49 protein-coding genes and 3 pseudogenes (2 of these 52 only partly in view) are annotated in these 56,330 nt (G+C 72.2%); 25 read left to right on the top strand and 27 right to left on the bottom strand.

The annotated features are described in order from the left end of the window. Positions 1-1,510: the 3' portion of a SpoIIE family protein phosphatase gene (locus tag P8T65_RS21860; protein ID WP_316726978.1), read on the top strand. The gene continues 1,028 nt to the left of window position 1, outside the view; only the last 1,510 of its 2,538 coding nucleotides appear in the window; the start codon falls outside the window, past its left edge; it ends in the stop codon at positions 1,508-1,510. A 13-nt stretch (positions 1,511-1,523) separates the two neighbouring features. Here P8T65_RS21860 and P8T65_RS21855 read toward each other — a convergent pair whose 3' ends face one another. Beyond that, positions 1,524-2,186 carry a DUF2637 domain-containing protein gene (locus tag P8T65_RS21855; protein WP_316726977.1) on the bottom strand — a complete coding sequence of 221 codons (663 nt, stop codon included), beginning with the start codon at positions 2,184-2,186 and terminating at the stop codon, positions 1,524-1,526. 349 nt (positions 2,187-2,535) lie between these two features. Between P8T65_RS21855 and P8T65_RS21850 the strand changes: the two are divergent. The 4 genes and pseudogenes from P8T65_RS21850 (at position 2,536) to P8T65_RS21835 (ending at position 7,207) form a co-directional block, all read left to right on the top strand. Next, positions 2,536-3,658 (top strand): annotated as a pseudogene (locus P8T65_RS21850) (serine hydrolase domain-containing protein). 57 nt (positions 3,659-3,715) lie between these two features. Next, positions 3,716-4,912 carry a YihY/virulence factor BrkB family protein gene (locus P8T65_RS21845; RefSeq protein ID WP_316726976.1) on the top strand — a complete coding sequence of 399 codons (1,197 nt, stop codon included), beginning with the start codon at positions 3,716-3,718 and terminating at the stop codon, positions 4,910-4,912. A 75-nt stretch (positions 4,913-4,987) separates the two neighbouring features. Further along, complete coding sequence (locus P8T65_RS21840; protein ID WP_316726975.1) at positions 4,988-6,052, top strand: right-handed parallel beta-helix repeat-containing protein; 1,065 nt, start codon at positions 4,988-4,990, stop codon at positions 6,050-6,052. 159 nt (positions 6,053-6,211) lie between these two features. After that, positions 6,212-7,207: a methyltransferase gene (locus tag P8T65_RS21835; protein ID WP_316731661.1), complete on the top strand. Its 996-nt coding sequence runs from the start codon at positions 6,212-6,214 to the stop codon at positions 7,205-7,207. 84 nt (positions 7,208-7,291) lie between these two features. Here the strand turns inward: P8T65_RS21835 and P8T65_RS21830 are convergent, their stop codons facing one another. From P8T65_RS21830 to P8T65_RS21770, 13 genes are all read right to left on the bottom strand, one after another. Beyond that, positions 7,292-7,624 (bottom strand): TcmI family type II polyketide cyclase, encoded by a 333-nt coding sequence (locus tag P8T65_RS21830; RefSeq protein ID WP_316726974.1) that lies wholly within the window; start codon positions 7,622-7,624, stop codon positions 7,292-7,294. Between the two features lie 49 nt (positions 7,625-7,673). Beyond that, the gene (locus P8T65_RS21825) at positions 7,674-8,153 is read right to left on the bottom strand and encodes an SRPBCC family protein (protein WP_316726973.1); all 480 of its coding nucleotides are present in this window, start codon (positions 8,151-8,153) and stop codon (positions 7,674-7,676) included. A 1-nt stretch (position 8,154) separates the two neighbouring features. Then, on the bottom strand, positions 8,155-8,412 hold the full coding sequence (locus P8T65_RS21820) for an acyl carrier protein (protein WP_316726972.1): 258 nt from the start codon (positions 8,410-8,412) through the stop codon (positions 8,155-8,157). Positions 8,413-8,476: 64 nt separating this feature from the next. Next, complete coding sequence (locus tag P8T65_RS21815) at positions 8,477-9,727, bottom strand: beta-ketoacyl synthase N-terminal-like domain-containing protein (protein ID WP_316726971.1); 1,251 nt, start codon at positions 9,725-9,727, stop codon at positions 8,477-8,479. Next, positions 9,724-10,989: a beta-ketoacyl-[acyl-carrier-protein] synthase family protein gene (locus P8T65_RS21810; protein WP_316726970.1), complete on the bottom strand. Its 1,266-nt coding sequence runs from the start codon at positions 10,987-10,989 to the stop codon at positions 9,724-9,726. Before P8T65_RS21810 ends, P8T65_RS21815 begins: the two co-directional genes overlap by 4 nt. Continuing rightward, entirely contained in the window at positions 10,986-11,441 is a 456-nt protein-coding gene (locus P8T65_RS21805) for a cupin domain-containing protein (RefSeq protein WP_316726969.1), read from the bottom strand. The genes P8T65_RS21810 and P8T65_RS21805 overlap by 4 nt, the downstream gene beginning before the upstream one ends. 44 nt (positions 11,442-11,485) lie before the next feature. Continuing rightward, positions 11,486-12,640, bottom strand: coding sequence for a SchA/CurD-like domain-containing protein (locus P8T65_RS21800; protein ID WP_316726968.1), 1,155 nt, complete (start codon positions 12,638-12,640; stop codon positions 11,486-11,488). 264 nt (positions 12,641-12,904) lie between these two features. Continuing rightward, complete coding sequence (locus P8T65_RS21795) at positions 12,905-13,306, bottom strand: hypothetical protein (RefSeq protein WP_316726967.1); 402 nt, start codon at positions 13,304-13,306, stop codon at positions 12,905-12,907. 202 nt (positions 13,307-13,508) lie between these two features. After that, positions 13,509-15,332, bottom strand: coding sequence for an FAD-dependent monooxygenase (locus P8T65_RS21790; RefSeq protein WP_316726966.1), 1,824 nt, complete (start codon positions 15,330-15,332; stop codon positions 13,509-13,511). A gap of 710 nt (positions 15,333-16,042) precedes the next feature. After that, entirely contained in the window at positions 16,043-16,942 is a 900-nt protein-coding gene (locus tag P8T65_RS21785) for a hypothetical protein (RefSeq protein WP_316726965.1), read from the bottom strand. A 318-nt stretch (positions 16,943-17,260) separates the two neighbouring features. Next, positions 17,261-18,556 carry a sugar ABC transporter permease gene (locus tag P8T65_RS21780; protein WP_399099642.1) on the bottom strand — a complete coding sequence of 432 codons (1,296 nt, stop codon included), beginning with the start codon at positions 18,554-18,556 and terminating at the stop codon, positions 17,261-17,263. After that, a complete protein-coding gene (locus tag P8T65_RS21775; protein ID WP_316726964.1) occupies positions 18,547-19,323 on the bottom strand; it encodes an ATP-binding cassette domain-containing protein in 777 nt (258 codons plus the stop codon). Before P8T65_RS21775 ends, P8T65_RS21780 begins: the two co-directional genes overlap by 10 nt. A 52-nt stretch (positions 19,324-19,375) precedes the next feature. Further along, positions 19,376-20,491 carry a substrate-binding domain-containing protein gene (locus P8T65_RS21770; protein WP_316726963.1) on the bottom strand — a complete coding sequence of 372 codons (1,116 nt, stop codon included), beginning with the start codon at positions 20,489-20,491 and terminating at the stop codon, positions 19,376-19,378. A gap of 207 nt (positions 20,492-20,698) precedes the next feature. Here P8T65_RS21770 and P8T65_RS21765 point away from each other — a divergent pair, with 207 nt between their 5' ends. Both P8T65_RS21765 and P8T65_RS21760 read left to right on the top strand, forming a co-directional pair. Further along, positions 20,699-22,324, top strand: a complete 1,626-nt coding sequence (locus P8T65_RS21765) for an SDR family oxidoreductase (RefSeq protein WP_316726962.1) — start codon at positions 20,699-20,701, stop codon at positions 22,322-22,324. 318 nt (positions 22,325-22,642) lie between these two features. Further along, positions 22,643-23,266: a hypothetical protein gene (locus P8T65_RS21760; protein WP_184905991.1), complete on the top strand. Its 624-nt coding sequence runs from the start codon at positions 22,643-22,645 to the stop codon at positions 23,264-23,266. A 312-nt stretch (positions 23,267-23,578) separates the two neighbouring features. Here P8T65_RS21760 and P8T65_RS21755 read toward each other — a convergent pair whose 3' ends face one another. Then, positions 23,579-25,138, bottom strand: a complete 1,560-nt coding sequence (locus P8T65_RS21755; RefSeq protein ID WP_316726961.1) for a hypothetical protein — start codon at positions 25,136-25,138, stop codon at positions 23,579-23,581. A 253-nt stretch (positions 25,139-25,391) separates the two neighbouring features. On the opposite strand from P8T65_RS21755, the gene P8T65_RS21750 reads away from it, so the two are divergent. The 3 genes from P8T65_RS21750 (at position 25,392) to P8T65_RS21740 (ending at position 28,062) form a co-directional block, all read left to right on the top strand. Next, a complete protein-coding gene (locus P8T65_RS21750; RefSeq protein WP_316726960.1) occupies positions 25,392-26,108 on the top strand; it encodes a polysaccharide deacetylase family protein in 717 nt (238 codons plus the stop codon). Between the two features lie 472 nt (positions 26,109-26,580). Then, positions 26,581-27,669, top strand: a complete 1,089-nt coding sequence (gene chvE, locus P8T65_RS21745; protein ID WP_316731659.1) for a multiple monosaccharide ABC transporter substrate-binding protein — start codon at positions 26,581-26,583, stop codon at positions 27,667-27,669. A gap of 180 nt (positions 27,670-27,849) precedes the next feature. Beyond that, positions 27,850-28,062 (top strand): DUF4287 domain-containing protein, encoded by a 213-nt coding sequence (locus tag P8T65_RS21740; RefSeq protein WP_217180088.1) that lies wholly within the window; start codon positions 27,850-27,852, stop codon positions 28,060-28,062. 32 nt (positions 28,063-28,094) lie between these two features. Here P8T65_RS21740 and P8T65_RS21735 read toward each other — a convergent pair whose 3' ends face one another. Next, complete coding sequence (locus P8T65_RS21735; protein WP_316726959.1) at positions 28,095-30,260, bottom strand: histidine kinase; 2,166 nt, start codon at positions 30,258-30,260, stop codon at positions 28,095-28,097. A gap of 101 nt (positions 30,261-30,361) precedes the next feature. On the opposite strand from P8T65_RS21735, the gene P8T65_RS21730 reads away from it, so the two are divergent. The 3 genes from P8T65_RS21730 to P8T65_RS21720 all read left to right on the top strand — a co-directional run bounded on the left by P8T65_RS21730 (position 30,362) and on the right by P8T65_RS21720 (position 33,484). Beyond that, on the top strand, positions 30,362-31,645 hold the full coding sequence (locus P8T65_RS21730; protein WP_316726958.1) for a CPBP family intramembrane glutamic endopeptidase: 1,284 nt from the start codon (positions 30,362-30,364) through the stop codon (positions 31,643-31,645). Positions 31,646-31,676: 31 nt separating this feature from the next. Further along, positions 31,677-32,180 carry an MSMEG_6728 family protein gene (locus tag P8T65_RS21725; RefSeq protein ID WP_316726957.1) on the top strand — a complete coding sequence of 168 codons (504 nt, stop codon included), beginning with the start codon at positions 31,677-31,679 and terminating at the stop codon, positions 32,178-32,180. A gap of 212 nt (positions 32,181-32,392) precedes the next feature. Further along, positions 32,393-33,484: an IS630 family transposase gene (locus P8T65_RS21720; RefSeq protein ID WP_316726304.1), complete on the top strand. Its 1,092-nt coding sequence runs from the start codon at positions 32,393-32,395 to the stop codon at positions 33,482-33,484. On the opposite strand, the gene P8T65_RS21715 is transcribed toward P8T65_RS21720, so the two are convergent. The 3 genes from P8T65_RS21715 to P8T65_RS21705 form a co-directional block, all read right to left on the bottom strand. Beyond that, positions 33,481-34,572, bottom strand: a complete 1,092-nt coding sequence (locus P8T65_RS21715; protein ID WP_316725954.1) for an IS630 family transposase — start codon at positions 34,570-34,572, stop codon at positions 33,481-33,483. The genes P8T65_RS21720 and P8T65_RS21715 overlap by 4 nt on opposite strands. 25 nt (positions 34,573-34,597) lie before the next feature. Next, positions 34,598-35,338 carry a hypothetical protein gene (locus tag P8T65_RS21710; RefSeq protein ID WP_316726956.1) on the bottom strand — a complete coding sequence of 247 codons (741 nt, stop codon included), beginning with the start codon at positions 35,336-35,338 and terminating at the stop codon, positions 34,598-34,600. 303 nt (positions 35,339-35,641) lie between these two features. Further along, complete coding sequence (locus P8T65_RS21705; RefSeq protein WP_316726955.1) at positions 35,642-36,667, bottom strand: helix-turn-helix domain-containing protein; 1,026 nt, start codon at positions 36,665-36,667, stop codon at positions 35,642-35,644. Between the two features lie 116 nt (positions 36,668-36,783). On the opposite strand from P8T65_RS21705, the gene P8T65_RS21700 reads away from it, so the two are divergent. The 6 genes from P8T65_RS21700 (at position 36,784) to P8T65_RS21675 (ending at position 43,617) form a co-directional block, all read left to right on the top strand. Next, on the top strand, positions 36,784-37,725 hold the full coding sequence (locus tag P8T65_RS21700; RefSeq protein ID WP_316726954.1) for a LysR family transcriptional regulator: 942 nt from the start codon (positions 36,784-36,786) through the stop codon (positions 37,723-37,725). 246 nt (positions 37,726-37,971) lie between these two features. Continuing rightward, positions 37,972-38,277 carry a hypothetical protein gene (locus tag P8T65_RS21695; protein WP_316726953.1) on the top strand — a complete coding sequence of 102 codons (306 nt, stop codon included), beginning with the start codon at positions 37,972-37,974 and terminating at the stop codon, positions 38,275-38,277. A gap of 96 nt (positions 38,278-38,373) precedes the next feature. Further along, on the top strand, positions 38,374-38,529 hold the full coding sequence (locus P8T65_RS21690; RefSeq protein WP_215447805.1) for a hypothetical protein: 156 nt from the start codon (positions 38,374-38,376) through the stop codon (positions 38,527-38,529). Between the two features lie 92 nt (positions 38,530-38,621). Further along, entirely contained in the window at positions 38,622-41,114 is a 2,493-nt protein-coding gene (locus tag P8T65_RS21685; RefSeq protein WP_316726952.1) for a DUF6624 domain-containing protein, read from the top strand. Beyond that, a complete protein-coding gene (locus P8T65_RS21680) occupies positions 41,111-42,316 on the top strand; it encodes a hypothetical protein (protein WP_316726951.1) in 1,206 nt (401 codons plus the stop codon). The genes P8T65_RS21685 and P8T65_RS21680 overlap by 4 nt, the downstream gene beginning before the upstream one ends. Further along, complete coding sequence (locus P8T65_RS21675) at positions 42,313-43,617, top strand: JmjC domain-containing protein (protein WP_316726950.1); 1,305 nt, start codon at positions 42,313-42,315, stop codon at positions 43,615-43,617. Before P8T65_RS21680 ends, P8T65_RS21675 begins: the two co-directional genes overlap by 4 nt. Before the next feature lie 105 nt (positions 43,618-43,722). Here the strand turns inward: P8T65_RS21675 and P8T65_RS21670 are convergent, their stop codons facing one another. The 4 genes and pseudogenes from P8T65_RS21670 to P8T65_RS21655 form a co-directional block, all read right to left on the bottom strand. Continuing rightward, positions 43,723-45,537, bottom strand: a complete 1,815-nt coding sequence (locus tag P8T65_RS21670; RefSeq protein WP_316726949.1) for an endo alpha-1,4 polygalactosaminidase — start codon at positions 45,535-45,537, stop codon at positions 43,723-43,725. A 122-nt stretch (positions 45,538-45,659) separates the two neighbouring features. Further along, positions 45,660-47,381: a methyltransferase gene (locus P8T65_RS21665; protein WP_316726948.1), complete on the bottom strand. Its 1,722-nt coding sequence runs from the start codon at positions 47,379-47,381 to the stop codon at positions 45,660-45,662. Between the two features lie 65 nt (positions 47,382-47,446). Then, the gene (locus P8T65_RS21660; RefSeq protein ID WP_399103178.1) at positions 47,447-48,658 is read right to left on the bottom strand and encodes a 4-hydroxybenzoate 3-monooxygenase; all 1,212 of its coding nucleotides are present in this window, start codon (positions 48,656-48,658) and stop codon (positions 47,447-47,449) included. Positions 48,659-48,805: 147 nt separating this feature from the next. Next, a pseudogene (locus tag P8T65_RS21655) lies at positions 48,806-48,937 on the bottom strand (restriction endonuclease); the annotation flags it as partial. Here P8T65_RS21655 and P8T65_RS21650 point away from each other — a divergent pair. Then, a pseudogene (locus P8T65_RS21650) lies at positions 48,930-49,094 on the top strand (zinc ribbon domain-containing protein); the annotation flags it as partial. The pseudogenes P8T65_RS21655 and P8T65_RS21650 overlap by 8 nt on opposite strands. A 95-nt stretch (positions 49,095-49,189) precedes the next feature. On the opposite strand, the gene P8T65_RS21645 reads toward P8T65_RS21650, so the two are convergent. The 3 genes from P8T65_RS21645 to P8T65_RS21635 form a co-directional block, all read right to left on the bottom strand. Then, entirely contained in the window at positions 49,190-50,116 is a 927-nt protein-coding gene (locus P8T65_RS21645) for a hypothetical protein (protein ID WP_316726946.1), read from the bottom strand. Between the two features lie 284 nt (positions 50,117-50,400). Then, complete coding sequence (locus P8T65_RS21640; RefSeq protein WP_316731658.1) at positions 50,401-50,532, bottom strand: DUF397 domain-containing protein; 132 nt, start codon at positions 50,530-50,532, stop codon at positions 50,401-50,403. Next, positions 50,495-51,409, bottom strand: coding sequence for a helix-turn-helix transcriptional regulator (locus P8T65_RS21635; RefSeq protein ID WP_316731657.1), 915 nt, complete (start codon positions 51,407-51,409; stop codon positions 50,495-50,497). Before P8T65_RS21635 ends, P8T65_RS21640 begins: the two co-directional genes overlap by 38 nt. A 176-nt stretch (positions 51,410-51,585) precedes the next feature. On the opposite strand from P8T65_RS21635, the gene P8T65_RS21630 reads away from it, so the two are divergent. The 3 genes from P8T65_RS21630 (at position 51,586) to P8T65_RS21620 (ending at position 53,664) form a co-directional block, all read left to right on the top strand. After that, entirely contained in the window at positions 51,586-52,050 is a 465-nt protein-coding gene (locus tag P8T65_RS21630) for an ATP-binding protein (RefSeq protein ID WP_316726945.1), read from the top strand. A 144-nt stretch (positions 52,051-52,194) separates the two neighbouring features. Beyond that, on the top strand, positions 52,195-52,731 hold the full coding sequence (locus tag P8T65_RS21625) for a DUF4232 domain-containing protein (RefSeq protein WP_316726944.1): 537 nt from the start codon (positions 52,195-52,197) through the stop codon (positions 52,729-52,731). Between the two features lie 396 nt (positions 52,732-53,127). Continuing rightward, entirely contained in the window at positions 53,128-53,664 is a 537-nt protein-coding gene (locus P8T65_RS21620) for a DUF2087 domain-containing protein (RefSeq protein ID WP_316726943.1), read from the top strand. Between the two features lie 3 nt (positions 53,665-53,667). Here P8T65_RS21620 and P8T65_RS21615 read toward each other — a convergent pair whose 3' ends face one another. Next, positions 53,668-55,221, bottom strand: coding sequence for a fused MFS/spermidine synthase (locus P8T65_RS21615; protein ID WP_316726942.1), 1,554 nt, complete (start codon positions 55,219-55,221; stop codon positions 53,668-53,670). A 379-nt stretch (positions 55,222-55,600) separates the two neighbouring features. On the opposite strand from P8T65_RS21615, the gene P8T65_RS21610 reads away from it, so the two are divergent. Together P8T65_RS21610 and P8T65_RS21605 are read left to right on the top strand one after the other, a co-directional pair. Then, the gene (locus P8T65_RS21610; protein ID WP_399099622.1) at positions 55,601-56,032 is read left to right on the top strand and encodes a BlaI/MecI/CopY family transcriptional regulator; all 432 of its coding nucleotides are present in this window, start codon (positions 55,601-55,603) and stop codon (positions 56,030-56,032) included. A 6-nt stretch (positions 56,033-56,038) separates the two neighbouring features. Next, positions 56,039-56,330, top strand: partial view of a M56 family metallopeptidase gene (locus tag P8T65_RS21605; protein WP_316726940.1) — the 5' portion only. Its footprint extends 641 nt past the window's final position; 292 of the gene's 933 nt are visible here — the first part of the coding sequence; its start codon is at positions 56,039-56,041; its stop codon lies beyond the right edge, outside the window.

Genomic DNA, 56,330 nt, shown 5'->3' with positions numbered 1-56,330 from the left:
CGAGGTCGACGAGTACCCGGACGGCTCGCCGCCGGTGCGAAGCCTGCGGTCGGGGCGTGCCGTGCTGTTCCAGGTGACCGAGCCCGCGATCGCCGACTGGGTGGCCGAGGACCCGCTGCGGACCGCCCGCATCCGCGACTACGGGTTCCACTCGGCGATGACCGTGCCGCTCACCGCGCGCGGCACCACCCTGGGTGTCGCCGTCTTCGCCCGCCACCGGCACCCCGACCCCTTCGAACAGGACGACCTCGTCCTCGCCGAGGAGCTGGCGGCCCGCGCGGCGGTCAGCATCGACAACGCCCTGCGCTACACGCGTGAACGCGGCACCGCCGTCACCCTCCAACGCAGCCTGCTGCCGCAGAGCCTGCCCGAGCAGGCCGGGGTGGAGGTGGCCTCCCGCTACCTCCCGGCCGGCGCCCGCGCCGGGGTGGGCGGCGACTGGTTCGACGTCATCCCGCTCTCCGGGGCCAGGGTTGCGCTGGTCGTCGGCGACGTCGTCGGACACGGCATCCACGCCTCGGCGACCATGGGCCGGCTGCGCACCGCCGTCCGTACCCTCGCCGACATCGACCTGCCCCCCGACGAGCTCCTCACCCACCTCGACGACCTGGTGGCCCGGCTGGCCACCGAGGCGGAGGCCGCGGAACGGCCCGGGGGGACGGGTGAGCGCGGCCGGGGCCGGATCACCGGGGGCGCCGCGGCGGACGTGACCACCGGGGTCGTCGGCGCGACGTGCCTGTACGGCGTGTACGACCCCGTGTCGCGGCGGTGCACGCTCGCGCGGGCCGGGCATCCGCCGCCGGTCGTGGTGGGGCCGGACGGCACCGCCGCCCTGCTGGACCTCCCGGCGGGGCCCCCGCTGGGCCTGGGCGGTCTGCCCTTCGAGTCGCTGGACACCGAACTGCCCGAGGGCAGCCTGCTCGCCCTCTACACCGACGGCCTGCTCGGGTCCCGCGACGCCGACGGCGACGGTTCCCGCACCGACATCGACGACGGCATCACCCGTCTGTGCCAGGCCCTCGACACCCCCGCCGCCGATTCCCTGGACACGCTGTGCGACCGGGTCCTGGGCTCCGTACTGCCGGAGCGGCCCACCGACGACGTGGCCCTGCTCCTCGTGCGCCCCCGCGCCCTGGACCCCGGCCGGGTCGCCACCTGGGACGTGGCCGCCGATCCCTCGGCCGTCGCCGAGGCCCGCAAGAAGGCGCTCGGCCGACTGGAGGCCTGGGGCCTGAACGACGCGGCCTTCGTCACCGAGCTGGTCGTCAGCGAACTGGTCACCAACGCCATCCGGCATGCCGAGCCGCCCGTCCGGCTGCGGCTCATCCACGACGAGAGCCTCATCTGCGAGGTCTCGGACGGCAGCAGCACGGCACCGCACATGCGCCGCGCCCGCAGCTTCGACGAGGGCGGCCGGGGTCTGCTCCTGGTCGCCCAGCTCACCCAGCGCTGGGGCACCCGCCCCACCCCGACGGGCAAGACGATCTGGACGGAACAGACCCTCGGATGACGCGCGCGGCCGCCTACCGCCTGCCCTGCTTGGCGCCGCCGAGGGTGTCCACGGCGTGCCGGGGGCCGGGCCCGGACGAGAACTGACCGACGAGTTCACGGAAACAGACCAGCGCGGTGATGGGCGGAATTCCGACGATCACCATGGCCAGCAGGGAACTCGCCGACTGGCCGATGCACAACGCGACCGCCGTGCCGGACGCGAGCAGCATCACCGCCCAGGAACGCCGGGCGGTGCGCTGTTGCACGGACGCCCGGAGAATCGACAGACCCGCCAGCAGCCACGGCCCGTACACGGTCAGCGGCCACCAGCGCGCGAGATGCTCCGACACCACCAGCAGCGCGATGTCGCGCAGCTGAATGTATGAATAGGAGACGGACCAAAAAAGCATGGTCAGTGCGCACACGACGATAGTCGTAATGAAGAACGCGACGGGCACGATCCGGGGGTTCCTGGCGAAGAAGTGGGCCCCCGGGCGGGGCCGTCGCCGGCTGACCGGGCGCCGCGGGAGGTCACGGACCTCGGGCAGCGTCGGTTCGGGCGCCAGGCCGTGCGTCCCGTACGCCATCTGGCTCAGCTCGGCGTCCGGGTCCCATACGTCCGAAGAGGCGCGCGGGCCCGGGAGCCAGATGGGCTGGGTGTCGATCTGCTGAACCCCGTCAGGGTTTTGACCCACCGAATCATAATCGGTTCTCATTTTGAATCATGCTCCATGAGGGATCCGCTTTTCCGACCGGCACGAGGAACGCCGAGCCTGATTTTTGGCATTCGGGAGAATAGCGATCGGCGCTGATTTCCGCGAGGAGCGAACCGCGGTGAATGGCCGTTGAAACACTCGAAGTGCCAGCCGCATCCGAACGAGTGAACTCGCGGAACGTTGTACGGTGCAGGGGCCTTTGCCCAGGGCTCGGACGGTGACGCTTGCCCCTTCGAGACCCCGTTCCGGGAAGGCGCCCCGACATGCGACGCACCCCCTCCGCCGTCCGTTCGCCGCCGCGCTGCTGGTGGCGTCCGTACTGGCCCCGATGGTGACGGCACCCGCGACCGTCGTGCACGCGGCGGCGGACCGGTATGACGAAGACCGGTACGACAAAGGCCGATACGACAAGGGCAGGTACGACAAGAATGAGTCGAGGGCGTCCGCCGCGAGGCCGGCATCGCCGGGGTCACCGTCGGCCTGTGGATGCCGGGCCAGGGATGCTACGTCCGTTCGACCGGTGTCGCCGACACCGTCACCCGTCGCCCGATGACCCCCGACCTGTTCCTGCGGATCGGCAGCGAGACCAAGACCTTCACGGCCACCGCGCTGCTCCGGCTCGTCGACGACCGCCGGGTGCGCCTGGGCGACCCGATCTCCCGCTACGTCCGGGGCGTCCCGGGCGGCCGCCGGATCACGCCGCGCCACCTCGCGCAGATGCGCAGCGGCCTCTTCCCCTACAGCGCCGACCCGGGCTTCGCGCGCGACCTGCTGAGCGACCCGAGCCGCTCGTTCACGCCCCGGGAGCTGCTCGCGTACGCCTTCAGGAACCCGAACACCTTCGCGCCGGGTGAGCGGTTCCAGTACTCCAACACCAACTTCGTCCTGCTCGGCCCGGTGGTGGAGAAGGTCAGCGGCACGCGCTTCGCCGACTACCTCCGTCGGCACGTGATCGGCCTGGCCGGGCTGCGCCGCACGCTGTTCGCCGAGGGCCCCGGCTTCCCCGAGCCGCACGCGCGCGGCTACACCGACCAGACGCTCAGCGGTGCGGTCGAGGACGCCACGGACCGGAACCCCAGCCGGGCCTGGGCGGCCGGCGCGATGATCTCAAAGCTGCGCGATCTGCGCCGCTGGGCCGAGGTCGTCGCCACCGGGACCCTGCTCAGCCCGCGGACCCAGGCCGAACGGCTCCGGATGCTGCCGACCGGCTTCCCCGGCACCGACTACGGCCTCGGCATCTTCGAGACCGGCGGCTGGATCGGGCACAACGGCTCCATCCCGGGTTACCAGAGTGTCACCGTCCACCTGCCGGAGCACAGGGCCCCCTGGTGCTGCTGCTCAACACCGACGTGACGTACCAGGGCCAGGAGCCGTCCTCGCTGGTCGCCCGCGCGATCACGGAGGTCGTCACCCCGGACAACGTCTACGACCGCCCGGCACCCCCGCGCTGAACGATGTGCCGTGAATGCATGTGTATGAGCCGTTCTCGGCCGGTTACCCGCACGGGCATGATGCGAACGCTGAATTGGCACAGAGGGCAGGGGCGGCATGGTGGGCACCCGGGCTACGGCGGCCACACCGACCAGGTCGGCCACACCGACCAGGTCGGCCACACCGACCAGGTCGGGCGCGACGACCGGTTCGAGCGCACCGAGGAGGACCGGCACGGCACGGAGGCCCGGCGCGGCCAGGAGGGCGAGGCCGCGCGGGCACCGGCGGCCGGGCCGGACGAGGAGGTGGAGCGGCGGGCGCCGGACAGCCCCGGTGAGTTGCCCAAACGCTCGTGGTGGGCGGTGCTGAAGGGCACCCTGAAGGAGTTCAAGAGGGACGAGCTGACCGACCGGGCGGCGGCGCTGACCTACTACGGGATCCTCGCCCTGTTCCCGGCGCTGCTGGCGCTCGTCTCCCTGCTGGGGATCGTCGGGCGCTCGGCGACGCAAGCGGTGCTGGACAACATCCAGCAGCTCGCCCCCGGTGCCGCGCGGGACGTCCTCACCAACGCCGTCCGGCAGATGCAGGACAACGCCGGGCTGGGCTCGATCATGGCGATCGCGGGCCTGGCGCTCGCGGTGTGGTCGGCCTCCGGCTATGTCGCGGCGTTCATCAGGAGCGCGAACGCGGTGTACGACGTCCCCGAGGGCCGTCCGGTGTGGAAGGTGCTGCCGGTCCGGGTCGGGGTCACGGTGGTGCTGATGGTGATGGCCGTGATCAGCTCCCTGATCGTGGTGTTCACCGGCGCCCTCGCCAAGGAGGTGGGCACCACCCTCGGGGTCGGTGACACGGCGCTGACCGTGTGGTCGATCGCGAAGTGGCCGGTGCTGGTCCTGCTGGTCACGATCATGATCGCGGTCCTGTACTGGGCCACCCCGAACGCGAAGGTCCGCGGCTTCCGGTGGATCACCCCGGGCAGTCTGCTCGCCCTGCTGATCTGGATGGTGGCCTCGGCCGGCTTCGCGTTCTACGTGGCCAACTTCGGCTCGTACAACCGGACCTACGGCGCGATCGCCGGCGTGATCATCTTCCTGGTGTGGCTGTGGATCACCAATCTGGCGATCCTCCTCGGCCTGGAGTTCGACGCCGAACTGGCGCGTCAGCGGGCCCTGGCGGGAGGCCACCCGCCCCACGAGGAGCCGTACGTCGAACCGCGCGACACCCGCGCGTGGGACGAGGAGGACCGACGGCGCTTGGGTGCCGACGGCCGCTGACGCGCGGCGCGGTGACACGCCGACGGATGGACCATCGGGCCGGTTTGCACGGCTCATGGTCATATGTTGAGGAATATGACGAAATGGCATATTGGCTATCTGGCGTGCGTCGCGGCGGTCATCGGGGTGGGGCTCGGGGCCGCCCCGCAGGCCGTCGCCCACCATCCGATCCATGTGGTCTTCCCGGGGGAGTCCATCCAGCAGGCGGTCGACGCGGCTGCGCCCGGGGACACGGTGCTCGTGGCCTCCGGCACCTACCGCGAGAGCGTCCGCATCGGCACCCACGGCATCACCCTGCGGGGCATGGGCCCCCGCACCGTCGTCGAACCGGCCGTGACGAAGGCCGCCGACGGGTGCGGTGACGCGGGCAACGGCATCTGTGTGACGGGGACGAAGGACCACAAGGTCCAGGACGTCACCGTCGCCAACCTCACCGTGACCGGCTTCGCCGGCTCCGGGGTGTTCGCGCAGGACACCGACCGGCTGACCGTGCGGCACGTGACCGCCGTGAAGAACGGCGTGTGGGGCATCGCCCAGGAGCGCTCGGTGCGCGGCGTGTTCCGCAAGAACACCGCCCGGGACAACGGCGACGCCGGACTGTTCCTCGCGAACACCGTCAAGGCCGAGCAGGGCGCCACGGACAGCGGCGGCATCGTCGTCGCCCACAACCGCCTGGAGGGCAACCGGATCGGCCTCACCGTCCGGCGCCTGCGCAACCTGACCGTCGCGGACAACCACCTCACCGGCAACTGCGCGGGCGTCTTCGTCGTCGGCGACGAGAACATGCCGAGGGCCGGCGCCCTGACCGTGCGCGACAACCTCATCGACCGCAACAACAAGTCCTGCCCGAAGACCGCGCGACTGGACGCCCTCCAGGGCATCGGCATCGTGCTGACCGGCGCCGAGGACACCCTGGTGACAGGGAACCGGATCACCGGGAACGCCGGCGCCTCCCCGCTGTCGGGCGGCATCGTCGTCTGGAAGAGCTTCGTGGGCACCACCAGCGAGCGGAACCGGATCACCGGGAACGTCCTGGAGAACAACTCCCCGGCGGACATCGTCAACACCGACACCGCCGGCAAGGGCAACACCTTCACGGGCAACACCTGCGGGGCGTCCAGGCCGGCGGGACTGTGCTGACCGGCCGAGGCCGTCGTCCATGAACTCGAAGAAGGGGGCCGTCGCATGACGACCGCTCAGACCAGACCGGCGGGGGAGCCCTCACCCACCGCCCGCACCGCACGGACCCAGGCCGTCCACACCTCCGCCCAGGGGACCCAGGCCGCCCCGCCCCCACCCATGCGGTTCAGGGAGCTCGTCTTCGGCGCGGCGGTCGCCGCCTCCCTGCGCGCCGCCGCCCGGCTCGGCGTCGCCGACGCCCTCGGCGACACCCCGCTGCCGGTGGAGGACCTCGCGGCGGCGGTGAAGGCCGAACCGAAGCCGCTGCGAAGGCTGTTGCGGGCCCTGTCCTGCCACGGCGTCTTCACCGAACGGCCGGACGGGACGTTCGCGCACACCGACATGTCCCGGCTGCTGCGCGAGGACGACCCGCACAGCCTGCGCGCCATCGCCCTGTGGTGCACCGAGCCGTGGACCTGGGACGCCTGGCCGAAGCTCGACGAGGCCGTGCGCACCGGCCACAGCGTCGTCGAGGACCTGTACGGCAAGGAGTTCTTCGTCTACCTCAACGAGGACGCCCCGCAGTCGGCCGACGTCTTCAACCGGGCCATGACGACGTCCAGCGTCCAGTCCGCGCGGGATGTGGCCGACTTCCTCGATCTGTCGAGGAGTTCGTCCGTCGCCGACATCGGCGGGGGGCAGGGCCATGTGGTGGCGAGCCTGCTGGAGAAGTACCCGGCGCTGCACGGCACCCTGCTCGACCTGCCGCGCGTGGTGGAGAACGCCGACCCCCGGCTGCGCCCGGGCGGCGCGCTCGCGGACCGCACCCGCGTCGTCCCGGGCGACTGCCGCGAGGCCGTCCCGGTCCGGGCCGACGTGTACGTCATCAAGAACATCCTGGAGTGGGACGACGACAGCACCGCCCGGCTGCTGCGCAACGTCATCGGGGCGGGCGGCCCCGGCACCCGGGTCGTCGTCATCGAGAACCTCGTCGACGACTCGCCGTCGATGCGGTTCAGCACCGCCATGGACCTGCTGCTGCTCCTCAACGTCGGCGGGGCCAAGCACACCACCGAGAGCATGACCTCCCGGCTGACGGCCGCGGGGCTGGTCATCGACGACGTACGGCCGGTCAACGCCTATCTGCACGCGTTCGACTGTCACGTGCCCGGCTGACCGGCACGCTGACCCGGACAGGCCGGCGGGCCCGCGCGTCGCGCGGGCCCGCCGGCCTGTCGGTCTGTCCTTCTGTCGGTGCGGTCAGGAGGGGTTGTCCCGGTCCCACCGGTAGAAGCAGTTCGCCATCGCGTCCTTCGGCGAACGCCAGGTCGCCGGGTCGTACGCGGAGACGTACGCCGACAGCCGTTCGCTGACGGCCCGGAACTCGGGGTGTCCGGCCATCTTCATGATGACGGGCGTGGGGTCCCGCTCGGCCTCGACGAGGTGCATGTACACGTCGTCGAACTGGAAGAGGCTGCGCCGGGAGACCCCGATGAGGTGCGGCAGCTCCCCCCGGTCGGACTCCTCGAAGATCTTGGCGATGTCCGGCGCGGCGCCCGGGGCCATCCGGGCGACGATCAGGGACTGGTGCATGGGGTGTTCTCCGTCCGGCTCGGTCGGTCGGCGCTCGATGGCTCGGCGCTCAGTCGGTCAGGCCCGGCGCGGCGCCCTGTTCGGCGGCGGCCTTCTCGATGCGGTCCCGGATCAGGGCCATCTGGACCTTGGAGTTCCGGTTGATGTTGTCGGTCATCCACTCGTCGTCGACCGGCGCGTCCGGCTTCATGGAGAAGTCCTGCGTCCACATCATGCGGGTGCCGCCGGGGACCTTCTCGTACTCCCAGAGGATGTTCATGTAGGCGAAGGGCCCCGTCTCGACGCGGCGGGCCTCCACACTGAGCGTCTCGCGGTCCGCCTCCCGTTCCGAGACCCAGCTCCACACCTTGCCGTTCTCGTCCGGGTGCATGGTCAGCCGGAACGTCACCCGGTCGCCCTCCTGGGAGAGGATCTCGGCGCTGGCGTACTCGCTGAACAGGCGGGGCCAGTTCGCGACGTCGTTGGTCATGTCCCAGACCAGGTCGACGGGCGCGGCGATGGTGATCTCGTTCTGCGTGTGTCCGGCCATCTCAGGCTCCCGCCATCAGCGCGCTGTTGACCTGGTCGAGGAACTGCTTGGGGCTCTTGCACTTCTCCGCGTCCGGCGGCATCGGCGTGCCGTACCGGTTCTCCAGCTCGCCGACGATGCCGAGCAGGCCGAGCGAGTCGATGCCGAGGACGTCGAAGCCGGACTCGTGGTGCTGCCGGAGCTCCTCCGGGGTGACGGTGACCCCGGCGGCCTTCTTCATCAGCTCGGACAGTTCTTCCACGGTGATGCGGTCACTCATGCGGTTCTCCTTGGTGCAGAGGTGGTGCGGAGGTGGTGCGGAGGTGGTGCGTCGGGGGGGATGGTCAGGAGGTGTCGCCGGGGCCGAGTCGCAGCACCAGCGCCGAGTTCGACCCCATGAGTCCCCGGCTGAGGACCAGCGCCGTGCGCGGCTCGGCGGCACGGGCGCGGGAGGTGACGAGGTCGAGGTCGTGGCAGACGTCGAAGACGTTGGGGGTGGGCGGGATGACGCCGTGCTCCATCGCGAGCACCGCCGCCGCCACGTCCAGGACGGCCGCCGCGCAGTTGCCCCGGCCCATGGCGGTCTTCGGCGCCGTGACCGGGACCCGGGTGCCGTGCGGGCCGAGGGCGTCTGTGATCGCCAGGGCCTCGGCCCGGTCCGCCTCGGGGGTGCCGAGGGCGTCGGCGAAGACCACGTCGATCTCCTCGGGGGCGCAGCCGGCCTCCGCCAGGGCGCCCCGGATCGCCTCGGCGAGCCCCGCCCGGGACTCCGCCCAGCGGGAGGCACCGGTGAACGTGGCCGCGTGGCCCGCGAGGTGGGCCCGTACCGGCGCGCCGCGTTCCCGGGCGGTCTCCTCGGCCTCCACGACGAGCATCGCGCCGCCCTCGGCGGGGACGAACCCGCAGGCCGCCGCCGTGAAGGGACGGTAGGCGCGGTCCGGGTCGGCCACCGTGCTCAGCTCCGGGTAGCCGAGCTGGCAGACCATCGAGTAGGGGGCGAGCGGCGCCTCGGTCGCGCCGGTCACCATCACGTCGGTGCCGCGCCGCACCGCCCGCGCCGCGTGCGCCACGGCGTCGAGACCGCCGGCCTCGTCGGAGGCGATCACCCCGCAGGGGCCCTTGAAGCCCCGGCGGATGGAGATCTGACCGGTGCTCGCGGCGTAGAACCAGGCGATGGACTGGTACGGGCCGACGAACCGGCTGCCCTTGGACCACAGCTGCTGCAGCTCCCGCTGCCCGAACTCGCCGCCGCCGGACCCGGCCGCCGTGACCACGCCCACCGAGAACGGGGCCGCGTCGGTCGCGGGCCGGTCCAGGCGGGCGTCGTCGAGCGCCTGGTCGGCGGCGGCCATCGCGAAGTGCGTGAACCGGTCGGTCTGGACGAGGAAGCGCTCCTCGACCGCCGACGGCGGATCGAAGTTCCGGACCTCGCCCGCGACCTTCAGCGGCAGGTGCTCGCAGCCCTCGCGGGTGACCCGGTCCAGGACGCTGATGCCCTCCCGGGTCGACTTCCAGAACGTCTCGGTGCTCGTTCCGTTGGGCGCGACCACGCCGATTCCGGTGACGGCCGCGCGCCGAGGACGCCGCTTGCTCATGTCTTCTCCCTCGGCAGACTCATGACCACCGCGGACTGGAAGCCGCCGAACCCGCTGCCCACGGAGAGCACATTGGTCAGCTTTCGTTCGCGGGCGATGCGCGGGACGTAGTCCAGGTCGCACTCGGGGTCCGGGGTCTCGTAGTTCGCGGTGGGCGGGACGACCTGGTGGGCCAGGGCCAGCGCGCAGGCGACGACCTCGATGGCGCCGATCGCGCCCAGCGAGTGGCCCACCATGGACTTGATGGAGCTCATGGGCGTGTCGTAGGCGTGCGCGCCGAGCGTGCGTTTGACGGCCGCCGTCTCGTGCCGGTCGTTCTGCTTGGTGCCCGAGCCGTGCGCGTTGACGTAGTCGACGGCCGTACGGTCCAGGCGGGCGTGGTCGAGGGCGTCCTCGATGGCCCGCGCCATCTCCAGGCCCTCCGTGGTCAGACCGGTCATGTGGTAGGCGTTGCCGAAGGTGGCGTAGCCCCCGATCTCGCAGTACACGTGCGCGCCCCGGGCCCGGGCGTGTTCCAGCTCCTCCAGGACGAGGACGGCTCCCCCCTCGCCCATGACGAACCCGTTGCGGTCGGCGTCGAAGGGGCGAGAGGCGTGGGCCGGGTCGTCGTTGTTGGGGGAGGTGGCCTTGATCGCGTCGAAGCAGGCCATGGTGATCGGGGAGATCGGCGAGTCCGACGCCCCGGCTATGCAGATGTCGGCCCGGCCCTCCTCGATGGTGTGGAAGGCGTACCCGACGGCGTCGAGACCCGAGGTGCAGCCGGTGGAGACCGTCTGCACCGGCCCGCGCGCCTCGAAGCGTTCGGCGACCGTGGAGGCGAGGGTGCTGGGCGCGAACGCCCGGTGCAGATGCGGACCGGCCTCCCGGTGGTCCACGTCCCAGCGCCGGCCGCTGTGGCTGACCAGCACGTAGTCGTGCTCCAGCCGGGTGGTGCCGCCGACGGCGGTGCCCAGGGACACCCCGACCCGCCAGGGGTTCTCCGCGGCGAGGTCGAGGCCGGAGTCCGCGATCGCCTCCTCACCGGCGACCAGGGCGAACTGGATGTACCGGTCGCAGCGGGCGATCAGGTCCGCGTCCAGTCCGTGGGCCGCCGGGTCGAAGTCGCACTCGGCGGCGATCCGCGAACGCAGCCCGGACGGGTCGAAGAAGGTGATGCCGCGCGTCGCCGTACGGCCGCCCGCCAGGAGGTCCCAGAACGCCGGGACGCCGATGCCGCCGGGGGCGACGATGCCTATGCCGGTGACCGCCACGCGCCTGGTCATGAGCGGACCTGGGCGTTCTCGGCCGACCGTGCGGTGTGCGCCGCCTCCACCGGAATCGGTACGCCGTTCGCGTCCTCGGTGTCGACGTGGCCGAGCGGCGGGCTCGGGGCCAGCGGGCCGAGGTGGAAGACCATACGGGCCTCCACGTTGCCGACGTTGCGGAAGCGGTGCCGCATGTGGGCGGGGATCAGCAGCCCCTGCTCGGGCCGGAGTTCATGGGCCTCGCCGTCGAGATCCACTTCCAGCTGCCCGCAGATGACGTAGATGAACTCCTCGGAGTACGGGTGGTAGTGCTCGGCGATGCGGTCGCCGGGCGCCACGATGGCCACGCCCATGAAACCGCTGGTGGAGCCGACGGTGCTGGGGGTCAGCATGGCGCGCAGATCGCCGCCGCGCCGGGTGTTGGGCTCGACCTCGCTGACATCCACGACTCTGGGATGGCGATTGATCACGACGTTCCTCCGAACATGAGCTGCATCGGACTGGTGAGGGGTGGTCAGGCGTCGGGCGCCCGGCGGTCGGTGACGAGGTCCATGCGGGCGACCGTGAGCAGCCGGGCGGGGGCGTCGTCCCGTGGCGAGCCGTCCATGCCGAGGGCCTCACCGTCGAGGAGCGCCGTCAGCTCGGCCGCGCGGGCCCGGTCGGTGAGCCCGAGCACGGGGCCCGGGTCGGCGTCGAGGCCGCCGCGCACGTCGACCAGCCGCACCACGATGTCGTCGCGCTGGAAGATCGTGCTGCGCAGCACCGGGCCCTGCGGGTCGTCCGCCGCCGCCTCGTCCTGCCGGGCGAGCAGCTCGGCCAGCCGCAGCCCCTGGCCCTCGCGGGCCGGGTAGTACAGGGCGTGCCGTACGGCGTCCGGGCTCTCCTGGCCGGCCGTCACATGGTGGACGGCGGGCAGCGCCGCACGGGTGAAGAAGACCCGGGCCGAGTCGGGGTCGTCCAGGTCCCGGTCCTGCTCCAGATAGGGGTTGATGGCCTCCTCGACGGCCCGTACCTCGGGCTGCCGGGCGACGTGCCGCAGCGCGGCCAGCAGGTCGCCCCGTACCTCGACGGCCCGGACCACCCGGTTGCCGTGCATGAACAGGGAGGTGCGGCACAGCCGGGTGGTGTCGTCGACCCTCGGCTCCGGCGCGGCGTAGTCGGCGAGGATCCTGGCGACCTTCTCCTCGCTGCCGGGCTTGACCGTGAAGGTGAGCGCGTGCCGGATCAGGCCGTCGCCGATCCGGGGCGAGGTCTGGAGCCTGCGCTCGCCGGCCTCGGCCGCCACGGCCGGGCCGCCGGTCTCGCGGACGATGTGGAAGCGCAGCGAACGGGTGTCGCGGACACAGTCGTGCAGCGGCCGCACCATCTGCACGTGTTCCTCGCTGTTCACCCAGGTGAGGAAGGGCGGGGCGCTCTCCCACTCGCTGGTGATCAGCCACTGGGAGGGGTTCTCGATGGACTGGCACAGCTGGTCGCTGACGTGCCCGGGGACGGACGCGACCTGGTTGCACAGCTGCTCGTACGCCTCCAGGAACTGCTGCTGGGCGCCGTCGTAGACGTCCACGAGGAGGACGACACGGAGCCGGGAGCCGTCGAAGACGGACTGGGAGACACGCTGCGACACCTGTCGCCGCAGTGACTCGGAAACACGTTCGGACGTGGTGGTCATCCTGCGCACATCTCCTCGGTGGGGGGGGCAGACAAGGACGGACGTCGCCCGGATCGGCGTGACGTCGGCGTGCCTCGATCCTGAGCCCGGCCCACGGGGCGCGCGACTCGTATGCACTGCGCGGGTGACTGGTGCACCGGGCGGGTGACGGGGGCGCCGGGTGGGTGACGGGGGCGCCGGGATGGGTGACCGGGGTGCCGGGACGGTGACCGGCCGGGCCGTCGTGCGGGGCGGCCGGTCACGCGGCTATCGGGCCCGGCACGGTCAGGCCACGCTTGCGGCGGTCTTCTTGCGGCGCGCCGCGTACAGCCCCGTCCCGGCGACGGCCAGGACGGCCAGCCCGCCCGCGGTCACGGCCGGCGCGGCGAGGCCGCCACCGCCGGTGTGCACGCCGCCGCTGGGCTTCTCGTGCTTGCCGCCCCACGACTCCTCGTCCTGCTTGCCGCTCCAGGAGCCGCTCTCCTGCTTGGCACCCGCGGCGCCGCTCTCCTGCTTGGCACCCGCGGCGCCGTCCGCCTGCTTGCCGCTCCAGGAGCCGCCGTCCTGCTTCCCGCTGGGGGAGGCGTCCGTCTCGTCCCAGCCCCCGGACGCGTACGCGACGGGCGCGCCGAACGCGAGGAGGGCCGAGGCCGCCGCGGTGGCCATGAGCATTCGTACAGAGCGCATCTGACGGTCCTTCCGTCGACGGGGCGGGCAGCCGACACCTCGTCAGCTGTGGGAACCCGCCCCCGACGTGATCCACCGTCAGACAGTCGTCTCCCCCTCACCACTCAGGGAGATCACACGGGTGAATCCGGGTGAACTCGCCCGCCCCGTCAGGCGAGTTCACGAAGGAGACGGACGCCGGCGTTCGCCCGGGAAGAGGGACTCAGGCCCTCGCCAGCAGCGTGGTCAGGACCTCCCGCAGCGCCGACTCGGCGTCCGGGACCGGCCCCGGCGCCCGCCAGGCCACGAACCCGTCGGGCCGGACGAGCACGGCGCCGCCGGGGGCCGTGCCGTGGACCTCCGCCCAGTCCGCGTCGCCCTCGGGCGTCAGGTCGGCGGCGGGGCCGTCGCCGATCCGGTACGAGGTCAGGGGGAGGGACATCTCCTCGGCGAGCCGGAGGGCGGCCTCGTGCCAGCCACCCGAACCGGCACCGCCGGCCGCGGCGTCGGCAGCGGCGTCCTCAGCGGCGTCGGCGTCGCTGAGGAGGACGAGCGAGCGCTCGTAGAGGTCCAGCGTCGAGACGGGTTCACCCCGGTGCCGTACCGCCATGTGGGGTGCCCTGCTGCCCGGTGCGCCGGACAGGTCGAGGCGTTCCGGGACGACCGGGGACGCGGGGTCGGCGCCGAGCACGGCGCCCTGCGGATAGCGATAGCCGAGGGCCACGTTGAGGATGCCGCGCTGCGGGCCGCCGCCACCGCCGATGCCGGGGGCCGGGGCGAAGCCGGGGTGGCTGTGCTCCACGGACCGGGCGGCGGCGCGGGCGCTGGTCGCCTCCGCCACCGGGCGGCGCTCGGCGTCGTACGTCTCCAGCAGGCCCTCCCCGGCCCAGCCGCCGAGCACCGCCGCCAGCTTCCAGGCGAGGTTGTGGGCGTCCTGGATACCGGTGTTGGAGCCGAACGCCCCGGTGGGGGACATCTCGTGGGCCGAGTCGCCGGCCAGGAAGACCCGGCCCGACCGGTAGCCGCGGGCGACGCGCTGGGCGGCGTGCCAGGGGGCCTTGCCGGTGATCTCGACGTCGAGGTCCGCCACCCCGATCGCGCGGCGGATGTGCTCGACACAGCGCTCCTCGGTGAACTCCTCCAGGGATTCGCCGTGTTCGGGGTGCCAGGGCAGGTGGAAGACCCAGTTCTCCCGGTTGTCCACGGGCAGCAGCGCCCCGTCGGCGTCGGGGTTCGTCAGGTAGCAGACGATGAAGAGACGGTCGCCGACGACCTCGGCGAGGCCGCGGGAGCGGAAGGTGACGCTGACGTTGTGGAACAGGTCGCCGGGGCCGCTGTGGCCGATGCCGAGCTGCTCGCGGATCGGGCTGCGGGGGCCGTCGGCGGCGACGAGGTAGTCGGCGCGGACGGTGGTGTGCTCGCCGGTCTCGCGGCTCTTGACGATCGCCGTGACACCGGAGGAGTCCGTGTCGAACGACAGCAGTTCGGTGTTGTAGCGCAGGTCGCCGCCGAGCCGTTCGGCGTGCTCCCGCAGCACCGGCTCCAGGTCGTTCTGGCTGCACAGACACCAGGAACTGGGGCTGAACCGGGCGAGTCCGCCACCCGCGTCGATCTCCTTGAAGAGCCACTCGCCCGCGTCGCCGACGAGAGTGGGCGTCTGCAGGATGCCGTGGTTGCCGGCCAGGGTGGCGGCGGCCCGGCGGATGCCCTCCTCGACGCCGGCCGTGCGGAACAGCTCCATCGTGCGGACGTTGTTGCCGCGGCCGCGCGGGTGGATGGAGGTGCCGGCGTGCCGCTCCACCAGGGTGTGCGGCACCCCGAGGCGCCCCAGGAACACCGAGGTCGACAGGCCGACGAGGGAACCCCCGACGACGAGGACCGGAACGTGGTGGGTGCGGCTGCCGGTGGGGTCGCTCCGATCGGTCCTCTGCCGCGTCTCGGACTTCTGCCGTGTGTCGGACTTCTGCCGTGTCTCGGTCCGCGTCTCGGTCCTCTGCCGCGTCTCGGGGCTCGGCCCCGTCTCATGACTGTGCTTCATCGCGTTCATCGCTCAACTCCAGCGCGTCGTGTCCGCCGACTCGTCCGGATGGGGCCGGGGGCTTCATCCATGCCCCGCACCGGGAGGAGGGGACCGGGCTTCACCCGCTTAGGGGGCGCTCGGCGGCGGTGCGCGCGGCCTGCGGTTGCTCAGGTTCTCGGGTGCGGCTGAGCACGTGCGCTCTGCCGGGCGCGGCGGCACGCCGGGAGGCTGGGGCCGTGAGCCAACGACTCCGGCACCTCCCGAAGCCCTCGTCCCCGCTGCCGCCGACCCTGGTGACGGCCGTGGCCTCGCTGACCCTCTGGGCCCTGTGGCTGGGCTGGGACCAGCGGCTTCGAGTACCGCGTACGCCGAGGAGTGTCCGGTGCCGAGGTGCGGTCCGAGGAGGACGAAGGCGTTGGGGAAGCCGCTGACGGCGGTGCCGGGACAGGCGTCCGGGCTGCCCTTCCAGCGGTCGTCGAGGCTGGTGCTGTCGGCATCGAACACGTGTTGGCCTATCGGCCCGGCAAGCAAGGTGGAGCTGTTCCCCGGGGCGCCGGTTCGACGCGCGCGGCGCCGATGAGCGTGCGCGCGGCCGCCTTCGCGGCCGGGGCGGCTGACCACCAGGTCCGCGCGGGCTCGCCGTGTTCGCGGTGGCGTGCCCCGCGCGGTGCGGATGCCTGTGTGGGACCGTGCGCCGCCGCACCCGGCTCGGCGGCGACGCGGGCGCGGGCCCTCGGTCAGTCGCAGTCCTCGGCGGTGACCGGATCGTCCTGGGCCCGGATGGTGCCCGAGGGGAACTCGTTGGCGTCCAGCACGTCCGCCGACGAACTGGTCTGGAAGGCCGGCGAGGTGATGCGCTTGTTGCCCGTGTCGTTCCAGCCGCTGATGCCGGTCTCGCCGTCCTGGTCGATCCGGGCGATCTTCTCGATGACGAAGACCGGCTGGCTCACCACGGTCCGGATCACCGGGACCCGCTCGAAGTAGCCCTTGGTCCGGGCCGGTACGTCGATCGTCACCGCCCGGGAGATCGACTTCGACTTGCCGAACGCCCAGGACTGGGTCACGGACGCGTTCCCACTGAGCGAGAGCACGTCCTTGATCACTGCGAGGTCGAACCCGCCCCCGACGGAGACGCTGGTGGTGTACGTCTCGCTGGTCGTGAAGTCCTGGGTCACCGACTCGCGGAGGGTGACCTCGTCCCCGCAGTTGACCAGCGGGCGGGAGACGACCTGGGCCTTGCCGATCTCGTCCTTGACGTCGGTGACCGGGAACTCGCAGTGTCCCTCGAGTTGGTGGATCAGCCCGTCGATCGGCTGGGCGTCGCCGGCGCCTTTGGTGGGGTCCTCCCCGACCTCACCGGTCGCGGGGTTGTAGAACCAGTGCGTCACGTCCGTCCAGTAGTCCACCTTGCGGGGAGCGGGGCAGAGCTTGGCCATCAGCGCGCCGGTGTCGAACGACTCCGACGTGCTCAGATCGAGGACGGCCGACGGAGGTTCCGGTACCAGAGCGGCGTACGCGCTGGGCAGCGTGGCCGCTCCGGTGACGGCCGCTCCGACGAGCACGAGGCGCAGCGTCAGTTTGCGCTTCGAGGACCGGTTGCGGTGGGACTGGGCGGAACGGGCGCCTTCGGCGGTCATCCGGGGCTCCTTGCGTGGGGGTGGGGTGACTTCGCCATCCTGGCCATCCCCAGGAGCCGCCCGACAGGGGCAAATATCCCGGTGCCGACGGGGTGCGGTGGTGAAGGAGGTCACGTCGGCAGGCGGCCGCGGCAGACGAAACAGGCCGTGTCGGGGCAGGCCGGGACGAAGCGATGCTCGTGGCGGCGGGTGGTCGGCGGGTGCGCGGGAAAAGCCGCCGCCTCGCGGAGCGAGATCACGCGGCCTGTCGCACTGCTTTTCTGGGGGTGCGTCAGTGCTTTCGTGGAGCACCTGTGGCGCAGGGGGCGAGGGAACCGTTCACACCCGTCCCCGGGTCTCCGCCGCGCGGCGGGCCAGGGCGTCGAAGACCACGGCGACCAGCAGGACCCCGCCGGTGATCATGAACTGGACGGCCGGCTGGACGCCCAGCAGGGCCATGCCCGAGGCGATCGACTGGATGATGAGGACGCCCAGCAGCGCGGACCACGTCGAGCCCCGGCCGCCGAAGAGACTGGTGCCGCCGATGACCGCGGCGGCGATCGCGTTGATGAGCAGCATCCCGGAGCCCGGCACCTGGGTCGCCGAGGTGAGCCGGGACGCGACGAACAGACCGCCTACCGCGGCCAGGGTTCCCGACACCACGAACACCGCGATCCGTACACGGGACACGTCGACGCCGGACCGCCGGGCCGCCTCCACGCCGCTGCCCAGCGCCATCACCTGACGGCCGTACACCGTGCGGCGCAGGAAGAGGTCCGCGGCGATGACGACGCCGAGGAAGATCAGCAGGGCCAGCGGCAGGCCCTCGAAGCGGTCCAGGACGTAGACGGTGGCGAAGGAGACCAGCGCGAGCAGCGCCGTCCTCACCCAGATCCCGCCCCTCGCCCGGTACGGCATCCCGGCCGTGCTCCGGCGTGCGCGGTCGCGGAGACAGACGAGGAGGTACGCGAGCGGACCGAGCGCCGCGAGGCCGTAGGTGACGGCGGCGGAGCCGAAGGAGCGGCTGGTCAGCTCGGCGACCAGGCCGTCGTCGCTGAAGCTGATGGAGCTCTCCGGGCCCAGGAGGTAGAGCATCAGGCCGTTCCAGGCCAGCAGGCCCGCGAGGGTGACGACGAACGCGGGCACGCCGATCTTGGTGAACACGAACCCGTGGACCGCCCCGGCCGCCGCGCCGCAGGCCACCGCGACGAGCACGGCGAGGCCCTCCGGCATGCCGTGATTCACGTTCAGCGCGGCGAACAGGGCGCCGGAGAGCCCGGCCAGGGATCCCACCGAGAGGTCGATCTCGCCGATCAGCAGCACGAAGACGACGCCGACGGCGACCATGCCGGTGCCCACGATCTCGACGCTGAGGACGGAGAGGTTGCGCGGGGAGAGGAAGTTCTCGTTGAGGCTCTGGAAGACGATCCAGGTCACGGCGAGGGCGAGCAGCGCGGGTGCCGGGCCGAGCTCCCCCTCGTGCACGCGGCGGCGCACGGCGTGCGCGTACGCGCGGGGGCGCTCGCCGTACCACCGGAGCCCGGCGGGCGACCGCCGCCCGGCCTTCGACCGGTGCGCGTCGTCCTGGGAGCCCCCTTCCCGGGGGCTCCCCTCTCCGTCCCCCCTCACGGCCATGTCTCCTCCGGGTCGGCCGGGTGGTGGCCCGCCGTGTTGTCCACCGCGCCGGTGATGGAGGAGATGATCTGCTCCTGGGAGGTCGTGCTGACGTCGAACAGGCCGTTGTTGCGGCCGAGGCGCAGGACGGCGATGCGGTCGGCGACGGCCTTGATGTCGCCCATGTTGTGGCTGATGAGGAGCACTCCGGTGCCCCGGTCGCGCAGCTCCTCGATGAGGTCGAGGAGCTGGTTGGTCTGTTCGAGGCCGAGGGAGGCGGTGGGCTCGTCCAGAAGGAGCAGCCGGGGCGCACTCACGAACGAGCGGGTGATCGCGACGACCTGCCGCTGCCCGCCGGACAGCGTGGCGAGCGGGACGCGTAGGTCGGGGATGCGGATGGAGAGGGTGCGCAGCAGCTCGCGGGTGCGGCGCTCCATCTCCACCTCGTCGAGGACGCCGAAGCGGTGGATCTCCCGGCCGAGGAAGAGGTTGCCGACGACGTCGAGGTGGCCGCACATCGCGAGGTCCTGGTAGACGGCCGCGATCCCGAGGAGCTGGGCGTCCTGGGGGCGTCTGATCTGGACGGGTTCGCCCTCCCACTCGATGACGCCCTTGTCGGGGGGACCGACGCCCGAGATCACCTTGACCAGCGTGGACTTCCCGGCGGCGTTGTCGCCGACCAGGGCGACCACCTCACCGGCCCTGATCTCCAGTTCGACGTCCACGAGCGCGTGGACGGCGGCGAAGCGTTTGGAGACGCCGCGCAACGCCAGCAGGGGCTGAACCACAGGGTCACCTCCTGGACGGGGCGGACGGTACTGAGGGGCTGGCCGCTGAGGCTCATGGGGTGAGTCCGGCCTTGTCGCACGCGGGGCGGAGCTTCGGGGTGCATATCTGGTCGATGCTGTGCATACCGTCCTCGACCACAGTCTCCTCGATGTTGTCGACCGTCACCGCGACCGAGGGGAGGAGGACCGCCGGGATGTTCTTGTCGGTGGGGCTGTCGACGGTGCCGGTGGCGATGTCGTCGACCGCCTCGCCGCGCCCCAGGGCGACGGCCATCTCGGCGGCGGCGTCGGCGGCGGGCTCGAACGGCTTGTAGACGGTCATGTGCTGGCTGCCCTGGACGATGCGCTGGATGGCCACCAGGTCGGCGTCCTGGCCGGTGACCGGGGGCAGCGGCCGTACCGCACTGGCGTTGAGGGCGGAGACCACGGCGCCGGCGAGGCTGTCGTTGGCGGCCAGGACGCCGTCGATGTTCTCGGCGCCGAGGGCGGAGATGGCGCCGCTCATGTTGACGTAGCCGTTCTCCGGCCGCCAGCCGACGGTGTCGTACGACTTGCCGATCTTCACCTCGCCCTCCAGGACGGAGAGCGCGCCACGCTTGAACCAGCCGGCGTTGGGGTCGTTGGTGGCGCCGTTCATCATGACGATCTGTCCGCCGTCCGCCTTGTCGCCCATGGCCTTCAGCAGTTCCTCGGCCTGGAGCTTGCCGACGATGTCGCCGTCGAAGGTGACGTAGCCGGAGATGGGACCCTGGGCGAGCCGGTCGTAGGCGACGACCGGGATGTCGGCCCGCTCGGCGGCCTCGACCGACGAGCGCAGCACCTTGGGGTCGACGGCGGCGACGATCAGGACGTCGACGCCTCTGGTGATCATGGCGTCGAGCTGCTGCCGCTGGACGGCCGGCTCGGCCGTGGCGGCGACGGCCGCCGCCGGGCAGCCGGGGCACAGCTCCTTGAGCCGCTTCTCGATCAGGGGTCTGTCGAACTGCCCGAAGCGGGAGGCTCCGCCGCCGGGGAGCAGTACGCCGACGGTGAGGCTCTCATCCCCGCTCCCACCGTCCCCGCCACCACATGCCCCGGTGAGCACCAGACCGGCACCGACCACGAGGGCCGCGCCCGCCCGGCTGAGGGACCTACGTTTCACGGCCGTACGGCCGACGCCGAGACCCATGGTCGGTTCCTTAGGGATATTTGCCTGATCCTGCTCGGTCTTGCCCCGTTATGGACGTCTGTCGTCCAGCGTAGTCAAGAGGGTGGGCGGGCGGGTGAGGCGAGACCCCTGGTGCGGCAGGCTTCGTGCCGAGGTTGCGGGGCCTCTGCGTGGCGCTGAGCATGGGCCGGGGGAGCCGCGAGCCGCGACACAGAGGCCGGTGCCGGTATGAACACGTCCCGCACGATCCGTACCACGCATACCGCCCGTACCACCCGTACCACCCGTACGGCTCATGCTCCCGCCCCCGTGGCCGATGACGACCGCCCGCTGAGCTGCCTGGTCACCGGTGCCACCGGGTACATCGGGGGCCGGCTCGTGCCCGAGTTGTTGGAGGCCGGGTATGCGGTGCGGTGTCTGGCGCGGGTGCCCGGGAAGTTGCGGGACCATCCGTGGGCCGGGCGGGTGGAGGTGGTGGGTGGGGATGTGACGGACCCGGAGTCCGTGGGGGCGGCCATGGAGGGCGTGGACGTCGCGTACTACCTCGTGCACGCGCTCGGCACCGGGCGGGGGTTCGAGGAGACCGACCGGCGCGCGGCGGAGATCTTCGGGGAGCGGGCGCGGGCCGCCGGGGTGCGGCGGATCGTCTATCTCGGCGGGCTGACCCCCGCCGGAGTCCCCGAGCGCGAACTCTCGCCGCATCTGCGGTCCCGCGCCGAGGTGGGCCGGGTGCTGCTGGCCTCGGGCGTCCCCACCGCCGTGCTCCGGGCCGCCGTGATCATCGGGTCCGGGTCGGCCTCGTTCGAGATGCTCCGCCATCTCACCGAACGGCTGCCCGTGATGGTGACCCCCAGCTGGGTCCGCACCCGTATCCAGCCGATCGCCGTCCGGGACGTGCTCCGCCTCCTCGTCGGCTGCGCGGAACTGCCGGAGGACGTGAACCGGACCTTCGACATCGGCGGGCCGGACGTCGTCACGTACGAGCAGATGATGCGGCGGTACGCGGCCGTCGCGGAGCTGCCGAAACGGGTCATCGTGCCCGTGCCGCTGCTCACCCCACGGCTGTCCAGTCTGTGGGTCGGGCTGGTCACCCCGGTGCCCGGCGGTCTCGCGCGCCCGCTCGTCGAGTCGCTGCGGCACGAGGTGGTGTGCGGCGAGCGGGACATCGTCCGGTACGTGCCCGACCCGCCGGAGGGGCCGGTCGGCCTGGACCGGGCGATCGCGCTGGCCCTGCGACGCGTACAGGACGCCGACGTGGCGACCCGGTGGTCCTCCGCCGCCACGCCCCGCGCCCCCAGCGATCCGCTGCCCACCGACCCCGACTGGGCGGGCGGCAGCCTCTACTGCGACCACCGCGAGCGCACGGTCTCGGCCCCGCCGCGGGCGCTGTGGCGGGTGGTGGAGGCGATCGGCGGCGAGAACGGCTGGTACTCCTCGCCCCTGGCCTGGTCCCTGCGCGGCTGGGCGGACCGGCTGGTCGGCGGGGTCGGACTGCGCCGGGGCCGACGGGACGCCGCCCGGCTGCGGATCGGCGACAGCCTCGACTTCTGGCGGGTGGAGGAGATCGAGCCGGGCCGACTGCTCCGGCTGCGCGCGGAGATGCGGCTGCCGGGCCTGGCCTGGCTGGAGATGACCGTCGACCGGGACGAGGAGGGGCGGACGGTCTACCGGCAGCGCGCCCTGTTCCATCCGCACGGACTGGCGGGGCATGTGTACTGGTGGAGCGTGGCGCCCTTCCACGCGGCGGTGTTCGGGAGGATGGCGCGCAGCATCGCGGCGGCGGCCGTGGCCGTGGGCGAGGCCGACGCCGACGAGACCACCGGCTCCGCACCGGCTCGCACCGTGCGCCCCTGACGCGCCGCGGGCGGGTCCACCTCCGGCTCGGGCAACCGCATGCCGCGTGACTCGGCCACGCGCAGGGCGTCAGCGAGGTGGGTTCCCCCGTCCTCCGAGGGCCCCGACCGGCCCGCGAAGCCATCCCAGGCATCCACGTATTCGCAGGTCAAATGGGGTGGGATGGTTCCAGGGAGCTCGATGGGGCGGTGGCTGTTGCGTTCGGTTGCCGGGGGCGCCGATGCTCTTGGTGCCGCACCGAGCAGGGCCGGGCCGACCAGCCGGTCTCTTCGGGGCGTTCAGCCCAGGCATCACTCACTCATTCACGGGGGAACACCCATGTCCTTGCGCATCCGTACGAGCGCTCTCACCGCCCTCGCCGTCGTCGCCCTCGCGGCGGGCTCGGTGCTGACGGCGCCGGCCGCCGGGGCCGCCACGAAGGCCGCCGCGCCCAAGTTCCTGTCGGCGTCCCAGCTGCCGCCGCACCCGTCGTCGTCCTGGACCGCCGGGCCGGTCGCCGAGGGGGTCCCGGCGGCGCTCGACCTCTGCTTCCACACGGAGAACGTGCCCGACTACGACTACCGGCACCGGGAGTTCCGGACCGACGTGGACACCGGCGCCGTGCAGCTGACCGTCGTGGCGAGCACACCCGCTCTGGCCAAGGGCCTGGCGAAGCACTACGACGACCTGTTCCGCACCTGCGCCGACCGCCTGGAAGCGGGCTCGCCCGACATCGACGCCGAGGGCCGGGACTTCGGCACGCTGCCGGTCGAGGAGGGCGCGCGCGTCCGCGGCGTGAACACCGAGACGTCCTGGGGCGCCACCGACGTCGCCCTGATGTCGGTCGGGCGGGACGGCAACACCGTCACCGTCGTCCAGTGGGGGCAGATGGGCGACTTCACCGACGCGCCCGTGGCCGCCTTCAAGAAGACCACGACCACGGCCGTCAACAAGCTGTACTGACCGGGCGGGCACAGGGAAGCGCCGGGGCCGTCCTCCCGCCGGAGGGGGGCGGAAGGACGGCCCCGACCGCAGGGTCAGCTGGGCTCCGCCTGACTCCTACGCGTCAGGCAGCGATGCCGTCAGGTGCTCTCACACCCCGTGCACCTGCTCCCCGGGCCTGCGTGTATCCGTCGGGGCCGGGCCTGCGTGTGTCTGTCGGCTGTCCGGCCCTGCGTGCATCTGTCGGGTGCGGGTGCGGGTGCGGGTGCCGGTGCCGGTGCCAGTGGCGGGCGCCGTGGCCCGGTCCCGTCGGCTCGGCACGCCGTACGGCTCTCAGGTGCCCCGGCGGTCGATGAGGGCGGTGCACTCCTCGACCAGCCGTTCAGTCACCCCGTCGATCAGGGTGAACGGCTGGAGCCGCAGCGCGACGCCGCCCAGCCAGCCCGTCAAATCCTCCGCGAGCGCCGCATCCGCGGGGTCGGCCTCGCACGCGGCGATCAGGGCGAGCAGCAGCCGCGCCCAGGTGCTGCCGAACTCGTGGAACCGGGAGCGCATCAGCGTGGCCTGGACCCGGGAGGCCGAGGCGAACAGGCAGTGCGCCTGGAGTCCTAGGACACCGGCCGCGCCCGCGCTGTCGGAGCCCGGGGCGCGCAGCAGACCGAGGGCGGCCTCGGCGAACAGGGTCGCCAGGACGGGGGCGGTCTGCGGCTCGCAGCGCAGGGACGGCGTCACGGTCGTGGCCCCGGCCGACGGGTCGAACGCGAGGTCGCGCAGGACCGCCGGCACCGCGTCCTCCCCGAGGACCCGGCTCGCGGCGGCGAGCGCTGCCGAGTACGACGCGATCGTGCGCCTGCCGCCGCGCTCCGGACTCCGGCCGGTCAGCGACTGCCACTCCCGGGTGGCGTCGGCCTCTGCGGCGGGATCGATGCCCCGGGCCTCCCGGATGAGCTCGTTGCCCTCGGCCGTACGGCCCGCGACCCGCAGATCGAGGCCGTGGCGGGTGAGGGCGGAGGCCAGATGGGCGCGGTCGTTCGGGCTGTCCGACTGGGCCAGGGCCCGTGCGGTCTGCACCTGGGCCGCACCGGCTCCGACGGCGATCGAGAGCCTGCCCTGCTCGGTGTGGATCCGGGCCGCGATGCCGGCGGCCTCCCGTAGATACTGCCCGTGCATGACGGCCTCGGCGAGGGAGCCGCTGTTGATCGACTCGCCCTTGGCCAGGTAGTACCGGACGGCCCAGTCGGCCGAGCAGACGGCGAGGTCCCGGTCGCCGAAGTTGTACAGCACGCCCGCGTTCAGGCTCAGCACGCGGGCGAGGTCGAGATGGTGGGGGCTGTCGGTGGCGTCGGCACCGAGGCCCAGATACGACATGACCGCCTCGTCCGACTCGACGAGGGCGGACGCCCCGTGCCCCAGCACGCTGAGCGCGTGCGCCTTGCGCGCGTGGACGTCGGCGAGGAGCGGAACCATGGCGGACGCGGCGCGCCCGTCGGACGCGGCGTTCCCGCCACCTCCGGCCGGCTGCTGGGCGAGTTCCTCGTAGAGGGCCGCGCACTCCGTGAGGGCGTCGAGGGCCTGTCCTGGTTCGTTCGCGCTGGTCAGCGTGGATCCCAGGCCGTACAGCACACTGCCGAGCATCTCCTTGGCCGCGCGGTCGGCCGGGTTCCGCTCGATCAGGTCGTACATCAGCCGCCGGGCCTCCTGCTGCAACGGCACGCCCTCGCCGGGCCGCCCGTTGAGCATCAGCACCTGAGCCTCGGTGAACAGCTCGCCCACGCGTCGTCTGAGACCCGCGTCGGCGTCCTCGCCCGTCTCTCCGGCGTCCCGCGTGGGGTCCGGCCCCGGCTGCGCACCGCCCGCGGAGGCACCGGACTTCGGCCGACGACGCCACTTCATGCACCCTCCCCAGCCCCGCCCCAAACGGGTCATCCCCTCCCAATGGCCTTGCAAACAAAGGGAGTTGACGAGATCTGAGGGGTGGTCGCCGAGAAAGTCCGAGGCGCGCCCCGAACCGGTGCGAACCCCTCCGAATCGTGCTGCCCTTCGCGTACATCCAAGGCCGTGCCGTATGCGTCTTACAAGGAAGTCCGTTGCCCGCAAGGGAAGTTCAGGGACATTCCAGGGAAGCTCACCGTCACCGGAGGACCCGATGCACCGTCGCCTCGTCATCTCGGCCGTCACCACCGCCCTCGGTGCCACCACGCTCGTCGGCACCGCCACGTCCGCCTCCGCCGCGCCTCAGGCCGTCGACTGCCGCAAGGTGAAGTGCGTCGCCCTGACCTTCGACGACGGGCCGGTCAAGGACACCCAGCGGCTGCTGGGCATCCTCAACGACCGTGACGTCAGAGCGACGTTCTACGCCGTCGGCACCAACGTCCAGAAGAACCCGGCGACGGTGCGCGCCGCGGCGCAGGCCGGTCACCAGATAGGCAACCACAGCTGGGACCACGCGAACCTGACCAAGCTCAGCGCCGCGAAGGTCAAGTCGCAGCTCTCCCGCACGGACACGGCGATCAAGCAGGCGACCGGCAAGAAGCCCACCACCTTCCGCGCCCCCTACGGCGCCCACAACGCGACCGTGCGTTCGGCCGCCGGGCGCCCGCTGGTGCACTGGAGCGTCGACACCCTCGACTGGAAGTACAAGGACACGGCCCGGCTCGTGAAGTACGTCAACGCCGAGACCCGGCCCGGCGACATCGTCCTCATGCACGACATCCACCGGACGACGGTCGACGCGGTGCCCGGCATCATCAAGGCCCTCAAGGCCCGCGGCTTCCACTTCGTCACGGTCGACCAGCTCTTCGCCCCCACCAAGCTCCCCGCCGGCAAGGTCGCTTACCACAACCGCGCGGCCTACCGCCCCTGACCGGCGCATCCACGGGCACGGCCGCAGAACCGCAGTTTGGGTGGGTGCGCCCCAACCGTCCCACCCACCCCACACGCCTCTGCAACCATTCGTGTTCGTTCCGTTGACACCCTGCCCATCCCCTCCTAATGTCTCGCCAGCATTCCGGCCATGTGACGAGATTTCGAACGGTTGAAAGGCACGTGCCCGCGTATCACCGGAAGAAGCAGCACCCACGTGGTCGGAGCGGCGAGACGCGGCCCGACCCGTGCGGCGGCGCGCTCCGGCAGCGGGTTCGGAACAGCCGCTGTGTGGCGAACCTCCGACGACCCGGCCGGCCTCCCCTGGTCCGCCCGGCCGTGGAGCGGATGGTCCGCCCGGCCGTGGAGCGGATGTTCCCCGGGGCCACCCGATCGGCTCCGCCGCCCTCCCGTGGTCGTCCGTCGCGCCGTCACCCTGCCCCCCACGACGACCAGAACGGGAAATGACCATCATGCGTAACCGAAGAGCCGTCCTCGCAGCCCTCGCCGGAGCGACCTCCCTCGCTCTCACCGTGTCCGCCTGCGGCGGCGAGGCCGGCGAGGCCGCTTCCGGGGGCGGCACGATCGGTATCGCCATGCCGACCCGGGCCTCCGAGCGCTGGCTCACCGACGGCAAGAGCGTCGTGGAGGACCTGGAGGGCAAGGGGTACAAGACCAAACTGGTCTACGGGGACGACGACCCGAAGGCCCAGGTGTCGCAGATCGAGAAACTGGTCGAGCAGCGCGTCGACGCCCTCATCATCGCGGCCATCGACAACAAGTCCCTGGGCGATGTGCTCAAGAAGGCCGCCGCCGCGGAGATCCCGGTGATCTCCTACGACCGGCTCATCCTCGGCACCAAGGACGTCGACTACTACGTCTCCTTCGACAACGAGCAGGTCGGCCGGCTCCAGGCCCGGCACATCATCGACAAGCTCGGCCTCGACGAGGGCAAGGGCCCGTTCAACATCGAGCTGTTCGCCGGTTCCCCCGACGACAACAACACCAAGTACTTCTACGACGGCGCGATGCACCTCCTCCAGCCGTACCTGGACAACAAGCAGTTGGTGGTCCGGTCCGGCCAGACCGAGCTGGAGCGGATCACCACGCTGCGCTGGGACGGGCCGACCGCGCAGAAGCGCATGACCAAGCTGCTCGCCGCGTCGTACGGGACCGAGAAGGTCGACGCGGTGCTCTCGCCGTACGACGGCATCTCCATCGGCGTCCTGAACGCCCTGAAGGCGGACGGCTACGGCACCGCCGGCACCCCCGTCCCCGTCATCACCGGCCAGGACGCCGAACTGGCCTCGGTGAGGTCGATCGTCGCGGGCGAGCAGTCGCAGACCATCTACAAGGACCTCCGCCAACTCGCCGAGGTCGCGGCGAAGATGGCCGACGACATCCTCAGGGGCGAGACACCGGAGCTCAACAACCGGCGTGCCTACAAGAACGGCGTCAAGGCCGTGCCCGCGTATCTGCTCCAGCCGATCAGCGTCGACAAGTCCAACTACGAGTACGTCCTGCTCGGCAGCGACTACTACACGGCCGAAGACCTGAAGTGATCCGGACCGGGAGTGATGTGGGCCGGGCGTGATCCGGACCGGGCGTGATCCGGTGTGGGCCGGGTCACTTCCGGGCGTCGATGACTTCTCCTGTCCCCGCCGGTCATGACCTACGACGACCGCAGGACACATCACACATCACCTGCGAAGACCCGCAGGACAGGAGAGGACACGACCGCCATGACCGCACCCGTGAAGGGCCCCGCGAGCTACTTTCCCTCGATCGAGAAGAAGTACGGCCGTCCGATCGCGGAGTGGAAGGACCTGATCCGGTCCTCGCCGCTGACCAGGCACATGGAACTCGTCGCCTGGCTCAAGAGCGAGCACGGTCTCGGGCACGGCCACGCCAACGCGCTCGTGGCCCACACGCTCGCCGAGCGGGCGGAGGGCTGAGTAGACCGGGAGCCCCTGACACCGCGTTCCCTTCAGGGACCGGTCGTCCCTCTCAGGGCGGGGCCGGTCGTCCCTTTCAGGACGGCCAGGAGTTCGCGCATGGCGGCGAGGCCGGCTCTGGCCTGCCGCGCGGCGCCGTCGAGGTCGTCGCGTTCGGCGTGTGCCACCACCTCGTGCGCGTGGTGGAGCACGGCCTGACGCAACTCGGCGGCGATCCGCTGCCGCTCCTCGTGCGCCTCGGCGACGGCGGACCACACCACCGCCGTCAACGCGCTGTCCTCGCGCCGGGTGACGCGCTCGCGCCGCCTGCGGACGAACACGCCCGAGCCCCAGACGCCGGCCGCCAGCAGGGCCAGGGGCACCGTGAGGACGACGGCGAGGAAGACGCCGAACCAGAGCCCGAGGCCGTCCGCCCCGGCCGTGTCGAAGCCGTCCAGCGCGTCCAGCGCGACCGTCGTCGTCGCGAGACCGGTGGCCACCGGTCCGATCGCCGGCCAGGTGCGGCCGGGGGGTCCCGCGAAGGCCGCGACCGCGTGCAGGGCGACACAGTCCGCGCAGACCCCCGCCACGGTCAGCGCCCAGGCCACGTCCGCCGGCAGCAGCCCGAGCGCGAGGCAGGCCGCCGGGATCCAGGCGGCGGCCAGCACGAGGAGAAGAACGGTCCACGGGGCCCGGCGCCGCCACAGCAGAGGCAGCGCATGGAGGACGGCGGGCAGGCAGGCCATGGCGGTGGCGGCGGGCCGCTCGATGAGGACGGCGACGACGGGCAGCGCCGCGAGGGCCACTACGGTCGCCGCGTCGGTCCAACTCCAGCGCGGCAGAATCGAGTTGACGCCCGCGCCGGTCGGGGGACGCGGCAGCCGGGCCCGCACCGACCACCCCGGAGCGTCCGCGCGGGGTCCCGCCACGAGGGTCCCGCCGAGACCGACGGCCCGGTCCCGCATCCCGGCGGTGCCGCGTCCGGCTCCCAGCCCTCGCGCCGCTGCGGCGGCCACGCCGGGGGTGCCGATGGGAGTGGGGGTGCCGATGGGGGTGGTGGGTGCGGCGGTGGCGGTGGAGGCCGCGGTCGTGCCGGGAGGTGTCGCCGGGGCGGAAGTCGTCGGAGTGGTGAGGGTCGGTGGGGTATCGGTCGTTGGTGCGTCTGCCGGTGGTGTATCGGTCACTGACGCGTCTGTCGGTGGGGTGTCGGTCGGTGGTGGGGGTGTGCCGTCGTCCTCCACCAGGACGTCCAGTGTTCCGGCGTCGTCGCGGATCACCACGCGTACCGTCGCGCCGGGGGCGTAGCGCAGCGTGTTGGTGAGGGCCTCGCGGGCGATGCCGAAGGCGGCCTCGGCGGGCGGCCCCGTCAGGTCGGCCGCGCCGGGGGCGATGCTCACGTCGACGCGCTGGCCCAGGCGCACGCATCCCGCCACGAGTTCGGCGACGCGCTCCGCGAGGGGGCTCTCCTCGTCGGCCGCCGAGGTCCGCATCACCGTGACGAGCCGGTTCAGCGCGGCGACGGTCTCGCGCCCGGCCTCCGCCGCCAACCGCAGGGCGTCGGCGGTCAGTTGCGGGTTGCGGTCGCCGACGTGACGGGCGGCGTTCGCGGTGACCACGACGGAGGTGAGGTGGTGCGCGCTGACGTCGTGCAGTTCACGGGCGAGCCGGTGGCGTTCCGTGGTGGCCGCGGTGACGCGTACGGCCTCGGCCCGCGCCAGTTCCCGTTCGGCGGCCCGCCGTCCGGCGAGCCAGCGGCGGCGGCTGCGGCCGGCGCCCACCGTTCCCGCGTAGACCACGACACTGGCCAGCGCCTCGCCGCCCACGTCCACCGGGGAGTCGTACAGCAGCAGGGCCCTGACCGTTCCCGAGGCGACCAGTGCGGACGCGACGAGGACGGCGGTGCGGGCCGGGCGCCGTACGGCCACCGAGTACAGCGCGATCACGCCTGCCACGGCGGCGGCGATCAGTGCGCGGTCCGGTAGGGCGAGCCCGGCGGTCAGCAGGGCTTCGATGGTGAGCGCGGCGGCGACGGGGAAGCGCCGGCGTACCCCCAGAACGGCGGTGGCCGCCACGGTCACGGCCGGGCCGACGGCCAGCGGCACCGCCTCCACCGTCTCGCCGCGCGCGAGTGCGAGCCCCGGCCAGGCGGACAGCTGCGCGACCGCCAGCAGTGCGGGCAGCAGCCAGTTCCGTAGGTGCCCCATGATGCGGTCGATCATACTTTCGGCTCGCTGGCGGGGTGGTGCCTATCCCAGGTTGGAGGCGGGGGTCCTGCCCACGGCCGACGTGGAGCCGACCGCCGCCGGGGATGCTTCTGTGTATGGCGACGAGGCACACCTTCGACAACGACGACGATCCGCGACAACTGCCCACCGGGGAGGGCACTGTGCCGGTGTACGGCAGTCCGGCCGCGGGCGGGAGTTCGACCGCGCCCGGGACCGCGTCGCCGCACGGCAACCCCCACCCGTACCTCCACCCGTACCCCCACCCCAACCCCGACTCCCACCTCAACCCCCATCACACCCTGCCCTGGTATCCGCCCCCGGTCCCCGCGCCCCCCGGCCCGCCCCTCCCCTACCACCGGATGGCCTTGGCGGCCGGTGTGCGTGGGTGGTGGCGGCCCTTGCTGGGGACCCTTGTCGTGCTCTGTGGTGCGGTCCTCGCCGCCTTCGCCGTGTTCGCCGGTTCCGAGATCGCCGGCGCGGTCCTCGACCGTCCCCGCGACGGCGACGGCAACGTCCTCTGGGGCGGGACCGGCGACACCGCCCTGGCCCTGCTCTCCCTCGCCCTGTGCATCCCCGTGGTGCTGCTGGCCGCCCGGTGGACCCAGCGCCGCCCGGTCGGCACGGTCTCGTCGGTGACGGGCGCCCTGCGGTGGCGCTGGCTCTGGCTGTGCCTCGCGGTCGCGCTCCCCGTGTCCGCCGCCATCCTGGGCATATCCCTGCTCCTGCCCGACCCCGAGGGCGGTGGTCAGGAGATGACCTGGGCCGGGCTGTCCCCGTTCCTGCTCGGCCTCGCGACCGTCTGCCTGCTCGTCCCGTTCCAGGCGGCGGCCGAGGAGTACGTGTTCCGTGGCTGGCTGACCCAGGCGGTCGGAACCTGGTTCCGCTCACCGTGGATCGCGGTCGCACCCCAGGCGGTGCTCTTCGCCGCCGCGCACGGCTGGGGCACACCCTGGGGCTTCGTCGACCTGGTGGTGTTCGGCCTCGTCGCGGGCCTGCTGACCGTCCGCACGGGCGGCCTCGAAGCGGCGATCGCCCTGCACGTCCTCAACAACCTCCTCGCCATGGGTTTCATGGCCGCGCTCGCCGGGGGCCTCGCGACGGACGAGACGGCCGCCGACATGGGCGGGCTGATGCTGGCCGTCGACGTCCCGCTGGTCGTCCTCTACGCGGCCGTCGTCCTGTACCTGGCCCGCCGCCGAGGCATCACGACCCATGCTCCGCACTCCACCAACGGTCACGGTCCCCACCCCACTCACGGTCCTCACCCGGCCCATGGTTCTCACCCGGCCCACGGCCCTCACCCCGCTCACGGTCTTCACGGCGCCGAGGGCGGGTACCCGGTGCCGGGCGCGAAGACCGCGCCCGAGCGAACCCCGTGAGCGTCTCCGATCGGCAGTGAGGGGCGACGGCATGCAGACCTTCCTCCCCTATCCCGACTTCCGGGCCTCGGCGCTGGTCCTGGACCGGCGCCGGCTCGGCAAACAGCGGGTCGAGGCGCTGCAGGTCCTGCGCGGCCTCATCGTGCCGGGGTACGGGTGGCGCCGGCATCCGGCCGTCCGCATGTGGGCGGGGTACGAGGAGGCGCTGGTCCGCTACGGCCTGGAGGTCTGCGAGGTGTGGAGCGAGCAGGGCCACCAGGACAGCTGCGCGGCCACCCTGGTCGCCGACTTCACCGCGTTCCGCCCCGGCGCACGGACCCGCGACCAGCGACGACTGGCCGCCGCCGGGGAGCTCCCGCCCTGGCTCGGCGACGACGCCTTCCACCGCAGCCACCGCTCGGCGCTGCTGCGCAAAGCCCCGGACCTCTACGCCCCGGCCTTCCCCGACGAGCCGGACGATCTGCCGTACGTCTGGCCGGCCTCGGACCGCGAGCACCCACCGCCCTCCGATGGGAGTCCCGGCGCCGCCGCGTAGGGGGGCTGATGTGGCGGGCGTCGGAGCAAACCCGCCGGGCGGGCGCGGCGCTAGGAGACCGCTGAAGATCTTGCTCTGGCCGCCCGACTCGCCCTGGATTGCCGGTAAATGTCAATCGCCATCAAGTAGGGCAAGCCGGGCGCATTTTCGAGATCTTCAGGACGCTTCTAGTGTCCTGAGTCTTTATTTCGCTAAAGAAGTAGGCTGGGCTCATGGCGCGTATGGGTCGGCCGACGGTCGAAGTGGTCCTGACGGATGAGGAGCGAGAGACGCTGCTGCGCTGGTCGCGGCGAGCAACGTCCTCGCAGGCTCTGGCGTTGCGGTGCCGGATCGTGCTTGCGTGTGCTGAGGGCGGTTCGAACACCGTGGTGGGAGCGGAGCTTGGGGTCCACCCGGTCACGGTGGCCAAGTGGCGCAGGCGGTTCGCGGCCGACCGGCTCCAGGGCCTGTCCGACGAGCCGCGGCCCGGCCCGCCCCGCACGGTGAGCGACGAAAAGGTCGAGGAGGTGGTCGTGCGGACCCTGGAGACCACCCCGAAGAACGCCACGCACTGGTCGACGCGGGGAATGGCCGCGGCCAGCGGCCTGAGCCAGTCCACCATCTCGCGGATCTGGCGGACCTTCGGCCTCAAACCGCATCTGGTGGACACCTTCAAGCTGTCCAAGGACCCGCAGTTCATCGAGAAGGTCCGCGACGTCGTCGGCCTGTACCTGGACCCGCCCGAGCGGGCCATCGTCCTCTGTGTGGACGAGAAGTCGCAGATCCAGGCACTGGACCGGTCGGCACCGGTGCTGCCGATGATGCCGGGCATGCCCGAGCGCCGCACCCACGACTACCTGCGCGGCGGCGTGACGACCCTGTTCGCCGCCCTGAACGCGGCCACCGGCGAGGTCATCAGCTCGCTCCACCGCCGGCACCGCGCGGTGGAGTTCAAGAAGTTCCTGGCCAAGCTGGACAAGGAGGTCCCCGACCATCTCGACGTCCACCTGATCTGCGACAACTACGCCACCCACAAGACGCCCGCGATCCAGAAGTGGCTGCTGGCCCATCCGCGGTTCCACATGCACTTCACCCCGACCAGCGCCTCCTGGCTCAACCAAGTGGAGCGCTGGTTCGCCCTGCTGACGGACAAGCAGATACGGCGTGGCGTCCACAGGAACGTCCAAGCCCTGGAGAAGGACATCCGGACCTGGATCGCCGACTGGAACGACAACCCCAAGCCCTTCGTCTGGACGAAGACCGCTGACGAGATCTTCGAACGCCTCACCGGATATCTGAACCGAATCAAAGACTCAGGACACTAGTGACCTGAGTCAGAGATTCTCTGGCAGTAGGTGGCGACTTTGTCGAGGATCTCGTCGGCGGTCTTCGTCCAGACGAAGGGGCGGGGGTTGTCGTTCCAACCGGCAATCCAGGACCGGATGTCGCGCTCGAGTGCCTGGACCGAGCGGTGGACACCGCGGCGGAGCTTCTTCGCTGTCAGCTCGCCGAACCATCGCTCCACCAGGTTCAGCCACGATGAGCCGGTGGGCGTGAAGTGCAGACGGAAACGGGGGTGTGCCACCAGCCACTTCTTGATCGCGGGTGTCTTGTGGGTGGCGTAGTTGTCCAGGATCAGATGCACCTCGAGGTCCGCAGGCACCTCCTTGTCGAGTTTGGCCAGGAACTTCTTGAACTCTGCGGCCCGGTGCCGGCGGTGCAGTGAACCGATCACCTTGCCGGTTGCCACCTCCAGTGCCGCAAAGAGCGTGGTGGTGCCGGCGCGGACGTAGTCGTGGCTGCGGCGTTCGGGCACCCCGGGCATCATCGGCAGCACCGGCTGTGAGCGGTCCAGGGCCTGGATCTGGGATTTCTCGTCCACGCACAGCACCAGTGCCTTCTCCGGCGGGTCGAGATACAGGCCCACCACGTCGCGGACCTTGTCGATGAACAGCGGATCCGTGGAGAGCTTGAACGTCTGCGAGCGGTGCGGGGCCAAGGCGAACGCCCGCCAGATCCGCGAGATCGCCGACTGCGACATGCCGGTGGCCGCGGCCATCGACCGGGTTGACCAGTGGGTGGCGTTGGCCGGCTTCTCCTCCAGGGTCTTGACGATCACCCGCTCGACATCGGCATCGGTGATCTTCCTCGGGACACCGGGCCTCGGCTCGTCGCACAGGCCGTCCAGGCCGTGGTCAAGGAACCGCCTTCGCCAGGTGCGGACCGTGTCCGGAGCGGCCTTCAGCCGTCGTGACACCTCCATGATCGAGTGCCCCTCGGCGCACTCCAGCACGATCCGGGATCGCTGAGCCAGAGCTTGCGCGGTCGACCGGCGACGCACCCACCCCTCAAGCACCTCACGCTGGGCATCGGTCAACGACAACGGCGGGATCTTCGGGCCAGGACGACTCATACCGAACCAACGACGAACCTCTGACTCAGGTCACTAGGCCCTGTCGGGGGGCCACCCACAGGGCCGAGGAAATGCCGCAGAGGTCGCCCTCGGCCGTGGCCAGTGCGGCGCCCACCCGGTGCTTGCGGCCTTCCTCCGCGACGACCCACGCGTACGACACCAGCCGCGAGGCGATCGGCACCGGCCGCAGCAGCCGGGCGGCGAGCGAGGCGGTCACCGCGCCCTCGCGCATGGTCCCGAGCAGCCGGCCCGCCGCGTTCCCCGGGCAGTCCAGCGCGCCCCACACCAACTCCGCCGGCAGCATCCCGTCGGCGTCCGCGAGCGCGGCCCCGGGTGTCCAGGCGGTGGCCACCAACTCCCGCCCGGCGACGCCTCCGCAGTGCAGTCGGAGCCCGGTGTCGGGCGTACGGTCGAGCCCGCATCCGAAGCAGTCCACGGACCCCGTCGGAGGCGCCGCGCGATAGGCCTCGGCCGCCGCGGTCGCCTCCGCCCAGGAAGGCGGTGCGGGTACGCCGGTCGCCGCGAGGTCCTCGTCGTGGGGCACGGCCACCGCGAGGTCCCCGTCCGCACCGGTCAGCACGGCCCCGCCGTCGGCGGTCCGCGCGAGCCCCACCGGCACCTCGACGGGCGTCGGCCGCCGGAAGTCCACCCGCACGGCCCCGGCCTCAGCCCGCCGGGCCAGCACCCCCGCCACGTACCCGCCGAACGCCACCCCGGGATAGCCCCGCAGCAGGTCGGGCACCGTGATCGTCTCGATGTCGCTCATGCCGCCACTCCACCACACCCCCCGACGACCGCCGGAGCACGCCCACACCGCCATGGGCGACGGCCGGCCGACGTCCGCACGGGCCGCCCGACGCGCGCCGGGCTCCGTGTGTGGCCCTGTCCCGTGGTCTGCCGGGCCCCGCGTGCGGCCCTGTCCTGTGGTCGGCCGACGTCCGCACGGGCCGCCCGACGCGCGCCGGGCTCCGTGTGTGGCCCTGTCCCGTGGTCTGCCGGGCCCCGCGTGCGGCCGCGTCCCATGGCCCGCCGGGCCCCGCCGGGTCTCCCCGTGGTCCCGGACGGACGCCTACCCGGAGCGGAACATCGGTTCCCTCCGCAGGGGCGACCCGCTGCCGGACAGCAGTCCATGGGCCAGCGGTGTCGCCGAGTGCTCGACCCGTTTGCCGACCCGGCGGCTGACGATCAGCCCCGCCCCGCGCAGGACCCCGATCTGATAGCTCGCACTGGCCGGTGCCAGGTGGAGCGCCCGGGCCACGTCGGCCGTGGTGCGCGTGCGGTGCCCGGCCACCTCGGCGAGGACCGCGCTCCTCGTCCGGCCCAGGAGCCGTTCCAGCCCTTCCTCGCCGGTGAGCGCGTGGTCGAACGGCTGCTTCGCGACCGGGTAGACGAGGACCGGATCGAGGCCGGGGTCGGCGAGCGCCGTGGGCCTTCGCCAGCAGAAGTACGACGGCACGAGCGTCAATCCGCGTCCCTCCAGGCGCAGTTCCCGCTCGACGGGATAGTCGACGTCCAGATACGGAGGGTTCCACCGGGCGAACGGGTGCAGCCCCGCGAGGAGAGCCCCCGTGCCTCCGCCGAGCGCGGCCCGGGCGCGCACGGCGACGTCGTCGCCCACCGCCGAGCGCACCTGCCGCCAGTACGGTTCCAGCAGCACCCGGAAGGAGTCCCGCAGGGCGTCGGCGGTCATCAGCAGGGTGGAGGTGTGCCGTTCGTGCGGGCCTCGCACCCATGCCGGCAGCGGCAACGGCCGCGACGCGGCGAGCTGGGCGAGTTCGGCCACCAGCCGTTCCCGGGGAGTGGCGCGGACCTTGTCGAGCGCCGCGTCCAGGTTCTCACCGGTGACCGGAGGCGTCAGGAAGTCGGGGATGTACCCGGTGGCCGGAATGAGGGTGCGCAGCGTGCGCAGGGCGGTGTCGGCGCGGCTGTCCCGCGCCAGCAGGTGGGTGGACCGCTGGCGCCAGTGCCCGAACTCCAACGGCCCCTCGTCCGTCTGTAGACGACAGACGGCACACATCAACTCCCAGAGGGGATCAGGCTGTTGAACCAGACGTACGTTCTCCAGGTCGCGCCAGCCGAAGTGGATGCGAAGCACATGGCTCCTCGCCGCTCGTGTCCCGGGAACAACTCCTGTGATCGTGACCCAGATGATCCGTACGGAGAAGTCGAGAATGAGAAGAGAATCGGATTCGCGTCGATAGCCTTTTCTCCATGAGCCCTGGTCGCGGCACTGGTGGGGTGCGAGAACCGAGCCTGCACCAGCTCCGGCTCTTCCTCGTTCTCGCCGAGGAACTCCACTTCGGACGGGCCGCGGCACGCGTCTACGTCACCCAGCCCGCGTTCAGCCAGCAGATCAGGTCGCTGGAACAGCGGCTCGGCGTCACCCTCGTCGCGCGCGGCGGCCGCGGCACGCGGCTCACGCCGGCCGGCCGGGCACTCGCCGAGGAGGCGAGGGCGGTGGTCGACGCCATGGCCCGATTACGGCGGACCGCGGACTGCCATGCCGGAACGGCGCGCGGACGTCTGCTGATCGGCAGCCTCGGCGCGGAAGCGGCCATGCCCCACGCGCACGCCGTCCTCGCCCACCTCCGCGAGCTCCACCCCGACCTGGAGATCGAGGTCCGCAACCTGACCTTCGTCGACATGTTCGGCGCCCTGCTCGCCGGGGAGGTCGACGCCGCGTTCCTGCGCGGCCCCCTGCCCGGAGGGATACAGTCCCTGCGTCTGGCCACCGAGACCCGGGTGGTCTGCCTGCCCGCCGACGACCCTCTCGCGGGCCGGGAGACCGTCACCCTGGCCGACCTCGCCGACCGCACGGTGGTCGACATGCCCCCGGAAGTGCCTCGCGCGTGGTGGGACCACCTCACCGTCAACCCGCGCCCCGACGGCACGCCCGTCCGCTACGGCCCCGTCATCAGGGACACCGAGGCCATGGTTTTTGCCGTCACCCAGAAACAGGCGATCGCCTTCCTGCCCTCCGCGGCCCGCCACCTCTATCCGCGCACCGGCGTCACCTACGTCCACTGCCCCGAGCTGGGTGTGTCGACGGCCGAGCTCGCCTGGCTCCCCGACCACCGCGACGAACCGACCGTGACCGCCCTGCGCGAGGCGGCCCACCACGTCCTTCGCCAGGCGCACCCCGGCCAGGGCTGATCAGGGCCCGTCCCGGCGGCTTCCCGGCCACTTGGCCGGAAGGGGACCCATGTTTTCGACGAGCATCGAAAACATGGCGGTGGAGACGGCTACCGCCGCACGATGTGCTGAAGCAGCGGCTCGACCGGCCGCTGAGGCGTTCGGAGGGGGAACCGGCTGTCATGGCCGGGCACCGGACGAGACGGGTGTGATCATCGCCGTCGAGACGGGGCTTCTCCCTCACTTTCAGTGAAGGGCAGCATCGGCATGAAGACTCGGGCACGTGTGGTGGCCGCCCTGTGCGCCGCCGCTTCGGCGGCCGCGATCGGCCTGGCGACTCCGGCGGCGGCCCAGCCGGACCGGGCCGACATCGTGTGCAGCACGTATCGCACCTCCGACGGCAAGAACGTCGGGGTCAGCTGCGACAGCGGTCGCTACTACGTCGTCGGCACGGCATGCAGCGCGGGTGGCTGCACCACGATCGGCGGCAACATCGTCAGCGCTCCCAACATCTCGTGGGCCTGGGCCGGCAGCGGGTACTTCGGCGGTGACATCAAGGCCGTCTTCGTCTGAGTGCCGCCGCACCCGCACCCGCACCCGGCCGGGCCCGAGCCCGGCCGTGGCGCTCCACCTCTTCCGATCACCACTCGTCGATCCAGGAGGATCACCATGACCTACACCGTGACCGCCGACGTCCGGACCACCATCGAGGCCGGGACGTCCGCCGAGGAGGAGCTCGACCTCGTCATCGGCGAACTGGAGCAGGACATCCCGCAGCGCACGAAGGCCGCCGCCAGCACGTGTGTCCGCTGGTACTGCCTCTGAGGAAAGCCACGGCCGGACCACATCACCGGCCATCGCACAGGTGCCGCTCGGCGACCGGCGGGCGGCACCGTTCAGGGGGAGGCACACCAACCGTGATCGACGTGCTGTGGGACGCGGCACCGGCCATGTCGGAGGCGGCACCGGCCACCGGTTCGCGACCTACGGGTCCGCACCACTCGGCCACCGGTCCGCGCCCCGCGCGCTCGCTCGGCTCGGCCGCCGCCCGGAAGGTCGTGGCGGCGGTGAGGGCGGGCACGGCGGGCCGGTTGTTCCCCCCGGTGCTGCGGCTCGCCGACGACGGTCTGCTCGTACACGACCGCTTCCTGGTCGGCGACAGCGACGCGGACGTCCTGACGGCGGCCCTCGCCTCCCCTCGATTCGCCCCCGTCGTCGCGGTGTTGGACGCCCTGGACGCCTGGTGCGGGCACGCCACTTCCCGGTACGGCACCCTGCTCGCCCCCGGTCTGCTCGACGTGACCGACGGCGCCCTTTTCGGACCGCTCGTGGCCGAGGCGTTCACCGCCTGTGCCGCCGGCGTCCCCTACGCGGCCGACGAGCAGCACACCCACTGGACGACGTTCCTGGACCGGTTCCTGGAGCGGGTGAGCCGGGACGTCACCGGGCCCTGGTTCGACCGGCCCGCGCTGCGTCCGCCCCTGACGGGCATCGAGGCCCAGGGCGGAGAGACGCACAACGGCCGCGGCAGGATCCTGCGCGTGGGCCTGAGCGGCGGTGGCGTCGTCGCGTACAAGCCCCGCCCGGCGGACGGCGAACTGCTCTTCCTCGCCCCCGAGGACTCCGTGTTCGCCCTCCTCAACTCCCTGCCGCCCGTGACGGGACCGGTCGTGCTGCCCGTCCTGCGCTGCACGGCGGGCAGCGGCCCCGACCGACGGGACTACACCTGGCAGGAGTGGATCGAGCCGCCCTCGCAGTGGGGCCCGATCCGCTCGGCCCCCGGAAGACGGCTCGACGGGACCCGGCTCGGCCGGCGCCGCGCGGAACTGCTGTGGCACCGGGCGGGGTCCCTCGCCGCTGCCGCGTTCCGCTTCGGCATCGCCGACCTGGCCGAGGGCAACATCCTCGCCGGGACGCGACCCGACCTGCCGGAACCCCTCCTCTACCCGGTGGACCTGGAGATTTTCCTCGCGCCGCTGCCACGCCTCTACGACACCGGACTCGTCGCCGACACCGAAGCCGGAGACCACCACCACCCGGGGTTGGAGGACCAGCCGCGCTGGTGCACCCTGGACGGACCGGTCGCCCACTTCACCGAACGCCCCGACGGCGAACCCCCCTACGGCGAACTTCCCGACGGCGGTCTGCGGTTGGTGCGCAGAAGCCGGCCCTGCGCGCGCGGCCGGACCCGCACGGTCGTCGCGGACACCCTGGGGCGCGCCGGATACGGGCCCTACCTCCCGGAGTTCCTGCGCGGGATGTTCGACACCTGGACCCTCATGTCCCGTCACCACGACGTGATCCGGTCCTTCCTGGTCCGCGCCGGACGCGAGCGGCACGTCCGTGTCCTGCTGAAGCCGACGGCCGCCTACACCGAGGTGCTCGCCGACCGCCTCACCACGACGACACCGGGTCCCGCCGACACCGTCTTCGGCCCCGAGGAGACGGCTCAGCTCGACGCGCTGGACGCCCCCTACTTCTTCCGCTCCGTGCAGGGCGGGCCGCTGCTGCGCACCGGAGAGGCCCCCACTCCCGTACCGGGCGCCCCGCACCCGGACTGGCCGCCATCGGCCACCGTCCGCGACGAACGCGGCCGCGACCTGGCCGGCCTCGGCGTGGCCCTGCGGGACGCCGTGGAGTACGTGTACGACACCGTCGGGCCCGGTGACCTTCACGGGGACGGCGTCCACGTCCGGCTCACCGACCGGCACACCGGCGAGGTCGCCTTCGACCGGCCGCAGGCCGGGCGCCGGATCGTCTACACCTGGGACCGCGACACGACGAGGATCCGTTCGGAACGGCTGGCGCGGCCCACCCCGGCACTCGACGTGCTGCCTGCCCCCGCACTGGACGTGCTGCCTGCCCCCGCACTGGACGTGCGGCCCGCCCCCGCACTCGACGTGCGGCGGCGCCTGCTGGCGATCGACCGGGTGGACGCGGCCCTGCGGGCCCGCTGGACCGACTCCCGCTTCGGCGACGAGGAGACCGGGGAGAGACTGCGCGCCCTGACCGCCGCGGCCGTCCGCTGGCTGGAGGACGTCGTGCGACGGCACGGCTGGCCGGGCAGGGCCCTCGTCGGCCCGGCGGCGGCGGCCGCGGCCTGCCGGCTCCTCCAGCACGCCGAAGGGCCGGCGGACTTCCAGTACGAGTGCCTCGGGCTCATCGAACAGGCCGCCCGCGACGGGGATCTGCCCTGGCGTCAGGTGGCGTACGTGACCGACGCGCTGCGGGTCCGGGAAGGCCGGCCGCAGCTGTACGGGACCAAGTTCCGCATGCGGGAAGGGAAGCTGGAGCCGTGCCCCATCGAACAGCCCGAGCAGGTGGACGAACGTCGTCGCCGTCTGAGGATGGAGCCGCTCGCCCGGTACGCCGGCCGGCTGCACCGCCGGTACCAGCCGCACACCGGGTGACCGGGACCGCGTGGGACCTCTTCGCCGCCCGCCACTGGGAGCGCACACCGGTGGTGGTGCCCGCGCCGGGCGGCCCGCTCACCGTCGACGCCGACCGCGCCTACACGACGATGGTCGAGGCCGCGCGACCCTTCCGCGCCGGGACCCGTTTCCAGGCCCTGCCCGATGTCCGCTTCCACGTCGAGGACGGCCGGATCCGAGCCCCGGGCGACCTGCTGCCCGGGCCGGGGGACACGACCGCCGAGCGGTACGCCGAGCGCCTCGACCAGCGGATGGCGTCACGCGGCCGGCTGCTCGTGGTGGAGCAGGGACTCATGCTCGACCCGCCGTTGTGGGCGGGGGTGCGCTCCCTGGTCACGCCCCTGTGGGAGCGGGTCGGCTTTCCCGTCCTGCCCGTCGTCGCCGAACTCGTCCTCGGCGAGGGCATCGCGGAGCGCCACGGCTCCCCGCACTCCGCCCTGGTCTGGGTGCTGCGCGGCAGCCTGACGGCCACGCCCCGGGGCTCCGGGCCCACCCTCGACGCCGAAGCGGGCGACCTGCTCCACTGGCCGGCCGACCGGCCGCACACCCTGACCTTCGGTCCCCGCACCATGGCCCTGCGGCTCCTGGTGCCCCGTGACCCCCGACTGGCGACGGCGGAGGTCACGGGCGTCGTGGCCGGCCTGCTGCACGCGCGGCGCGGCCAGGAGCGCGTCCCCTACCTGCCGTACCCGCCCGACGGCCCGACCCCTCCCGACGTGCCCGAACTGGCGAGTACGGCGGAGCTGGTGCGCGAGGTGACGGCGACGCCACGGCTCGGCCGGCTGCTGAGCGCCGTGTGGGCGCGCAGGGTCAGCGCCGCCGGTCTGGAACCCGCCCCGGACGCGCGGCCACCCGTACGCCTCTCCCCGGGCGACCGCCTGCGGCCGGCGTCCGCCGTCGTCCGGATGCCCCTCGACGACGGGCAGACATGGCTCTGGGCGGTCGACGGCCACGCCTTCTCGCTCCGCGGCACCCTCGGCGAACGCGTCCTGGACCGCCTGCGGCAGGGCGACACCCCCACGGTCCGCGACCTGTGCGCCGTGGCGGGCCCGGGACACGACGAGGCCGTCGTGGCCCTGCTGGAGAAGCTGTACACGCTGCGCGGCGTGGACACGGACGAGGACATGGACATGGCCACGGACACGGACGTGGACGTGGCCGGACGGGAGAGCGGCACGTGAGCACCTCGGCGGCGGCGGTGGCAGTGGCGGTGGCGGTGGAGACGGAGTTCGACTGGACCACCTTCGCGGAGCGGTACTGGGACCGGGCGCCCGTGCTGTTCCGTGGTCTGTCGCCCACCCCCTTCGAGGTGTCGGAGGTGTTCCGGGCGGCTGTGCAGGCCGGCTCGTGCGTGGGACCGGAGGAACGGGTGCCGCCGCACGCGCAGTTGACGGTCGAGCGGGTCCAGCGCGACACGGCCGACGGCCTGCTGCCGACCGCCGAGGACGGCGGCTTCGACGGATACGACACCCGGCTGGCCGCCCGTCTCGGCGCCTCGCGGTACGCCCTCGTCGTCAACGACTTCCACGCGTTCGACGCCGCCCTGTGGTCGCGTGAGCGCACCTTCTACGCCGGCCTGTGGGAAGCGGTCGGCCTGCCCGTGACCGGCGCCATCACGACCCTGTTCCACGGCACCTACGAGCACAGCCCCGTCGGCGTCCACAAGGACCGCTTCGCCACCTTCATGTTCGGGCTCCGCGGCCGCAAGCGCATGCGGTTCTGGCCGCGCAGGCCGTGGGACGAGGCCGTCTCCACCAAGGTCGACTACACCGGGCACCTGCCCGGGTCCTTCTCCGCCGACGTGGGACCCGGAGACCTGCTGTACTGGCCCGCCGACTACTACCACGTCGGTGAGAGCGCCACGACGTCCCCCGCGACCAGCGTCAACGTCGGTGTGCCCCGGGACGAGCACCACGCCGGTTACGAGGTGGAGGCCCTCATCGCCGACCTCGACCCGACCCGGCTCACCGGCCGCGGCAGCCTGGACACCCTGCTCCACGTTCCCGAGGCCGAGGTCGGCGCCCCGGGCCCCGGTGCGGACGGCCTGCTGTCCCCCGTGCTCCCCGAGGCGCTCGGCGGTGCGGTGCGGGCGCTCGCCGCCTTCGCCCGGCCCGAGCGGACGGGCCCCCGCGTCACCACCGTCTCCCTGCGCCACTGGACCTCCGGAGGCTTCGCGCCCGCACCGGCCGCCGCCGCGCCGCTTCCCCTCGCCGACGCCGACCGCCTGCGGACCGTGCCCGGCGCGCGCGTCCTGTGGGCCCCGGACGGCGACGACAGGACGCTCTGCACGGCGAACGGCCTCCAGACCCGCACCCCCCTCGGGCCCGGCGCCCTGACGGCGGTGACCCGGGCGCTGGCCGGCCCGGACCCGGTGCGGGTGGCCGACGTCCTGTCCCTCGTCCCGCCCGGCACACCACGCGACGACGTCCGCGCCCTGCTGGAGGCCCTGGAGAGCTTCCGAGCACTCCGCCGGGAGCCCTGAGCCGGACCGGACGGCCGACCTGAACTCTGGCGCCGGGTACGTGTCCGGCCGGGGTGACCGGGTGCGAAGGGTCAGGTCCGGCAGGCGTACCCCGCGGGGACGGTGTCAGCAGGTCTCGTCGAGGTAGCCGCTGGTGCCCTCGGGCACCACGTTCTGGTCGCGGCGGACGATGCTCAGTTCGCCGCCCCAGCCCTCGCAGGCGTTCGCCAGGCCCTTCGCGGTGTACTCGACGACGAAGACGTTGTTGTCGAACGCCTTCGCGAAATCACCGCACTCGTCCCACTCGCCGCACTCCTCCACCACGGCGAAGTCCAGCCCCACGGAGGTGCGGTCGGGCGCGAGTTCCAGGGTGTTCTTCTGGGCGACGGCCAGGCCCTTCGCGTGGGCGTGCGCCGACAGCAGCTTCATGAACGCCTTGGCCTGATCGGCCGTGAGCTGGTCCGGGAAGCGGGTGAACGTGTCGTAGTTGTCGGGCTCGACCGCCTGGTACCCCTTGGCCGCGCACTCGTCGATCCAGGAATTCACCCGGGCGGCGATGCGCTGCCGCTTGGCGGCCGTGCGAATGTCCAGGACGGCCTCGTTCCAGTCCTCGTCGCGGACGATCTTCCCGGCGGCGTCGCGCAGTAGCAGATCGGAGTCCCAGTCGTCCTCCGCGTCCTCCTGCGCCTGGAGTGCGTTGAAGTTGCAGATGTTGTATGCCCCGGGCGCGGCCGGGTCCTCGTAGCTACGGCTGACCACCCGCACGCCGGCCGGCAGGGTGTACGCCCCGCCGATCTGGTAGTCCCACCGCACGTGCTTCGGGGGCAGGGACACGGCGGCGGACCCCGACCCCGAACCCGTCCCAGCCCCAGCCCCCGTCCCAGCCCCAGCCCCAGCCCCAGCCCCCGAGCCTGACGGGCTCTGCCCCGTCTCCCCGGTCGCCGTCAGCACCATGAAGCTCAGCCCCGCGACGACCAGGACCGCGCCGACGCCGATGAGGAGACGCCGCCCACGACGTCCCTGCCGAGCGGGCCGCCCGTCGGGGGCATCCGGGGCATCCGGGGCGTCGGAAGCCGGGGAGCCTGCCGCCGACTCAACGGGTTCCCCCGGTTCCGGCGAGTCCGGAGGCTCCGGAGCCTCCGGCAGCGTCAGTACCAGGCTGTGCAGCTCGGCGAGATCGGGGCGTTCGGCCGGGTCCTTGGCCAGGCAGCGTTCGGTGATGCTCCGGAGCGGTTCGGCGACCCCGTCCAGGGCCGGCGCCTCGTACATCACCTGATAGCCCGTCAAGTAGGGGCTGCTCCCGTCGAACGGACGGGTCCCGGTGGCCGCGTACACCAGGACCGAACCCAGCGAGAACACGTCCGACGCGGCGGTGACCTCCCGGGGGGAGGCGAACTGCTCCGGCGACATGAAGGGCGGCGTCCCGATCAGCCGCCCCGTCACCGTGAGGGCCTCGTTGTCGACGGCGTGCGAGACGCCGAAGTCGATGACGCGGGGGCCGTCCTCGGCCATCAGGACGTTGCTCGGCTTCAGGTCGCGGTGCACCACCCCCGCCCGGTGGATGTCCCGCAACGCCTCCACGAGCCCCAGGGCGAGCGTGCGCAGCGCACGTCCGCCCAGCGGCCCGTCCTCGGCCACGACCTCGGAGAGGGTGCGGCCGGGCACGTACAGCGTCGCCATCCACGGCTGTTCGGCGTCCGGGTCGGCGTCCACCACCGGCGCCGTGAACGCCCCGCTGACCTGGCGTGCCGCCGCGACCTCTTGCCGGAAGCGCGTGCGGAACTCGTCGTCCTGCGCGTACGGGGGGTGGACGACCTTCACGGCGACCTGCCGTCCCGAGGCCGAGCGGCCCAGGTAGACGATGCCCATGCCGCCGCTGCCGAGCCGGTCGGTCAGCGTGTAGCCGCCTATGGACTCCACATCACCGGGCCTCAGCGGCATCGCCCGTCACCTTTTCCCTGTGCCGTGCCTTCGAATGGCTGTTCAGTGGGATCAGAGTAGTCGCGCGTTTTTCTCGCGAGACAGCGCTTACCGGGACATGCTGATCCCCAGCCCGAATGCCGCTATTCACACCTGCGTTCACACCGGACGGCGGCCCGGGATTTCCTCGCGTGGAGCACGTTCCCGTCCAGGGGCAGCGGGCTCCGGTCCACCAGGGCGAGGCCCGCGTCGGCGAACAGCCGGCCGTAGTGGTCGGCGCGCCGCTCGCGCCCGCCGACGTTGCACATCATGTGCAGATCCCAGGCCGTGGCCAGCGAGGCCGAACCGTCGGAGGGCAGGACGCGTTCGACGACTAGGAGATCGGCATGGTCGGGCATCGCGCGGGCGCAGTGGCGCAGGATCTCGCGGCAGCGCTCGTCGTCCCAGTCGTGCAGGACGCGGGACAGGACGTACACGTCACCGCCCGCGGGGACGTCCGCGAAGTCGCCGGCCACGAAGGCGCACCGCGTGCCGTGCCCCGCCTCCGCCAGTCGGCGGCGGGCGGCCTCGACGGCGTGCGGACGCTCCAGCAGGACCCCCTTCAGACGGGGGTGCGCGGCGAGGACACGGCCCAGCAACTCCCCGTTGCCGCCTGCCACATCGACCACTGTGCCCCCGACCGGGGCTTCAGCCGCGGCGGTGAGCACCGGATGCGCGGGCAGCGGGTCGAACATCGCGGAGCCGGCGGCCATGGACCGGTCGAAGAGCTCCGCCAGCTCGGGGTCGCGGGCGAAGTGGTCGAAGTGGTTCTCGCCGAAGAGGTGCTCGAAGGCGACCTCTCCGGTGCGCACGGTGTGCCCGAGCCCGGCGAAGGACCGGTAGAACGGGCCCCCGTACATCAGCGCCAGCGCCCGCATCGATCCCGGGGCGTCCGCTCGTAGCAGCGCGCCCGGCCCGGTGAGCCGGAAGCCGTCGCGGCCCTCCGCCACCACGCCCAGCATCACCAGGTAGCGCAGCAGCGTCGCCAGGTTCTCCGGCCGTGCGCCGACCTCCCGCGCCAGCTCCGTCACGCCGGTTCCCCGCTCGCTGTCCATCGCGTCGGCCACCCCGAGCTGCGCGAAAGCGGTCAGCGCCTGGGTGGTCCACGCCCCGGTCAGCAGGCGCAGGAGCGCTTCGGCCGGCTGCCGTGCGCGGTGCCCGGCGAGGTGGTCGGCGAGCACGTCGCGGTGGTCGCCGGGGACGTACAGCTCCACGCGCCGGTACCCGGCCTTGGCCTCGGCGGGCGCGTCGAAGTAGAGGACGGTGCCGTTCTCGTGCGGGTTGTAGCCGCCGCCGTCCGGGGCGGCCCCGTAGCGCGCGAAGGTCGCGCACAGGCCGCGCAGCACCAGCGGTTCGGGCGCCGTGACGTCGAACGCGAGGTGGGTCTCGTGCTGCCGCTCCCGCTCGTGCGCGGCCAGCGTCTCCAGGCCGGATCCCGGCGGCACGGTCAGCGCGAACACCTCGACCGTCCGGTGCTCCCCGCCCGCGCCGACCACCGAGGGGCGCACGATGCCGATGTCCAGCTCGGCCCCCGGCCGCCGGTGCCGCAGCGCGAGTCGCTCGCGTACGACGACACTGGGCCTCGGCGGCGGGACCGCGCCGAGGCCGCAGTCGGTGAGCATGGCGCGCAACTCCGCCTCGTCCGAGGGGAAGACGAGCAGCGCGGCATGGGAGAAGCGGCAGCGCTCCGCGAGAGCCCGTAGCTCGGGACCGTCGAGGCCGGGCAGCAGCAGCGGGAGCAGCGCGGCGGTGTCCTGCTCCTTGACGAAGTCGACCGTCGCGCGCAGGCGGGACGTGTCGCTGTCGCCCGACAACGTCGTGATCATTGCGGGGATCCTCATTCGGGGTGCGGAACTCGGGTGTGCGGAGGGGGAAGAAGAAAGGAGAAGGCTCATACGCCGACGTAGTGCTCGGCGAACCAGTCCTGCCGGGTGCGCGAGCTGCGCAGCGACGCGAGGCGGGCGCGCCGCAGGGAGTTGTGGAACGAGAGCGTGCCGTCGGTGCTGTGGCCGTCCGCGCCGTGGCCGTCGGTGCCGTGGCCGTCCTTGCCGGGTGGGCCGTGCAGCAGTCCGATCATCCAGTGCGAGAACTCCTGAGCGCGCCAGATGTACGGCAGGCAGCGCGCGGAGTAGGTGTCGAGCCCCTCGGTGTCGCCGTGCCGGAGCGCGTCGATCAGGGCGCGGGCGAGGAACTCCGCCTCCAGGACGGCGAGGTTGGCGCCCTTCGCTGCGGACGGGCTGATGAGACCGGCGGCGTCGCCGACCAAGAACAGGGAACCGTGGCGCAGCGGTTCGAGCACATCGGACTCCAGGTCGACGACGGTCCGCTGCACCACGGGGCCGCGGTGCAGCGGACCGTACTCCGTCGCCCGCATCCGCAGCTCCAGCTCGTCCCAGAGGCGCTCCTCGGACCAGGCGTCGGCCGGGGTCCCGCGCTCGCACTGCAGGTAGTAGCGGGTGATCTCCCGGGTCCGCGCCATGTGCCCGGCGAAACCCCGCTCGTGCACCGCGTATCCGACGGCGTCCAGGCTGGGCGGCGCCTCGGCGAGCAGTCCGAGCCAGGTCACGCCGTGGTCCAGGTGGTGACGGTGTACGGAGCCGGCCGGCAGCGACCGGCGGGCCACGCCGTGCCGTCCGTCGCACCCGGCCACGTACCGCGCCCGCCAGCCGCCGGGCCGCCCGTCCGCGTCGCGCACGGTCACCGAAGGCCGGTCCGTGTCGGCGTCGAGGACGTCCATGGCCTCGGTGGTGAACTCGACCTGTCCGCCGGCGGCCAGGTACCGCGTCAACAGGTCGGTGACCAGCCGCTGTTGGGGATAGACGGTGTGCCGTTCACCGCGCCCGAGGCCGCTGTAGTCCAGCCGGAACCGGCCGTCCTCCGTGCGGAACTCGCAGGTGCTGTGGGCCTGTCCGTCCCGGCGCAGCCCCTCGGCCAGCCCGTGCCGCTCCAGGATCCGTACGGTGTGGGCGGCCAGGAACCCGGCCCGCGCCCGCGTCTGGACGTACGCGCGCTCGGCACGCTCCAGCAGGACGCAGTCGATCCCGCTGTCCTGGAGGAGATTGCCGAGCACGAGCCCGGCCGGACCGGCACCGAGGACGACCACATCGGCTGCTCGCCGGATCTTCCTATCTGTCACGAGAAGGGATAGTAGGTGCCAGGAAGTTCCCTACCGGACGAAGATCACCTGAACGAGAAGACCAAGAACCGTGACGTGCCGTGACGCGGCCGCGACGCCGGCGGGGGAGTGGCCTCAGGCGGCCGTGGCGGGGCGCGGTGTGCCGCGGAAGACCTGGCTGATGTGCCAGTCGAGGTGGTCGGCCGCCACGAGGCGGACGCCCGGCTGCGGACCGACCAGCGCACGTCCCGCCAGGGCGATGACCGGGCACATGGCCCCCGGCCGGGTCGAGGACGTTCCCGCCCCCTACACGAGTCTGCGGTGCGGTGCCTGTGGGTGGATCGACAAGGAATCGCGCAAGAGCCAAACCGGGTTCGTCTGTTCCTCCTGCGGCTTCACCTGCAACGCGGACACCAACGCCAGTATCAACGTCGCGGCAGGACAGGGCGGGATCCCCCACCAGGGGGATGTCAAATCAAGCCTCCCACCTGCGGGTGGACCGCACCTCCGGCCACTGGCTCAGCCGATTGCGGGGAGTTGGTTCTGGGAGCGGCAGTCCCGGCAGTGGCTGTGTCCCGCGGAGCGGAAGCCTCGGTCGCAGCCGTCGCAGTTCCGCATTTTCAGGACCACTGGGCGTTCTGGGGTTTCGGGACTTCCGGTCGGTGGTGCGGTCAGGGGTGTTTCCTTGAGGCGGTAGGCGAGGATGCCGACGGGGCGGACGAGGAGGTCTGCCGGGAGTCGTGCGGTGAGGTGGTCGGTGATCTGGGTGGGCAGGAGGCCTGTTGCGAGCCAGCGGGTGACGGCCGGGGCGAGGCGGGCGGCTTCCCGTTCGGACAGGACGAGGCGGGGGTCGACCTGGCGGAGGCCGGCGAGTACGGCGATGGCTCGGGGGTCGGCGTCGGTGAGTGGGGCCGGTGCCTCGGCCTCGGTCTTGGCTTCTGGCTCCGCTGCCTCCTCCGTCTTCACCTCCGCCGGTGCGGGCGTCTCCACCGTGTCCGGCGCGGCACCGGGTGCGGGCGTGGCGGCGGCGGGTTGCTTCCGGGGGCGACGAGGCTTGGGCGGCCTGGGAGGCCCGCTCGGGTCCGGGTCTGGTTCGCCGCCGGGGACGTCGTAGAAGAACGTCCGGGTGCGGACCTGCCCGGTGGGCGTTCGCTCGCACCGACGCTCCAGGTATCCGGCCGCTTCCAGTTCCCTGAGCGCTCGCGAGATGAGGATCTCGCCCTCGTCGAAGTGCGCGCACAGGGCGGTGATGCTCACGGGGGTGCCGGTGGGCAGGGAGGAGATGTACGTCGCGACGCCGACCGTGACCGCGCTGCCGCGCCGCTGCGCGAGGGCGTTGGAGATCACCGTGAAGTCGGCTGTCAGCCGGGTGCGTACGTGGATCACGCCGGAGGTGGGTACTCCGGCGTCGGCGCGCAGGGGCGCGTTAGACTGCGAATCAGCCATTGGGAAGGTTCGAGCTTCCTGATCGGTCAGGCCCTCGATCGGGATTGCAGTCCCGGCCGGGGGCCGATGTCTTTGTGCGGTTGTCGCGGCGAACGTAACCGTCCGCATCCCGCGCCTGCAAGCCGGTCACCCGGACGGGTGAAGCGGCCCCTCGCGGCCAAGGAGGGTGGGTGGGCGGGTAGTTCTTTCCCCCGGTTCTTTGGGGAGGTCAGTGGCCCGCCGGACCCTCGTGGACAAGGGCCCGGTGAGCCCGGAAGACGGACGGCGGCCGGGGCCCGGCCGCCTCAGGGGTGGTGCTGCCCGGCCTTCAACTCGCCTATGAAGGCGGCCCAGGTGGCTGTGTCGAAGTGCAACGCCGGGCCGTGCGGGACCTTGCTGTCACGGACGGGGACGACGGTCCGGAACCCGTCGGCCACCTCCACGCAGTCGCCTCCCTCCTGATTGCTGTAGCTGCTCTTGCGCCAGGCGACGCCGTTCAGATCGGGACGGGACGTTGGCTCCACGGTGGTTGTCCTCCATCACGGATCGGATCATGTCGAGCGACATGAGCGGGGGCAGAGCTGCCGCCCGCAGCCGATCGTAAGTCAGCGCGAAACTCCTGACTTGGTCCGGATCCTCGATGAGTTGGCCGTAGTGCGCGCCTTCCGTGTAGGCGATCTCCGAGCCGTCCGGCATGGTGAGCACCGTGAGCGATCCGCCCAAGGCATCGTGCTCACCTTGGTCGAACGGCAGTACCTGCATGGTGATGTGAGGTTCCGCCGTGGTCCCGAGCAGCCGCGCCAACTGCTCACCCATCACCTCCCGGCCACCGACCGGACGCCTGAGCACTGCCTCGTCGAGGACCACCCACAGTTCGGGACGGTCGGGCGTACCGAGGCGCTCCTGTCGTCCCATGCGAAGGGCGACCCGCTCTTCCAACTGCTCCTCGCTGCTGAGCGTTCGGCCGACCCTCAGCACCGCCCGCGCGTAGTCCTCCGTCTGCAACAAGCCAGGCACCACATGAGCCGCGTACTGCCTGATGGTCACCGCCCGCTCCGAGTACTCCATGAACTTCCGCGACCAGTCCGGAAACGCCTCCCGGTACACGTACGGCCACAGGTCCACCAACAAGTCGTCCGCGTCGAGGGCCGCGTCCAGCGCACGCGCCAGCTCCAGCGTCGGCTTCGCTCCGGACGTCCGCTCGATCTGGGTGATCCGCGTGCTGACCACGTGCGTCCGGTCACCGAGCTCGGCCTGCGTGAGTCCGGCCGCCGTGCGGAGCCTGCGCACCCGCGCGCCGAACAGCGCCGCCATCGACGCGCTGGGATCAATTCCGTTGGCCAAAGCGTCACTTCCGTTCCTTACGGACTGAAAAGTAAGGCTGCGTCACCTGTTGAGCGTAGGGCGATCGGACGACTCTTGGACACGGAACGTGACGATTCGCGTACACCACGAGATGTCTCAGCTCGACAGACAAGGACGGACCAGCCGTGCTGACAGCAACCGCCACCCCGTCGGACGAACCAGGACTCCCCGTGGTCGCCCAGCGGTTCGTCTCCTCCCCGCGAGGTGCGCGGCTTGCCCGGCACCTCGCCGTCAGGCGCTTGGAGGAGTGGGGTTACCCGGCGGCGTCCGACGTGTCGTGCAGCGTCGCTCTCGTCGTCGGCGAACTCGCCGCGAACGCCGTACAGCACGGCCGAGTCCCCGGACGGGACTTCGGTCTCCGGCTCACCCTCGACCTGGCGGCGGGGCTGGTTCGTGTCGAGGTCGCCGACGCCGCCTCGGCGAAGCGACCACCCACGGCCCCGCCCTCGTCGTACCCCGAGGGCGAGTCCGGCCGAGGGCTGCTGCTGCTGGTGGACGTCCTGGCCGCGCGCTGGGGATCGGAGCCTCGTCGCCCGATGGGCAAGACGGTGTGGGCGGAGGTGTCCCTTGAGGCGGCAACTCGCCCGTAGATAGCCGGAATTGAGCCAACCCACATGATCGCCGCAAAGATTCCCTGCCCCACCGAACCTCTTCCGTGTGGCGTGCATCTACAGGGGGGCAGGCGCGCACCGACCTTGTGCGCCGATTCGTATGCGAGGGGAATCCGACACTTCATGAAGAGCAAGCTGACCGCCGTGGCCCTGGCGGCGATCGTCGTCGCCGGCACCGCCGCTGCCACCGCACCGGCCTCCGCCGCCCAGGCCGCGCCGACCCGCTGCCACACCGCCGACCTGAAGGCCGGCTTCGCTCTGGGGGACGACGCGAGGCCGGAGATGAACCAGACCGAGAAGCAGACCCAGGCCTACATCTGGTTCACCAACCGGAGTGAGCGCACCTGCACGCTGTCCGGCTTCGCGGGGGTCGACATGGTCGGCGCCCAGACGACCGACGGCACCTGGTCGTTGGTGCGCTCCTCCCAGAAGCCCACGAAGATGACCCTGGAGAAGGGAGACACGGTGGACTTCAGCATCACCCTGCTCCCGGTGGCCGCGTCCACGCCCCGGGCGGAGAAGTTCGTCCCGTCGAAGTTCCTGGTCACGCCGCCGAACGAGACGGAGCACTTCACCCTGACGTGGCCGTTCGGCGGCCAGATCCTCAAGCAGGACGGCGCCACGCGCCCGGCGACGTACCTCAACCCGATCGGGCTGTGACAACGGTGGGCACGGGCCGGTCTTGACCCGACCCACCGACAGGCCGGTCCTGGACCGACCGACCCAGGGGGCGGCCTCGGCGAACGAGGCCGCCCCTTCAGCTCTCGCGGACGCGGAGCGTGGGAGTGCAGCTCGTCGGGCGGGCGTTCCGGGAGGACATGTGCCTGGAGGCGGCGCAGGCGGTCGAGGACCGGCTCGGGGTGATCACAGCGGTCGACCCGCGCGGGGGTGGCAGGGCCGACACGCTGGCTGAAAACGCGCCCACTCACCGTAAATCGCTGTCCACGGCAGCCTGGTGTCGCGATACGAGTAGGGGCGCCCGAGGCTCCCACGACGATCGGCGCCCGGAACGACGACCGGAACGACGACCGGAACCACGACCCCCGAACGGACACCATGAACACGGCCCCCACCGAGGACCATGCGCCCTCCTGTCGAGACCTGGTCGGTCTCCTCGCCCAGAACGACCGGCGTGCCGCCTACGCCGCCCTCGCCCTCGGCGCGGCCTCCGTGGCCGAGGTCGCCGAACTGGCCAAGCTCCGCCCACCGGCGGCCGCCGCCGCGTTGCGGAAGCTGACGGACGGCCGGATCGCCGCCTTCGACAGCGAGAGGCGCACGTACACGCTGCTCGACGACACGTTCCGGCTCGCGGTCCAGGCCGAGGTCAGGGTCTCCGGCCGGGGCGGCGGGGACGGGGCGGGCTCCTACTTCCGCCGTGGCCGGCTCACGTCCGTTCCGGGCAACGCGGAGGTGCGCGGCCGCGTACTGGCCGTGGTGCGGGACTCGTTCGCGCCCGGCGTCACCTACTCCGAGGCCAAGGTCAACGCGATCTGCGGCGAATGGTTCGACGACTGGGTGACCCTGCGCCGCGCCCTGGTGGACGAGGGCCTGCTGCGCAGGAACGAGTCCGGCACCACCTACGAGCGCGTCTGACGGTCAGTCGCCGCGTCGTGTGGTGGACGGCTGGAGGAGCTGGTCGACGGGGGCGTAGTCGTCGGTGAGGGGGCGGGCGCCGGCGATCCAGGAGGTGAGGTCGTCGCCGGTGGTGGTCCGCCAGCCGGTGCGCCGGGCGTCCAGCGCCTTCTGCGTCGCGCGCAGGTCGAGAGGCCGGTCGGAGGCGAGCACCACCAGGTTGCCGCCGTCGGAGGTCGCGGTCGCGGTCGTGTCGAGGCCGATGTCGGCGGGCTCGCCGACGACGGCGACGTGTTCGAAGGCCTCGTCCAGGGTGGCCACCTCGGCACGCGCGAAGTCCATCCCGCCGTGGTCGATGAGGTTGGCGACGTACAGGCCGTCCGGGACGAGCACCCGCCGTACGTCGGCCATCGCCTCCACCGTCGTGAGGTGCCACGGCACGCTGACGCCCCCGAAGGCGTCCCCGACGACGAGGTCCCGGCTGTCGGCGGCCAGCGCCCGCAGGCCGAGCCTGCCGTCCTCGACGCGTACGTCGATCCCGGCCCCCGGTCGCAGCCCGAGCCGCTCGCGGTCGATGCGTACGACCCCGCTGTCGATCTCGGACACGAGGCTGCGCGTCCCGGGCCGCGTGGCGGCGAGGTAGCGGGGGAGGGTGAGTCCGCCGCCGCCCAGGTGGTGCGCGGTCAGGGGCTCACCTTCGGGGAAGGCGGCGTCGACGGCCGACGCGATGGCGCGTACGTACGCGAACTCCAGGAACGTCGGATCGTCGACGTCGACGTAGGAGTGCCGCAGGCCGTCCAGCACGAGCGTGCGGCCGCTGTCCCGGTCGGGGTCCGCGACGACCCGGGCGCAGTGGTACCTGGTCTCCGCGTCGCAGCCGCCGGGCGCGACCGCCGTGCCGAGGCCGCCGGCGACGACCGCGAGGGTCAGGGCGGGGGTGCCGGTCCCCCTCCACCGCCGGGTTCGCCACTCGACCACCGCCGAGCCGACCACCAGCAGGGTGCCGAGGCCGATCAGGATGCCGCTGACCGGCAACCGCGACACGAGGACGAAGCCGGTGAGGACGGTGCCGACGATGGCGCCGACGGTACCGACGCCCGACAGCCGGCCGACGACCGTCCCGGTCTCGGCGAGACTGGTCAGCCGCAGCTTCGTCACGATCGGGGTCACCGCGGAGAGCAGCGCGCCCGGCACGAGGATCGCCAACGACGCGATCAGCAGCAGCAACGCCGGTGCCCACTCCGCGGCGGTGCGCAGTACGGCGGGGGTGAGCGCCACGACCGCTCCCGACACCCCGAGCGAGGGACCGATGAGCCGCCGTGGATCCACCTGGTCGGCGAGGCGCCCGCCCAGCCAGGAGCCGACGGCGATCGCCGTGAGGGCGATGCCGATCACCAGGGTGCTGGTCTCCAGGGTGAGACCGAGGTAGGGCGCCAGCAGCCGCAGAGCGACGATCTCGACGACCAGGACCGCGGCCGAGGACCCGAACACGAGCACGGCGGCGGCGCGGGGACCCAACCCCTGGTCGCGAGGACTGCCCTCGGCGCCAGGTCCGGGTAAGGACGGCGATCCGGTCACGGCCGACATCCTCGCACGCGCCCCGTCACACCACTGCGGCGACCGCTACCGGTCGGCCCGGAGGAGCCCGCATCCGCGGCACCGCGACGCACACCGTGTGGCTCGGATCGGCACGGTGACCCCATGCTCCCGGTCGCCCTCTCCGGCACCGACGCATCGGCCAGGCCAAGACCGGCATCGGCTACCGGCACCGGCAAGACGCTGGGCTTCGCTCTCCCCTCCTCGCCCACGTCGTCCCCGCTCCTCGCGCGGTTGCCGCCGTCGGTGCCGCACGGCAGTGGTAGTGGTACCTGTCCGGCGGCTGCGCTGCCGCTCCGCGCTTTCGTGGATCCTGGGTGGTGGTTCACAGTGGGGTGGTCGGCCGTCGGGCGTCCATACGATGCCCGGTCGGAGAACGGGTGGCGGCGGAAGGGAGACTGGCGTGACGGATCACCGGGAGCGTCCCCGGCGGCGGGGGCAGGGCGAGCTGGAGGCGCAGATCCTGTCGGCGCTGCGGGAGGCGGAGGGTCCGGCCACGGTCGGCTGGGTGCTGGACCGTCTCGACGGTGACCTCGCCTATACGACGGTGATCACGATCCTGACGCGGCTGTTGGCCAAGGGTGCGGTGACCCGGGAGCGGGTGGGCCGGTCCTTCGTCTGGACGCCCGCCTCGGACCAGGCGGGCCTCGCGGCGCACAGGATGCGGAAGGTGCTGGACAAGGAGAGCGACCGGGAGGCGGTGCTCGCCAGCTTCGTCACCGGCCTCGGCCCGGACGACGAGCGACTGTTGCGCGAACTGCTGGGTCGGAGTCGGAACGAAGGGGAAGACTGACGCCTCATGGGGGTCTTCGTCTTTCTGCCGCTGGTCCTGCCGCTCACGGCATGGCCGATGGCCCGCCTGGCCGAGCAGCATCTGCATCCCCGCGCCGCGACCCGGCTGCTGACCTGGGTGGCCGCGGTGATGGCGACGTGCAGCACGGTGTGCCTGGGGCTCGTGATGGTGGTCGGCACCGCCCAGTTGCCCGGCAACCCGCTGCCCGACGGCTGGTCCGACCCCGAGGTGCGCGAGGCCGTGCCCTACGACGAGGTGGCCGGCAAGGCCGCCATTCCCGCGCTGTTCGCCGTCCTGG

The organism is Streptomyces sp. 11x1, from assembly GCF_032598905.1.
GTDB lineage: Bacteria > Actinomycetota > Actinomycetes > Streptomycetales > Streptomycetaceae > Streptomyces.
This window is presented reverse-complemented; position numbering and strand designations above follow the sequence as displayed.

What these genes read in the sequence shown, in the direction of transcription:
- P8T65_RS21795 (WP_316726967.1), bottom strand. Translation starts at nt 13,306, where the DNA reads ATGCGCTCTGTACGAATGCTCATGGCCACCGCGGCGGCCTCGGCCCTC.
- P8T65_RS21820 (WP_316726972.1), bottom strand. Translation starts at nt 8,412, where the DNA reads ATGAGTGACCGCATCACCGTGGAAGAACTGTCCGAGCTGATGAAGAAG.
- P8T65_RS21755 (WP_316726961.1), bottom strand. Translation starts at nt 25,138, where the DNA reads ATGAAGTGGCGTCGTCGGCCGAAGTCCGGTGCCTCCGCGGGCGGTGCG.
- P8T65_RS21730 (WP_316726958.1), top strand. Translation starts at nt 30,362, where the DNA reads ATGGCGACGAGGCACACCTTCGACAACGACGACGATCCGCGACAACTG.
- P8T65_RS21800 (WP_316726968.1), bottom strand. Translation starts at nt 12,640, where the DNA reads ATGACCACCACGTCCGAACGTGTTTCCGAGTCACTGCGGCGACAGGTG.
- P8T65_RS21785 (WP_316726965.1), bottom strand. Translation starts at nt 16,942, where the DNA reads ATGACCGCCGAAGGCGCCCGTTCCGCCCAGTCCCACCGCAACCGGTCC.
- P8T65_RS21750 (WP_316726960.1), top strand. Translation starts at nt 25,392, where the DNA reads ATGCACCGTCGCCTCGTCATCTCGGCCGTCACCACCGCCCTCGGTGCC.
- P8T65_RS21835 (WP_316731661.1), top strand. Translation starts at nt 6,212, where the DNA reads ATGCGGTTCAGGGAGCTCGTCTTCGGCGCGGCGGTCGCCGCCTCCCTG.
- P8T65_RS21845 (WP_316726976.1), top strand. Translation starts at nt 3,716, where the DNA reads ATGATGCGAACGCTGAATTGGCACAGAGGGCAGGGGCGGCATGGTGGG.
- P8T65_RS21770 (WP_316726963.1), bottom strand. Translation starts at nt 20,491, where the DNA reads ATGGGTCTCGGCGTCGGCCGTACGGCCGTGAAACGTAGGTCCCTCAGC.
- P8T65_RS21610 (WP_399099622.1), top strand. Translation starts at nt 55,601, where the DNA reads ATGCCCGGTCGGAGAACGGGTGGCGGCGGAAGGGAGACTGGCGTGACG.
- P8T65_RS21740 (WP_217180088.1), top strand. Translation starts at nt 27,850, where the DNA reads ATGACCGCACCCGTGAAGGGCCCCGCGAGCTACTTTCCCTCGATCGAG.
- P8T65_RS21765 (WP_316726962.1), top strand. Translation starts at nt 20,699, where the DNA reads ATGAACACGTCCCGCACGATCCGTACCACGCATACCGCCCGTACCACC.
- P8T65_RS21625 (WP_316726944.1), top strand. Translation starts at nt 52,195, where the DNA reads ATGAAGAGCAAGCTGACCGCCGTGGCCCTGGCGGCGATCGTCGTCGCC.
- P8T65_RS21695 (WP_316726953.1), top strand. Translation starts at nt 37,972, where the DNA reads ATGAAGACTCGGGCACGTGTGGTGGCCGCCCTGTGCGCCGCCGCTTCG.
- P8T65_RS21715 (WP_316725954.1), bottom strand. Translation starts at nt 34,572, where the DNA reads ATGAGTCGTCCTGGCCCGAAGATCCCGCCGTTGTCGTTGACCGATGCC.
- P8T65_RS21830 (WP_316726974.1), bottom strand. Translation starts at nt 7,624, where the DNA reads ATGCACCAGTCCCTGATCGTCGCCCGGATGGCCCCGGGCGCCGCGCCG.
- P8T65_RS21725 (WP_316726957.1), top strand. Translation starts at nt 31,677, where the DNA reads ATGCAGACCTTCCTCCCCTATCCCGACTTCCGGGCCTCGGCGCTGGTC.
- P8T65_RS21635 (WP_316731657.1), bottom strand. Translation starts at nt 51,409, where the DNA reads ATGGCGGCGCTGTTCGGCGCGCGGGTGCGCAGGCTCCGCACGGCGGCC.
- chvE (WP_316731659.1), top strand. Translation starts at nt 26,581, where the DNA reads ATGCGTAACCGAAGAGCCGTCCTCGCAGCCCTCGCCGGAGCGACCTCC.
- P8T65_RS21700 (WP_316726954.1), top strand. Translation starts at nt 36,784, where the DNA reads ATGAGCCCTGGTCGCGGCACTGGTGGGGTGCGAGAACCGAGCCTGCAC.
- P8T65_RS21690 (WP_215447805.1), top strand. Translation starts at nt 38,374, where the DNA reads ATGACCTACACCGTGACCGCCGACGTCCGGACCACCATCGAGGCCGGG.
- P8T65_RS21665 (WP_316726948.1), bottom strand. Translation starts at nt 47,381, where the DNA reads ATGATCACGACGTTGTCGGGCGACAGCGACACGTCCCGCCTGCGCGCG.
- P8T65_RS21645 (WP_316726946.1), bottom strand. Translation starts at nt 50,116, where the DNA reads ATGGCTGATTCGCAGTCTAACGCGCCCCTGCGCGCCGACGCCGGAGTA.
- P8T65_RS21810 (WP_316726970.1), bottom strand. Translation starts at nt 10,989, where the DNA reads ATGACCAGGCGCGTGGCGGTCACCGGCATAGGCATCGTCGCCCCCGGC.
- P8T65_RS21790 (WP_316726966.1), bottom strand. Translation starts at nt 15,332, where the DNA reads ATGAACGCGATGAAGCACAGTCATGAGACGGGGCCGAGCCCCGAGACG.
- P8T65_RS21840 (WP_316726975.1), top strand. Translation starts at nt 4,988, where the DNA reads ATGACGAAATGGCATATTGGCTATCTGGCGTGCGTCGCGGCGGTCATC.
- P8T65_RS21825 (WP_316726973.1), bottom strand. Translation starts at nt 8,153, where the DNA reads ATGGCCGGACACACGCAGAACGAGATCACCATCGCCGCGCCCGTCGAC.
- P8T65_RS21720 (WP_316726304.1), top strand. Translation starts at nt 32,393, where the DNA reads ATGGCGCGTATGGGTCGGCCGACGGTCGAAGTGGTCCTGACGGATGAG.
- P8T65_RS21815 (WP_316726971.1), bottom strand. Translation starts at nt 9,727, where the DNA reads ATGAGCAAGCGGCGTCCTCGGCGCGCGGCCGTCACCGGAATCGGCGTG.
- P8T65_RS21760 (WP_184905991.1), top strand. Translation starts at nt 22,643, where the DNA reads ATGTCCTTGCGCATCCGTACGAGCGCTCTCACCGCCCTCGCCGTCGTC.
- P8T65_RS21780 (WP_399099642.1), bottom strand. Translation starts at nt 18,556, where the DNA reads ATGGCCGTGAGGGGGGACGGAGAGGGGAGCCCCCGGGAAGGGGGCTCC.
- P8T65_RS21735 (WP_316726959.1), bottom strand. Translation starts at nt 30,260, where the DNA reads ATGATCGACCGCATCATGGGGCACCTACGGAACTGGCTGCTGCCCGCA.
- P8T65_RS21620 (WP_316726943.1), top strand. Translation starts at nt 53,128, where the DNA reads ATGAACACGGCCCCCACCGAGGACCATGCGCCCTCCTGTCGAGACCTG.
- P8T65_RS21670 (WP_316726949.1), bottom strand. Translation starts at nt 45,537, where the DNA reads ATGCCGCTGAGGCCCGGTGATGTGGAGTCCATAGGCGGCTACACGCTG.
- P8T65_RS21710 (WP_316726956.1), bottom strand. Translation starts at nt 35,338, where the DNA reads ATGAGCGACATCGAGACGATCACGGTGCCCGACCTGCTGCGGGGCTAT.